The 55,627-nt window shown below is 71.7% G+C and carries 52 protein-coding genes and 2 pseudogenes (2 of these 54 running past the window's edge); 24 read left to right on the plus strand and 30 right to left on the minus strand.

What is annotated here, in order from left to right; translation table 11 throughout:
• The 4 genes from LIV37_RS33550 to LIV37_RS33565 form a co-directional block, all read left to right on the plus strand.
• Positions 1–1,315 carry the 3' portion of an FG-GAP and VCBS repeat-containing protein gene (locus LIV37_RS33550; RefSeq protein WP_020871528.1) on the plus strand. It extends 248 nt beyond the left edge of the window, so the window shows 1,315 of its 1,563 coding nt (coding positions 249–1,563); its start codon lies beyond the left edge, outside the window; it ends in the stop codon at positions 1,313–1,315.
• Positions 1,316–1,421: 106 nt separating this feature from the next.
• Entirely contained in the window at positions 1,422–1,862 is a 441-nt protein-coding gene (gene trxA / locus LIV37_RS33555; RefSeq protein WP_020871529.1) for a thioredoxin, read from the plus strand.
• On the plus strand, positions 1,855–2,502 hold the full coding sequence (locus tag LIV37_RS33560; protein WP_020871530.1) for a histidine phosphatase family protein: 648 nt from the start codon (positions 1,855–1,857) through the stop codon (positions 2,500–2,502). Before trxA ends, LIV37_RS33560 begins: the two co-directional genes overlap by 8 nt.
• A gap of 57 nt (positions 2,503–2,559) precedes the next feature.
• Positions 2,560–2,985 (plus strand): OsmC family peroxiredoxin, encoded by a 426-nt coding sequence (locus LIV37_RS33565; protein ID WP_020871531.1) that lies wholly within the window; start codon positions 2,560–2,562, stop codon positions 2,983–2,985.
• On the opposite strand, the gene LIV37_RS33570 is transcribed toward LIV37_RS33565, so the two are convergent.
• The gene (locus LIV37_RS33570) at positions 2,960–3,583 is read right to left on the minus strand and encodes a hypothetical protein (RefSeq protein WP_020871532.1); all 624 of its coding nucleotides are present in this window, start codon (positions 3,581–3,583) and stop codon (positions 2,960–2,962) included. The two genes, LIV37_RS33565 and LIV37_RS33570, sit on opposite strands and share 26 nt — an antisense overlap.
• A gap of 205 nt (positions 3,584–3,788) precedes the next feature.
• Between LIV37_RS33570 and LIV37_RS33575 the strand changes: the two genes are divergently transcribed.
• The 3 genes from LIV37_RS33575 (at position 3,789) to LIV37_RS33585 (ending at position 6,346) form a co-directional block, all read left to right on the plus strand.
• Entirely contained in the window at positions 3,789–4,565 is a 777-nt protein-coding gene (locus LIV37_RS33575; protein ID WP_020871533.1) for an IclR family transcriptional regulator, read from the plus strand.
• A complete protein-coding gene (locus tag LIV37_RS33580) occupies positions 4,562–5,428 on the plus strand; it encodes an SMP-30/gluconolactonase/LRE family protein (protein WP_020871534.1) in 867 nt (288 codons plus the stop codon). Before LIV37_RS33575 ends, LIV37_RS33580 begins: the two co-directional genes overlap by 4 nt.
• Before the next feature lie 162 nt (positions 5,429–5,590).
• Complete coding sequence (locus tag LIV37_RS33585; RefSeq protein WP_148717782.1) at positions 5,591–6,346, plus strand: SCO2400 family protein; 756 nt, start codon at positions 5,591–5,593, stop codon at positions 6,344–6,346.
• Positions 6,347–6,576: 230 nt separating this feature from the next.
• Here LIV37_RS33585 and LIV37_RS33590 read toward each other — a convergent pair whose 3' ends face one another.
• Complete coding sequence (locus LIV37_RS33590) at positions 6,577–7,005, minus strand: MarR family winged helix-turn-helix transcriptional regulator (RefSeq protein ID WP_121825115.1); 429 nt, start codon at positions 7,003–7,005, stop codon at positions 6,577–6,579.
• 88 nt (positions 7,006–7,093) lie between these two features.
• Between LIV37_RS33590 and LIV37_RS33595 the strand changes: the two genes are divergently transcribed.
• A complete protein-coding gene (locus LIV37_RS33595) occupies positions 7,094–8,113 on the plus strand; it encodes an NADP-dependent oxidoreductase (RefSeq protein WP_020871537.1) in 1,020 nt (339 codons plus the stop codon).
• Between the two features lie 59 nt (positions 8,114–8,172).
• Here LIV37_RS33595 and LIV37_RS33600 read toward each other — a convergent pair whose 3' ends face one another.
• Positions 8,173–9,588, minus strand: a complete 1,416-nt coding sequence (locus LIV37_RS33600; RefSeq protein WP_020871538.1) for a glycoside hydrolase family 30 protein — start codon at positions 9,586–9,588, stop codon at positions 8,173–8,175.
• Positions 9,589–9,757: 169 nt separating this feature from the next.
• Between LIV37_RS33600 and LIV37_RS33605 the strand changes: the two genes are divergently transcribed.
• Together LIV37_RS33605 and LIV37_RS33610 are read left to right on the plus strand one after the other, a co-directional pair.
• Positions 9,758–10,156, plus strand: coding sequence for a hypothetical protein (locus tag LIV37_RS33605; protein ID WP_020871539.1), 399 nt, complete (start codon positions 9,758–9,760; stop codon positions 10,154–10,156).
• A gap of 99 nt (positions 10,157–10,255) precedes the next feature.
• A complete protein-coding gene (locus LIV37_RS33610) occupies positions 10,256–11,368 on the plus strand; it encodes an ABC transporter substrate-binding protein (RefSeq protein ID WP_020871540.1) in 1,113 nt (370 codons plus the stop codon).
• 61 nt (positions 11,369–11,429) lie between these two features.
• Here the strand turns inward: LIV37_RS33610 and LIV37_RS33615 are convergent, their stop codons facing one another.
• Positions 11,430–12,635 (minus strand): serine hydrolase domain-containing protein, encoded by a 1,206-nt coding sequence (locus tag LIV37_RS33615; RefSeq protein ID WP_121824204.1) that lies wholly within the window; start codon positions 12,633–12,635, stop codon positions 11,430–11,432.
• A gap of 236 nt (positions 12,636–12,871) precedes the next feature.
• Here LIV37_RS33615 and arfA point away from each other — a divergent pair, with 236 nt between their 5' ends.
• Positions 12,872–14,380: an arabinosylfuranosidase ArfA gene (gene arfA / locus LIV37_RS33620; RefSeq protein WP_020871542.1), complete on the plus strand. Its 1,509-nt coding sequence runs from the start codon at positions 12,872–12,874 to the stop codon at positions 14,378–14,380.
• A gap of 85 nt (positions 14,381–14,465) precedes the next feature.
• Here arfA and LIV37_RS33625 read toward each other — a convergent pair whose 3' ends face one another.
• Positions 14,466–15,281: an intradiol ring-cleavage dioxygenase gene (locus tag LIV37_RS33625; RefSeq protein ID WP_121824203.1), complete on the minus strand. Its 816-nt coding sequence runs from the start codon at positions 15,279–15,281 to the stop codon at positions 14,466–14,468.
• 320 nt (positions 15,282–15,601) lie between these two features.
• On the opposite strand from LIV37_RS33625, the gene LIV37_RS33630 reads away from it, so the two are divergent.
• From LIV37_RS33630 to LIV37_RS33640, 3 genes and pseudogenes are all read left to right on the plus strand, one after another.
• Complete coding sequence (locus LIV37_RS33630) at positions 15,602–16,720, plus strand: pectate lyase family protein (RefSeq protein WP_020871544.1); 1,119 nt, start codon at positions 15,602–15,604, stop codon at positions 16,718–16,720.
• Positions 16,721–16,746: 26 nt separating this feature from the next.
• A pseudogene (locus LIV37_RS33635) lies at positions 16,747–17,649 on the plus strand (exonuclease/endonuclease/phosphatase family protein); the annotation flags it as partial.
• A gap of 19 nt (positions 17,650–17,668) precedes the next feature.
• Positions 17,669–18,472: an EI24 domain-containing protein gene (locus tag LIV37_RS33640; RefSeq protein WP_121824202.1), complete on the plus strand. Its 804-nt coding sequence runs from the start codon at positions 17,669–17,671 to the stop codon at positions 18,470–18,472.
• A gap of 33 nt (positions 18,473–18,505) precedes the next feature.
• Here the strand turns inward: LIV37_RS33640 and LIV37_RS33645 are convergent.
• Both LIV37_RS33645 and LIV37_RS33650 read right to left on the minus strand, forming a co-directional pair.
• Positions 18,506–18,790: pseudogene (locus tag LIV37_RS33645) on the minus strand (NUDIX domain-containing protein); the annotation flags it as partial.
• Positions 18,783–19,499 carry an XRE family transcriptional regulator gene (locus LIV37_RS33650; RefSeq protein ID WP_252505489.1) on the minus strand — a complete coding sequence of 239 codons (717 nt, stop codon included), beginning with the start codon at positions 19,497–19,499 and terminating at the stop codon, positions 18,783–18,785. The gene LIV37_RS33650 and the pseudogene LIV37_RS33645, both read right to left, overlap by 8 nt.
• A gap of 201 nt (positions 19,500–19,700) precedes the next feature.
• On the opposite strand from LIV37_RS33650, the gene LIV37_RS33655 reads away from it, so the two are divergent.
• Positions 19,701–20,072: a hypothetical protein gene (locus LIV37_RS33655; RefSeq protein ID WP_020871548.1), complete on the plus strand. Its 372-nt coding sequence runs from the start codon at positions 19,701–19,703 to the stop codon at positions 20,070–20,072.
• A complete protein-coding gene (locus LIV37_RS33660) occupies positions 20,072–20,284 on the plus strand; it encodes a hypothetical protein (RefSeq protein ID WP_020871549.1) in 213 nt (70 codons plus the stop codon). Before LIV37_RS33655 ends, LIV37_RS33660 begins: the two co-directional genes overlap by 1 nt.
• On the opposite strand, the gene LIV37_RS33665 is transcribed toward LIV37_RS33660, so the two are convergent.
• The 10 genes from LIV37_RS33665 to LIV37_RS33710 form a co-directional block, all read right to left on the minus strand.
• The gene (locus LIV37_RS33665; RefSeq protein ID WP_020871550.1) at positions 20,256–21,539 is read right to left on the minus strand and encodes a pyroglutamyl-peptidase I; all 1,284 of its coding nucleotides are present in this window, start codon (positions 21,537–21,539) and stop codon (positions 20,256–20,258) included. The genes LIV37_RS33660 and LIV37_RS33665 overlap by 29 nt on opposite strands.
• 161 nt (positions 21,540–21,700) lie before the next feature.
• Complete coding sequence (locus LIV37_RS33670) at positions 21,701–22,870, minus strand: aldose epimerase family protein (protein ID WP_020871551.1); 1,170 nt, start codon at positions 22,868–22,870, stop codon at positions 21,701–21,703.
• A 43-nt stretch (positions 22,871–22,913) separates the two neighbouring features.
• The gene (gene mmsB, locus LIV37_RS33675; RefSeq protein WP_020871552.1) at positions 22,914–24,146 is read right to left on the minus strand and encodes a multiple monosaccharide ABC transporter permease; all 1,233 of its coding nucleotides are present in this window, start codon (positions 24,144–24,146) and stop codon (positions 22,914–22,916) included.
• Positions 24,143–25,705, minus strand: coding sequence for a multiple monosaccharide ABC transporter ATP-binding protein (mmsA, locus tag LIV37_RS33680; RefSeq protein ID WP_020871553.1), 1,563 nt, complete (start codon positions 25,703–25,705; stop codon positions 24,143–24,145). Before mmsA ends, mmsB begins: the two co-directional genes overlap by 4 nt.
• 14 nt (positions 25,706–25,719) lie before the next feature.
• Complete coding sequence (gene chvE / locus LIV37_RS33685) at positions 25,720–26,829, minus strand: multiple monosaccharide ABC transporter substrate-binding protein (RefSeq protein ID WP_020871554.1); 1,110 nt, start codon at positions 26,827–26,829, stop codon at positions 25,720–25,722.
• A gap of 33 nt (positions 26,830–26,862) precedes the next feature.
• Entirely contained in the window at positions 26,863–27,852 is a 990-nt protein-coding gene (locus LIV37_RS33690) for a hypothetical protein (protein ID WP_020871555.1), read from the minus strand.
• Positions 27,853–28,246: 394 nt separating this feature from the next.
• Entirely contained in the window at positions 28,247–29,278 is a 1,032-nt protein-coding gene (locus tag LIV37_RS33695) for a zinc-dependent alcohol dehydrogenase (protein WP_020871556.1), read from the minus strand.
• On the minus strand, positions 29,275–30,435 hold the full coding sequence (locus LIV37_RS33700; RefSeq protein ID WP_020871557.1) for a mandelate racemase/muconate lactonizing enzyme family protein: 1,161 nt from the start codon (positions 30,433–30,435) through the stop codon (positions 29,275–29,277). Before LIV37_RS33700 ends, LIV37_RS33695 begins: the two co-directional genes overlap by 4 nt.
• A gap of 215 nt (positions 30,436–30,650) precedes the next feature.
• On the minus strand, positions 30,651–31,613 hold the full coding sequence (locus LIV37_RS33705; protein ID WP_020871558.1) for an erythromycin esterase family protein: 963 nt from the start codon (positions 31,611–31,613) through the stop codon (positions 30,651–30,653).
• A 158-nt stretch (positions 31,614–31,771) separates the two neighbouring features.
• Complete coding sequence (locus LIV37_RS33710; protein WP_020871559.1) at positions 31,772–32,749, minus strand: ArsR family transcriptional regulator; 978 nt, start codon at positions 32,747–32,749, stop codon at positions 31,772–31,774.
• 82 nt (positions 32,750–32,831) lie between these two features.
• Here LIV37_RS33710 and LIV37_RS33715 point away from each other — a divergent pair, with 82 nt between their 5' ends.
• Positions 32,832–34,067: an MFS transporter gene (locus LIV37_RS33715; protein WP_121824200.1), complete on the plus strand. Its 1,236-nt coding sequence runs from the start codon at positions 32,832–32,834 to the stop codon at positions 34,065–34,067.
• Between the two features lie 295 nt (positions 34,068–34,362).
• Entirely contained in the window at positions 34,363–34,788 is a 426-nt protein-coding gene (locus LIV37_RS33720; RefSeq protein WP_148717781.1) for a DUF6299 family protein, read from the plus strand.
• A 34-nt stretch (positions 34,789–34,822) separates the two neighbouring features.
• Here LIV37_RS33720 and LIV37_RS33725 read toward each other — a convergent pair whose 3' ends face one another.
• Positions 34,823–35,428, minus strand: a complete 606-nt coding sequence (locus LIV37_RS33725) for a TetR/AcrR family transcriptional regulator (protein ID WP_121825112.1) — start codon at positions 35,426–35,428, stop codon at positions 34,823–34,825.
• Between the two features lie 122 nt (positions 35,429–35,550).
• Here LIV37_RS33725 and LIV37_RS33730 point away from each other — a divergent pair, with 122 nt between their 5' ends.
• Positions 35,551–38,094 carry a glycoside hydrolase family 3 protein gene (locus LIV37_RS33730; protein WP_020871563.1) on the plus strand — a complete coding sequence of 848 codons (2,544 nt, stop codon included), beginning with the start codon at positions 35,551–35,553 and terminating at the stop codon, positions 38,092–38,094.
• A 542-nt stretch (positions 38,095–38,636) separates the two neighbouring features.
• Here the strand turns inward: LIV37_RS33730 and LIV37_RS33735 are convergent.
• Positions 38,637–39,599, minus strand: a complete 963-nt coding sequence (locus LIV37_RS33735) for an SGNH/GDSL hydrolase family protein (protein WP_121824199.1) — start codon at positions 39,597–39,599, stop codon at positions 38,637–38,639.
• A 325-nt stretch (positions 39,600–39,924) separates the two neighbouring features.
• On the opposite strand from LIV37_RS33735, the gene LIV37_RS33740 reads away from it, so the two are divergent.
• Both LIV37_RS33740 and LIV37_RS33745 read left to right on the plus strand, forming a co-directional pair.
• On the plus strand, positions 39,925–40,419 hold the full coding sequence (locus LIV37_RS33740) for a DUF3145 domain-containing protein (protein ID WP_020871565.1): 495 nt from the start codon (positions 39,925–39,927) through the stop codon (positions 40,417–40,419).
• A 209-nt stretch (positions 40,420–40,628) separates the two neighbouring features.
• On the plus strand, positions 40,629–41,522 hold the full coding sequence (locus LIV37_RS33745) for an NAD(P)-dependent oxidoreductase (protein WP_020871566.1): 894 nt from the start codon (positions 40,629–40,631) through the stop codon (positions 41,520–41,522).
• 81 nt (positions 41,523–41,603) lie between these two features.
• Here LIV37_RS33745 and LIV37_RS33750 read toward each other — a convergent pair whose 3' ends face one another.
• From LIV37_RS33750 to LIV37_RS33770, 5 genes are all read right to left on the minus strand, one after another.
• Positions 41,604–42,869 carry a beta-ketoacyl-[acyl-carrier-protein] synthase family protein gene (locus tag LIV37_RS33750; RefSeq protein ID WP_020871567.1) on the minus strand — a complete coding sequence of 422 codons (1,266 nt, stop codon included), beginning with the start codon at positions 42,867–42,869 and terminating at the stop codon, positions 41,604–41,606.
• A 76-nt stretch (positions 42,870–42,945) separates the two neighbouring features.
• Positions 42,946–43,194: an acyl carrier protein gene (locus LIV37_RS33755; RefSeq protein ID WP_020871568.1), complete on the minus strand. Its 249-nt coding sequence runs from the start codon at positions 43,192–43,194 to the stop codon at positions 42,946–42,948.
• Between the two features lie 82 nt (positions 43,195–43,276).
• On the minus strand, positions 43,277–44,287 hold the full coding sequence (locus tag LIV37_RS33760; protein ID WP_020871569.1) for a ketoacyl-ACP synthase III: 1,011 nt from the start codon (positions 44,285–44,287) through the stop codon (positions 43,277–43,279).
• Positions 44,284–45,276, minus strand: a complete 993-nt coding sequence (locus tag LIV37_RS33765) for an ACP S-malonyltransferase (RefSeq protein WP_020871570.1) — start codon at positions 45,274–45,276, stop codon at positions 44,284–44,286. The genes LIV37_RS33760 and LIV37_RS33765 overlap by 4 nt, the downstream gene beginning before the upstream one ends.
• An 89-nt stretch (positions 45,277–45,365) precedes the next feature.
• Positions 45,366–46,550 carry a PucR family transcriptional regulator gene (locus LIV37_RS33770; RefSeq protein ID WP_020871571.1) on the minus strand — a complete coding sequence of 395 codons (1,185 nt, stop codon included), beginning with the start codon at positions 46,548–46,550 and terminating at the stop codon, positions 45,366–45,368.
• A gap of 121 nt (positions 46,551–46,671) precedes the next feature.
• Between LIV37_RS33770 and LIV37_RS33775 the strand changes: the two genes are divergently transcribed.
• Positions 46,672–47,340, plus strand: coding sequence for a pirin family protein (locus LIV37_RS33775; RefSeq protein WP_020871572.1), 669 nt, complete (start codon positions 46,672–46,674; stop codon positions 47,338–47,340).
• A 132-nt stretch (positions 47,341–47,472) separates the two neighbouring features.
• Here the strand turns inward: LIV37_RS33775 and LIV37_RS33780 are convergent, their stop codons facing one another.
• On the minus strand, positions 47,473–48,285 hold the full coding sequence (locus LIV37_RS33780) for a serine hydrolase domain-containing protein (RefSeq protein ID WP_121825110.1): 813 nt from the start codon (positions 48,283–48,285) through the stop codon (positions 47,473–47,475).
• Between the two features lie 573 nt (positions 48,286–48,858).
• Between LIV37_RS33780 and LIV37_RS33785 the strand changes: the two genes are divergently transcribed.
• Positions 48,859–49,323 (plus strand): MerR family transcriptional regulator, encoded by a 465-nt coding sequence (locus LIV37_RS33785; RefSeq protein ID WP_020871574.1) that lies wholly within the window; start codon positions 48,859–48,861, stop codon positions 49,321–49,323.
• The gene (locus tag LIV37_RS33790) at positions 49,320–50,351 is read left to right on the plus strand and encodes an aldo/keto reductase (protein WP_020871575.1); all 1,032 of its coding nucleotides are present in this window, start codon (positions 49,320–49,322) and stop codon (positions 50,349–50,351) included. The genes LIV37_RS33785 and LIV37_RS33790 overlap by 4 nt, the downstream gene beginning before the upstream one ends.
• Before the next feature lie 209 nt (positions 50,352–50,560).
• Here the strand turns inward: LIV37_RS33790 and LIV37_RS33795 are convergent, their stop codons facing one another.
• The 5 genes from LIV37_RS33795 to LIV37_RS33815 all read right to left on the minus strand — a co-directional run.
• Complete coding sequence (locus LIV37_RS33795; protein WP_121824198.1) at positions 50,561–51,772, minus strand: alpha/beta hydrolase; 1,212 nt, start codon at positions 51,770–51,772, stop codon at positions 50,561–50,563.
• A 211-nt stretch (positions 51,773–51,983) separates the two neighbouring features.
• Entirely contained in the window at positions 51,984–52,661 is a 678-nt protein-coding gene (locus tag LIV37_RS33800; protein WP_020871576.1) for a response regulator, read from the minus strand.
• Positions 52,658–54,055: a sensor histidine kinase gene (locus tag LIV37_RS33805; protein WP_020871577.1), complete on the minus strand. Its 1,398-nt coding sequence runs from the start codon at positions 54,053–54,055 to the stop codon at positions 52,658–52,660. The genes LIV37_RS33800 and LIV37_RS33805 overlap by 4 nt, the downstream gene beginning before the upstream one ends.
• Positions 54,056–55,054 carry a DUF4429 domain-containing protein gene (locus LIV37_RS33810; protein WP_020871578.1) on the minus strand — a complete coding sequence of 333 codons (999 nt, stop codon included), beginning with the start codon at positions 55,052–55,054 and terminating at the stop codon, positions 54,056–54,058.
• An 85-nt stretch (positions 55,055–55,139) separates the two neighbouring features.
• Positions 55,140–55,627, minus strand: the end of a protein-coding gene (locus LIV37_RS33815; protein WP_020871579.1) for an alpha/beta hydrolase. The gene runs 718 nt beyond the window's last position; 488 of the gene's 1,206 nt are visible here — the last part of the coding sequence; its start codon lies beyond the right edge, outside the window; it ends in the stop codon at positions 55,140–55,142.

The raw sequence follows: 55,627 nt of genomic DNA on the forward strand, positions 1-55,627 counted from the left end.
CGACCCGCGGCACCGCCTCGTCGTGAACGGCGCCGAGGACGACTACGTGGGCCCCCTGCTGCGTACCGATCTCGACCGGGACGGATTCACCGATCTGGTGACGGCGCGGTTCCGGCACGGGAGTTCGCCGCGGGCCGAGCGGAAGGGGGAGACGGTGGTGCTGCGCGGCGGCCCCCGAGGGCTGACCGCGCCACGCCCGCTCGGCGGCGGCGGGGCCGGATTCCTGGCGCTGGCCGTGGGGGACTTCGACGGGGACGGCGCGGCCGACCTGCTGACCTCGGCGGCGGACGGCCCGAGTGACAGCCGGGGCGAAGGCCGGAGTGCCGTACGCGTGCTGTACGGGCCGTTCGGCGCCAAGGCTCACCCCGCCCGTACCGCCCCGCTCCCCACCGGCCCCACCGACCGGCCCCGTCGCGGCGCACCCGCCACCGCCACGGCCGGGGACTTCAACGGCGACCACCGCACCGATGTGGTGCTGACCTACCGCTACGGCCTCGGCCAGGCGGATCAGCCGGACCCCGGCGACACCGCCCCCCTCGACACCCCCGTCGCCCACTACCGCGGCGGCCCCAAGGGCCTGGTGCGGGACAAGCGGCCCGAGGCGCGCCTGGCCCACGCCCTCGGCACGGAGGACGGTCCGCGCGAGCCCGCGGCCGGGGACGCCGACCACGACGGGGTCGACGATCTGCTCGCACCCGGCCAGGGGACGCTCGGCCCCGGCCGCCACCGCGGCTCCGGGCGGCTGACCGTCGTCCACGGCGCCAAGTCCGGTCTGGGCCGGGGACGTGCGGATCTCACCGTGGATCAGTCCGGCCCTGGCATGCCCGGTGACGCACGGCGCGGCGACGGGTTCGGCGGTTCCCCGGCCGTCGGCGACATCACCGGCGACGGCCGCCCCGACCTCGTCGTGGCCACCCCGGAGAAGAACTACGGCAACGGCCGGCTCACCCTGCTGCCCGGTTCACGGCACGGGCGCGGCGGCGAGTACGCCCCCGACCAGGGCGACAAGGGCTCGCACCGGGAGCACGGCCAGGGGCACGGCCGGGAGCGCGGCGAGGTCCAGTCCCTGGACCTGGACACCCCGGGGGTGCCAGGTCGGCACACCCAGTACGGCTTCGACGCCTTCGCCCCGCAGCCCCCGCTGCTCGACGTCGACGGGGACGGACACGAGGACGTGGTCGCCGCCGCGCCCGGCTACGGCCGCGGCAGGACGGGCGGCTTCTGGATCCTCCGGGGGACCGACCGTGGGCTCTCCACCAGGAACGTACGCCACTTCACCCCCGCCGACCTGGGCATACGCTTCCGGACGGGCTAGCCCTGGAAACGGCGCCGGCCCGCCACCGGCCCGGAATAACGGCGGGCGGTGGCGGGGTTACCGTGCATGTGGCATCTGCCGACGTACGGAAGCGGGTAACGCAGGCATGAGCACTAGCACCGTCGAGCTCACCAAGGACAACTTCGACGAGATCGTGTCCGGGAGCGAATTCGTACTGATTGATTTCTGGGCCTCCTGGTGCGGGCCGTGCCGGATGTTCGCGCCCATCTACGAGAAGGCAGCCGAGCGCCACCAGGATCTGCTGTTCGCCAAGGTCGACACCGAGGCCCAGCCCGAGCTGGCCGCCGCCTTCGACATCCAGTCCATCCCCACGCTGATGATCGTGCGGGAGAACATCGCGGTCTTCGCCCAGCCCGGCGCGCTCCCCGAGCCGGCCCTGGAGGACCTCATCGGCCAGGCCCGCGACCTGGACATGGACACGGTGCGCGCCTCCATCGCCGCCGCGGCGAACGAGAAGCACGCCATCGACGAGGAGAAGGAGCAGGGCGTCGCGGGCGAGGAGAAGGCATCCGGCGACCGTGGCTGAGCTGCTGCTGGTCCGGCACGGTGAAACCGAGTGGAGCCGGTCGCACAGGCACACCAGCCGGACCGATCTGCCCCTGACCCCGCGCGGTGAGGAGCAGGCACGGGCCCTGCGCCGACCGCTCGCCGCGCGGAAGATCGGGCTGATCCTGGTCAGCCCGATGGACCGGGCCCTGCGGACCGCGCGGCTCGCCGGGCTCGAGGATCTGACCGTCGAGCCCGACCTGCGCGAATGGGACTACGGCGGCTACGAGGGCATCACCACCGACGAGATCCACCGCACCCGCCCCGACTGGAACCTGTGGACCGACGGCGTGCCGCCGGCCGGTCCCGGCCAACCCGGTGAGTCACCCGAGCGGATCGGGGCCCGGGTGGACCGGGTGCTCGCCCGGATCGCCCCCGAGCTGGAGTCGGCCGACGGCGCCGATGTGGTGCTCGTGGCGCACGGCCACGTCCTGCGGGTGCTCACCGCCCGGCGGCTGGGCCTGCCGCCGTCCGCCGGTGCGCTCTTCCGGCTCGACACCGCGACCGTGAGTCGACTGGGAAGTGAGCATGGTCGCCCGGCCATGGTCGCCTGGAACGTAGGCTCGGAGTCGATCTCCGGACAGGGTGCGACCGCGAGCGGTGGCACCCCCGCCGGTTGATCGTCTCCGACCGTATACGCATACCGCACGTCCGACAGGAAGCAGGGAACAGCGAGCATGGCTACGACGCGTACCGCGCACACCGTCTGGCAGGGCAATCTGGCCGAGGGCAAGGGGACCGTCACCTTCGACTCCTCCGGCATCGGCGAGCAGCCGGTCTCCTGGCCGTCCCGCGCCGAGCAGGCCAACGGCAAGACCAGCCCCGAGGAGCTGATCGCGGCGGCCCACTCCAGCTGCTTCTCGATGGCGCTCTCGCACGGCCTCACCCAGGCGGGCAACCCGCCCACCCAGCTGACCACCCAGGCCGAGGTCACCTTCCAGCCCGGCACCGGGATCACCGGTATCCACCTCACCGTCGAGGGCACGGTGGAGGGCCTGGACGAGGCCGCGTTCACCGCGGCGGCCGAGGACGCCAAGAAGAACTGCCCGGTGAGCCAGGCGCTCGCCGGTACGGAGATCACGCTGTCGGCGAAGCTGGCCTGACGTCCTCCATACGCTGCAGCAGTCCCCAGGTGAACTCCGCCACATAGTGGCGGAGTTCACCGTTCTCCGCCTCCGGCGCGTCGAAGGCGAGCCGCCAGCGGGTGGGCGCCGAGCCCTCCATGGGCCGTGCGGGCGCGAAGGCGCGCGCCACCTCGTCCACCGTGCAGGACCAGGGCATGAGGTCGGCGGCGTTGCGCAGCCGGGGCCCGGGCGCGCCCGGAGCGCGCACCAGCCACTCGTTCCACACCGCCCCGTTCGGCGCGGTGAGCACCTCGAACCGCAGATCCGGCCACAGCGGTACGGACCAGCTCAGCGCCTCGCAGGTCAGATCGCCGATCCGGCGGGTGGCGGTGGACTCGGGCGGGCCCAGCACGGAGCGGTAGCGGGCCACCGCCGCCCGCCGCCGCGGCGAGCGCTGCATGGCCTGCCAGCGGCGGTTGGCCTCGCGCATCACCGCACGCCCGAAGCCCAGCTCGCGCAGCGCGTCCTCGACCAGCCCCGGCTGATGGTCGGCCATCCGGCGCAGCAGCACGAGGACGAAGGGGAAGGGGGCGGGGAACGAATCGGGCTGAGCGAATGAGCCGGGCGCGGAATCCATGGCTCCTATCGTGGCGTACGGGCTCGCCGTGCCGTGGCGTACGGGTACGTTCTCATCCGGTGGCGCAAGCGCTTTCCGGCGCATCGTGCCTTTGCCGGACCATTGCCGGGGGAAGTCCCCTCCGCATAATCTGTGTTCGCGATACCGGCCACCGGCCGGAATCTCGAACGCCTGCCATCTGGACCAGAAGGGGAGGGCGAGCACTATGGGACGCCTGGTGCCCGCGGTGACACGGGCTCTGGACATACTCGAGCTCTTCCTGGACGGGGACGGCACGCTCTCCGCACCCGAGATCACCCGTCGGCTCGGACTGCCCCGTACGACGGTCCATGAGCTGGTGACCACTCTGGCCGCCCGCTCCTATCTGGTCCAGGTTCCCGACCAGCCCGGCCGCTATCGGCTCGGAGTGCGGCCGTACCAGCTGGGCAGCCGCTACGCCGAGCAGCTCGACCTGGCCGCCGAGGGCCAGCAGGTGGCCCGGAGCGTCGCGGAGACCTGCGACGAGACCGTGCACGTCGCGATCCTCGAGGGCATGGACGTCATCTACATCGCCAAGGTCGACTCCACCCACGCCGTCCGCATGGTCTCCGCCGCGGGCCGCCGGCTGCCCGCCCACTGCACCTCGGTCGGCAAGATGCTGCTCGCCTCCCTCCCGGAGGACGCCCTGGCCGCGCGGCTGTCCGGCGATCAGCCGCTGGCCGCGATGACGGACAACAGCATCACCGCCCCCGACGAACTGCGCCGCCACCTCGCCACCGTGCGCGAGCGCGGCGTCGCGGTCGAGCAGCGGGAGTCCAACCCGGATGTGAACTGCGTGGCGGCTCCCGTACGGGACTCCGCGGGGAAGGTGGTCGCGGCGCTGTCGATCTCGGTGCCGACGATCCGCTGGAGTGATGAGCGCCAGGCCGAGCTGGAGGAGCTCGCGGCCAAGGGCGCGGGTGAACTGTCGGTGCGGCTGGGACATCGGAGGCGGGACATATGAGCACACGGCCATCGCTCGAGGTCGCGGTGCGCGCGAGCGCCGTGCTCGGTGAGGGACCCACCTGGGACGCCGCCGCCCAGCGGCTGATCTGGGTGGACATCCTCTCTTCCCGCGTCCACACCTACGACCCCGCCACCGGCCGCCGTACCACCCTGGGCACCGAGCAGCACGTCGGCGCGGCCAAGCCCCGCGCGGGTGGCGGCCTGGTGGTCAACCTCCGCGACGGCATCGGGGTGTACGGGGCGGACGGCGGCTTCGGCTGGCTGCTGCGCGAGGCGGTCCCCGGCCGCCGGGGCAATGACGCCGCCGTCGCACCCGACGGCTCGCTGTGGGCGGGCACCATGCGCTACGACGAGGGGGCCGGCGGCGGCACGCTCTCCCGGATCGGGTCCGACGGCTCCCATGCGGAGTTCCTGCCGGAGGTGACGGTCAGCAACGGCATCGGCTGGAGCCCGGACGGCCGCCTCATGTACTACATCGACACCCCCACCCGCCGTATCGACGTCTTCGACGTCGCGGACCCCGATGGCCCGGTGGTCTCGGGCCGGAGGCCGTTCGCCGAGATCGAGGAGGGCGCGGGCTTCCCGGACGGGCTGTGCGTGGACGCCGACGGAGCGGTGTGGGTCGCCCTGTGGGACGGCGCCGCGATCCGCCGCTACGCCCCTGACGGGACACTCGATCGGGTGGTGGAGCTGCCGTTCCCGCGCCCGACCGCGTGTGCCTTCGGCGGTGCGGACCTCACCGATCTGTATCTGACCTCGGCACGCGTCGGCCTCGGCGCCTCCGCGCCGCCGCTCGCCGGGTCGCTGCTGGTCATCCGGGGTGTGGGGCAGGGTCTGGCGCAGCCCGCCTTCGGCGGCTGAGCGCGGCCGCGCGGGCCCCGGCCGTCGCCGACCGTTCCCGGCCGTCCCCGGTTCGCCGGAAGACAGGGGCCTGACGAGGGCTTTCGTACGGTTCTTTGCACAGGATCCTCACACCCCGCGTCCTGCTGACCTACCCGTTGGTCACATAACCTGCCCGGCGAAATGGATTACTGCTCTCCCTGTCGCCGCCATCTCAACGGTGCCGTCTCCTGCCCTGGATGCGGGAGGCCCGTCGAGGAACTCGGGCTGCCCTCTGCCGCGTCGGACGCGGCGGACGAGGGCGGCGGGGCCGAGGCGCCCGCCACACGGGCGGAACGGCGGGCGGACCGCCGTGCGGCCCAGGCCTCCCGCGCCTCCGGCACCACTCGTGCTTCGTCGCGCCGGAAACCCAAGTCCCGGGGCCTCTTCGGCCGCCGCGCCCGCCGGGCCCGCCGGGGCCGGGGACGCCGGGTGGCGATCCTGGCGTCGGTGCTCGGCCCGGTGCTGGTCGCGGTCTTCGTGGCCGAGCTGGCCACCGAGGGGCACTGGCGGGAGTCCTCCCCGGCACCCAGGCGGCAGGAGCCGGTGGCCGACCGCGACGGCGGCGTGACCGAATCCGCCGAGACGATCGTCCAGGACACGAGGGGCCCGAGCGCGGGCCCCTCGGCGGCGGACGGCGAGGACGGAAAGTCGCCCAAGGGCAAGGACAAGGACGGAAAGTCGCCCAAGGACGGGGACGACGACACCTCGCCCGATCCGGACCACGCGTCGTCCTCCGACCCGTCGGACGACTCCCCGTCGGCCCCGGGCGGCTCCGGCGCGACCCACCGGCCCACCACCCCGCCGAACCCGAGGCCCACCGCCCCGGCGACCACCGCCCCGACGCCGACCCCGACGCCCACGGAGACCTGCCAGCGCTTCCTGTGGTGGTGCACCTAGGGGTGTCCGGCCGATCGTGCCGCCTGCGGCGAGCTGTTCCCCTCCCCGCCCCTTCCCGAAACTGGGGCTCCGCCCCAGACCCCGGCCCGGGGGCTCCGCCCCAGACCCCGACCGGGGGCTCGGCCCCTTCCCTCGGCATCGGGGAGCGGCTCCTCCGCGTGGCCCGCCGGGCACCCGTACCCGGGCGTCCCGGTGATGGGCCTGCGCGGCGCGGGCCTTGCGGCGTGGCTCTACGGCGCGCTGCCCAGCATTCGTTTGAGCAGGTCGCGCAGTACCGTCCGCTCCTCGTCCGAGAGCTCCGCCAGGGGTTCGCGTGCGAAGTCGAGTGAGCCCCGGAGCCGTGCGGAGGTTTCGCGGCCCGCCTCGGTGGCGGCGGCCAGTTTGACCCGGCGGTCGGCCGGGTCCAGGCGGCGCTCTGCGAGGCCGCGCGACTCCAGGCGGTCCACGATCCCGGTGACGTTCGACGGCTCGCACTTCAGCTGCTGGGCGAGTCGTCGCATGGGTGTCGGGCCGCCGGTCAGCAGGCCCAGCACCCGGGCTTGTGCCCCGGTCAGGGAGTGCTTGGCCGCCGCCTCCTCGTATTCCTCGTGATAACGGGCCACGATGGTGCCGATGAGCTCGACGACCTCGAGGGTCAGCGGGTCGATGCGGGACGTCATGCCCACCAGGGTACCCATTTACTTGACAACATGAAATATCCAGCACCATGATTGTTTCATCTGCTGAAACGTAGGAGAGGCTCCTTCCATGTCCGTCATCCCCACCACCGGCCGTGAATGGCACCTGGTCGCCCGCCCCCAGGGGTGGCCGAAGCCGGAGGACTTCGCGCTGCGCGAGGTCCCGGTCGCCACGCCTGGCCCCGGGCAGGCGCTGGTCCGCAATCTCTACATGTCGGTGGACCCGTACATGCGCGGCCGCATGAACGACGTGAAGTCGTACGCGCCGCCGTACCAGCTGGACCAGCCGATGGGGGGCGGCGCGGTCGGCAAGGTCGTCGCCTCCAACGCGGAGGGCATCTCCGTCGGCGACCACGTCCTGCACTTCGGCGGCTGGCGCGAGTACGCGACGGTGGACGCCAAGAGCGCCGTCAAGGTGGACCCCGAGATCGCCCCGCTCCCCGCCTACCTCGGGGTGCTCGGCATGCCCGGTCTCACCGCCTACGCGGGGCTGCTGGAGGTCGCCTCCTTCAAGGAGGGCGACTCGGTCTTCGTCTCGGGCGCGGCGGGCGCGGTCGGCAGTGAGGTCGGTCAGATCGCCAAGCTCAAGGGCGCCTCGCGGGTGATCGGCAGCGCCGGTTCGGACGAGAAGGTCCGGGTGCTGCTCGACGAGTACGGCTTCGACGCGGCGTTCAACTACAAGAGCGGCCCGGTCGCCGACCAGTTGAAGGAGGCCGCGCCGGACGGGATCGACGTCTACTTCGACAACGTCGGCGGTGAGCACCTCGAAGCCGCCATCAGCCGCCTCAAGGTGCACGGCCGGGTCACCGTCTGCGGCATGATCTCGCAGTACAACACCACCGAGCCGACCCCCGCCCCGCGCAACCTCGCGATGGTCATCGGCAAGCGGCTGCGGATCCAGGGCATGCTGGTCGGGGACCACCAGAACCTTCAGGAGCAGTTCTTCCAGGAAGTCGGCGGCTGGATCCGCGAGGGCAAGCTGCACTACCGCGAGACCGTCATCAAGGGCGTGGACAACGCGGTGGACGCCTTCCTCGGGATGCTCCGTGGGGAGAACACCGGCAAGATGATCGTCGCCTTCGAGGACTGACGGCTCAAGGGCCGACAGCACGGCCGCCCCTGCCACCCGTGTGGCAGGGGCGGCCCCGGCTATCGCAGTACCACCGTCGTCAGCGAACGCCCCGGCAGTCCGACCGCCAGCCGTCCGTCGCGCACCCGCGCGGTTCCGACGCGGCTGAGCGCATGCGTCCCATCCGTCCGGTAGACCATGCCCGCGCCCCGCGCGTCTCGGCCCCCGTCTCCTCCGCCACGTAGCGCGTAGTCCCCGCGCACCGGCTCCTCACCGGTGTTGAGGATTTCCAGGACCCGTCGGCCGTCCCGGTTCCGGAAGGCCGTCGTCTTCACGCCGTCCGTCCCGGAGTCCGTCCCGGAGTCCGCCGCGACCCGTACCGCCCCGGGCCGGATGAAACGGCTGTACGCGGCCAGGGCCCACAGCCGCTTGGAGACGTGGTAGTCCGGGCCGCCCAGCTGGATCAGCCCCCGGGTGGCGCCCACCGACGCGCCGAACCAGTACACATAGCCACTCGCCTCCGCGTCCGCGAGCGTCGTGTGGATCGCCTCCGCCACCGCCAAGCCGTCATAACCGCTGTGGTCGTCCCACGCCTCGTTCCACGTCGTCCCGTTGGGGCTCCACTCCGACATCCAGGTGCGGCGGCTCGTCGGCAACGGCTGGTCGGAGGGGGTGACATAAGGGTGGCCCGTATGCACCGCGACCTGGTCCGCGGCGGTGCTGTCGGCCTCGATCGCGGTGGAGAACGACGCCTGCTCGTCCCATCCGGCCGCGTCGCAGCACAGCAGATTGATCCCGGCCCGCCGCACCGTGGGGCCGATCGCCTTGATCACCTCGACCGCCTGTTCCGGGGTGAACCGCATCGAGGCGTAGGACGTGGCGAGGTCCGGCTCATTGGTGAAGCCGAGGTCGGTGATGCGTACGCCCTCCTGGCGGTAGAACTTCGCGTACTGCACCAGGTAGTCGGCGTACGCCCGTCGCCATTCCGCCTTCAGCGTGCCGCCGCCTGCGTCCGTCCCGTTCGTCTTCATATAGCCCGGCGCGCTCCAGGCGTCGGCGTAGAAGCGCTTGACGCCGTACCGCCGCGCCTCCTTGGCCAGCCACACCTGGCCGCCGTCGTCGCCGTCCCACTCATAGCGCGGGGGCGCGTCCGGGCCGCCCGGGTCGGTGGGCTGGATGGACTTCATGTGGTCGTAGACCTCGTCGGAGGACGAGCCGATGCCGAGCCGCAGAATGCTCAACCCGGCGCCGGTGGCGCGGTTCAGCAGCAGATCGAGCACTTCGCGCTGGTGTTCCGGGGTCAGCCCCTGTGCGCCGTGCATCAGATCGGCGCGCTGGAACGCCTGGGAGAAGCCGAAACCGTCGATCGGCTGGAGATGCCTTCCGAAATCCACGGTGCCGCCGCGGAGTGGTTCCGCGGCGGCGGACGGTGTGATGAGCGGGAGCAGTGCGGCGGTGAGCGTGCCGACGAGGGTTGTGCGGACCGAAGTGATCACGAAAACTTCCCTTCCCGGCTCCGGAAAGTTCCGGAACGTTTCCGTAACGTCGGCCGCACGCTAGAGGCGGCGGTGAGGTGGGTCAAGGGATCGCTCACGAGGTGATGGGCCGGGGGCGGGCGGGTACCCGGGGAGCCGAAAGAGCTCGGAACGACGGGAAGGTGGCCCCATGTCCACGACGGCCGGTCCGGAACAGCCTCGATCCGCCTCGCAGGTGCTGGTGGCGGTGAGCGGAATCTCGCGGGACGACGCCGAGGCCGTCTTCGGTGTGCTGCGTACGGCTTACGCCTCCGACCAGGCGACGACGAACCTTCCGCAGGACGCGGGGGAGGGGCGGCCCACGGTGTGGACGTCCGTGTTCGAGGTGGCCGACCCACGCGCGGAGCCACACCCGGTCTCCCTGACGGCCCCCGTCACCGCCGACCTCCAGGGCGGCCCCCTCCCGGTGCGGCGGATGGCGGACGTCCTGGCCCGCGCCTTCGAGGTGCGCGAGCAGGGCGCGGTGGCGGGCGACCAGGAGCGGGAGCTCCGGCTGAGGCTGTCCAACACCGGCATCCGCCCGTCGTAGGGGGCGTGGCCGAGCGGGGCGGGGTGCCCGGCGGGGCGGGGTGCCCGGCGGGGCGGCGAACGCATAATCGGTTGCCTGGCGGTGCCGGCGGCGGATGCAATGTCCGGCATGGTCACCCAGGCACGCCCGCCACGGCGGGACGGATCATCCGTCCGGATCGGTGCTCTTGTCCCGCTGACCCGGCCCGGCTGGGTCGAGGCGGGTCAACACGTGCTCGCGGGCCTTGAGTTGGCCGTACGCGACGTCAACGACGGCGGCGGGATCGCCGGAAGCCCGATCGAGCTGGTGGTCCGGGACACCGCGGCCGATCCGCGGAGGGCGGCGGCGGCCGTGGACGAACTGGCCCACCTGGGCGTGGCCGCCGTGGCGGGGGAGTACCACAGCGTCGTCGCTCGTGCCGCCGCCGCCCGGGCCGATGCCCTCGGCCTGCCGTTCCTCTGCTCGTCGGCGGTTCTCGACGCGCTCACCGACCAGCCGACGGACTGGGTCGCGCGCCTCGCCCCCGCGCAGTCCCACGGCTGGCGGATCTACGCGGACTACCTCCTCGGCGCGGGCCACCGCCGCATCGCCGTGGCGGCCGAGCCGAGTGTCTACTGGGCGTCCGGGGCCCGTGTCCTGCGGGACCATCTCGCGCCACGCGGCGGCACCGTCATCGAACTCGACATGCGCGCGCTCGCCCCCGCGGCCGTGTGCGACGAACTCGTCGCCCATCGCGCGACGGCCCTCCTGCTCCTGGTCGGCCACCCGGAGCCGGCCGTGTCGATCGTTACGTCCGTACGCCGCGACCAGCGCCTCGCCGAGATCGTGATGGGCGCTCCCGCCGGACAGCCGGAGTTCGCCGAATGGGCGGGCTCGCTGGGCGCCGACGGCGCCGCGATCCCGTTTCTGCGCTATCTGCCCGAGCGCCTCACCCCATTCGGCGCACGCGTCGAGACCGCCCTCCGCGAGCGGCTGGCCGCGGCGCCCTCCTTTGTCGCCTTCGAGGGCTATGACACGGTCGCCGTCCTCGCCGAGGTGCTGCGTGCCCAGGGCACGGACCGGGCGGGCGTCGCCGCGTCCTGGCCGAGCGTCGCGGTCGAAGGCACCCGCGGGCGGATCCGGTTCTCCCGCACCTCGGGCAGCGGCGTGTGGCAATGGACCTGGCCGCCGGTCCAGGTCGTCGATCGGGATCCGGCGGAACCCGGTCGCTTTCGGATCCTTCACACCGGCTGAGCGGGTACGGAGGCCCGGGCCCCCGGCGCCTCCGCCCGGCGCCTCCGCCCGGCGTCTCCGCTCACCGGGTGCGGGGGCCTCCCAGGCACAGCGCGTGGTCGATCAGAGCACTGGCCGCGTTCTCCTGGTCCAGGATGTGCTCCGGGGTGTCGCCGCGCGCCTCGGACATGGAGACCACGGCGCTTCGCCCGCCGTCGTCGGTGACGCCGTTGAGGGTGATGTAGCCGCCGTCCCCGCCCTCGTGGCTCCAGTAGGTTCCGCCGCAGCTCAGCGGGCGTTCGACCAGACCGAGCCCGTATCGGCCGCCGGGCCACAGCCGTTGGACCTCCGCGCTCACGGGGACGGTCCGCTTCATCTCGGCCAGCTGCCGCGGCGGCAGCAGGCGGCCCGCGAGCAGCGCGCGGAGGAAGCGGTTCTCGTCCCGCGTGGTCGTGACCCACGAAAGGTTCTCGTGGTCCACCGGTATCTGGTCGGTGACGTCCACCTCGGAACCGGGGCCGAAGAGCTGGTAGGCCCTGGCGTGCGGCCGGGGCAGGGTGGGCGAGGTGCCCATCCAGCGGGTCCGGTCGAGGCCGAGCGGGCGCAGCACGCGGTGCTCGATCTCCTGGTGGGCGGGTCGGCCGGTGGCCTTCTGGATGATCATGTCGAGCAGGACATAGCCGGTGTTGGAGTACGCCCAGCCCTCGCCGGACGGGAAGTCCGGCGCGTGGGCCATGGCGCGGGCCACCAGCCGCCCGGGGCCGTGGACGTCGTGGCGCTGCTGGTAGTACTCCTCCGGCGTGGTGTATCCGGGCAGGTCGTCGTGGATGCCGCTGGTGTGCTGGAGCAGTTGGCGGAGGGTGATCCGGCTGCCGTCGTTGCCGTTGCCGCGCACCACTCCCGGCAGCCAGTGGTCGACGGTGTCGTCCAGGGAGAGTTCGCCCTCGGCCTCCAGTTGGAGGACCACGGTGGCGACCAGCGTCTTGGACGTACTGGCCATGCGGAAGTAGCCGTCGGAAGGGACCGGGCGGCCGGTGTTCAGGTCGGCGGTGCCGCTGGTGGCGACCGACTGCCGGCCGTCGGGCGCGATCGCGCGGGCCTGCACACCGCTGACCCCGAGGGCGTGGATCGCCTCGGTGTCCTGGCGCAGCCGCTCGCCGGGGGAGCGGGCGGCGGGCTGGGCGGCGGGCTGGTCGGTGGGCTGGGCGGCGGCGGTGGCCACCTCGGCGGCGAGCAGCGCAGCGACACCGAGTGCCACGGCGAGGCGCCTTCGCGGAGTCGAAGTCATGGCCGAACGCTAATTTCGCCCCCGGTGGGGGGCGATCCGGCGCACCCCAGGATCGGAAGGGGGGTATCCCCCAGCGCGGGCCGCTCAGCCCGGACACCCCGGCGCCGTCCTGCCATTGACGCACGCCGTGGCGAGATCTTACGGTCGCGTTCGAAGAAACGAGCGCTGGTCGATATGTCGAATAGTCGCGCGGGCGCGCACATGCGCAGTCGCGACACCCGAAGAGATGGGCCGTCATGCCGCAGACCGATTCCGCCCGGTTCACCCTCGACCCCGCCTTCGCCGTCGGCGACGTCAACCCCCGCCTCTTCGGCTCCTTCGTCGAGCACCTCGGACGCTGCGTCTACACCGGCATCCATGAGCCGGGCCATCCGGCCGCCGACGAGGCCGGGCTGCGTACCGATGTCCTCGCGCTGATCCGGGAGCTGGGCGTCAGCGTCATCCGGTATCCGGGGGGCAACTTCGTCTCCGGCTACAAGTGGGAGGACGGTGTCGGGCCGGTCGAGGAGCGGCCGCGGCGGCTCGATCTGGCCTGGCGTTCCACCGAGACCAACCGGTTCGGGCTCTCCGAGTACATCGACTTCGTCCGTAAGGCCGGCGTCGAGCCCATGATGGCGCTCAACCTCGGCACCCGCGGTGTCGCCGAGGCCCTCGAACTGCAGGAGTACGCCAACCACCCGTCCGGCACCGCCCTCGCCGACCTCCGGATCGGCCACGGCGACAAGGATCCGTACGGCATCGGGCTGTGGTGCCTGGGCAATGAGATGGACGGCCTCTGGCAGACCGGCCACAAGACGGCCGAGGAGTACGGACGGCTCGCCGCCGAGACCGCCCGCGCGATGCGGCAGATCGACCCGGGTGTGGAGCTCGTGGCGTGCGGCAGCTCCAACCAGTCGATGCCGACGTTCGCCACCTGGGAGGCGACGGTCCTCGCACAGACCTACGACCTGGTGGACCACATCTCCCTGCACGCCTACTACGAGGAGCGCGACGGCGACCGCGACTCCTTCCTCGCCTCGGCCGTGGACATGGAGTCCTTCATCGAGAACGTCGTCGCCACCTGCGATCACATCGGCGCCCGGCTGAAGTCGAAGAAGAGGATCAACCTCTCCTTCGACGAGTGGAACGTCTGGTACCAGACCCACTACCACGACGCCGAGCCGCTCAACTGGGAGGAGGCCCCGCGCCTCCTGGAGGACAACTACTCCGTCACCGACGCCGTCGTGGTCGGCTCGCTGCTGATCGCCCTGCTCCGCCACGCCGACCGCGTCACCGTCGCCTGCCTCGCCCAGCTGGTCAACGTCATCGCCCCGATCATGACCGAACCGGGCGGCCCCGCCTGGCGGCAGACCACCTTCTACCCCTTCGCGCAGGCGTCGGCGCACGGGCGCGGGCGGGTGCTGCGGGTCGACGTCGACAGCCCGACGTACCAGACCCCCGTCTACGGCGAGGTGCCGCTGCTGCACGCCACCGCCGTGCTCGACGAGGCCACCGGCGCGGTGACGGTCTTCGCGGTCAACCGCGACCAGCACCGGCCGCTCCCGCTGGAGGTCGCCCTGCACGGCCTCCCGGTGACCCGCGTGGTCGAGCACGCCGTCCTCGCAGACGCCGACCCCGAGGCCCGTAACACCCTCACCGACCCCGAGCGCGTCACCCCGCGTCCCGGCGAGGGCACGGAGCTCGCGGACGGCGCCCTGCGCACCACGCTGGAGCCGATGTCGTGGAACGTCATACGCCTGGCCTGAGCGCCCCGGGTTGAAGGCCCCGCCCGGGGTGCCGGGCGGGGCGTGGACGGGGGACGGGGTGCGGGTGACGCGGTGCGGCGCCCGGTCAGGCGTCCGGGTCGACGCCGACCGTGAGCGTGCCGCGATAACCGGCGGCCGGCGTGCTGCCCAGCGCCGTCACGGCGAGCAGCCCGGCGGCGGTGCCGCCGTTGCCGTAGATGCCGTCGGCGGACAGGGGAGTGCGGGGGACGGTGTTGGTGGAGTACGGGGAGAGCTTCGCCACCGCCTCGGTGATCTTCTCGTCGAAGAAGAGCTGACCGGTGTGGATCTCGTTGCCGCCGGTGAACGAGCCGTCCGGGGTGAGGGTGACACCCGTGTGCACCTTGAGGTGGACATGGACGCAGCGGCCCCGGTACCAGCCGGGGTAGATCCCGGTGAGCCTGGCCACCCCGTCGGTGCCGGTGAGCACGCCGCCGCGCAGGAACTTGCCGTTGTCCGGCTCCTGGTGGCCGTTGTTGCCGACGAAGCCGGAGTACTCGCCGAGCGCGTCGCAGTACCAGATCTCCACCAGCGCCTTGTCGAGGGGCGCGCAGGTGGCGGTGTCCACGACGGTGAGGACGAGCTCGAGCGGGACTCCCTTCTTGTCCTCGGCGACGTCCGTTCGTACGAGGGCGTGGTCGAGGTAGTACGGACCCTCGGTGAGCTCCTTGGTGAGCGTGCAGATGGCGGCGGTGTCGCGGGCCCCGGCGGCCGTGGTGGTCCCGGTGGCCGCGGACCCGGCGGCCGTATCACTCGCCGTCGCCGACTCCGGGCGGGCGGCGGCCGTGCCCGCGCCGATTCCGATGGCCGCCGCGGCGGCGCTTCCGGCGAGCAGTACTCTTCGGCGCCCCATGGGGGCGGGGGATAAGTCTGTCATGAGCATGGAAATGTAGGGGAGATCCCTGTGGGGCGCCTGTGGATTCGGCAAAGTCCCTGCCCGTCAACTCTCGATACGGCCAACTCCCTTACCTCGTACGGGTGTTGACAGTGCGACAAGCGCTTACTAGCTTCTTCCGGGATGGCCGCTGTCCGCCGGGGCGATCCTGACCACATCGCCCGGCGCCAGGGCCCTGCACCGTCAGAGCCGCAACCTTTGGCGATCTCCACCGGCCTTTGTGATCAGCGTGCTTGCCGCTCACCCTCGCTCATCCCGCAAGCGATTACCCTCCCGTGTGGAGATCCTCCGAATGAGAGGACTCCCCCATGCGCTCGACGCACGACCACGGCACCACGCACGACCACGGCACCACGGACGGCGACGATGTCATTGACGTCAACCGCGTCACCGCCCGCGACCGACGCCGGCTGACCGCGGTCGCCGCGGGCGTCACCGCGGCGCTCGCCCTCGGCGGCCTCTCCACGGTCTCCGCCCATGGCGCGGACTCGGCCGACTCCGCACGCTCCGGCACCACGCACACCACCGCCGCACGCTCCGGAAACGCACTCCCCGCCGCCGAGACCACCCCCATCGGCTTCGGCGCCGGCACCACGGGCGGCGGGAACGCCACCGCCACCACCGTGACCTCCCTGGACGCCTTCAAGTCCGCCGTCACCGGCGACCAGGCCAAGGTGGTCAAGGTCTCCGGGCTGATCTCCCTCACCGGCCAGGTGGACCTCGGCTCCAACACCACCGTGCTGGGCGTGGGTTCGGGCTCCGGTTTCACCGGCGGCGGACTGCGGCTGAAGGAGTCGACGAACGTCATCGTCCGCAACCTCGACATCAGCAAGCCCCGGAAGCCGTCCGACGGCATCACCGTGCAGAAGTCCACCAAGGTGTGGATCGACCACAACACCTTCTCGGCCGACCGCGACCACGACAAGGACTACTACGACGGCCTGCTGGACATCAACCACGGCTCGGACAACATCACCGTCTCCTGGAACAAGTTCGCCGACCACTTCAAGGGCAGCCTGGTCGGCCACAGCGACAACAACGCGGCCGAGGACACCGGCCACCTCAAGGTGACGTACCACCACAACTGGTTCTCAGACGTCTACTCCCGCATCCCCAGCCTGCGCTTCGGCACCGGCCACTTCTACGACAACTACGTGCAGGGCGCGGAGACCGGTGTGCACTCCCGGATGGGCGCGCAGACGCTGGTCGAGAACAACGTCTTCCGCGACACCGAAGTGGCCGTCACCACCAGCCGGGACAGCGATGTCGACGGCTATGCGGTGCTGCGCGGCAACGACCTGGGCGGGGCGGCCACCGAGGTCTCCCGGACGGGCAGCTTCACCACCCCGCCGTACGCGTACACGGCGGAACCGGCGTCCTCGGTCGTGGCCACCGTCACCGCCCAGGCGGGCGCGGGAAAGCTCTGAGGTTCATCAGCCGAGAGGACATCTCCGTGAGACTCATCGGACGCTTGGCCGTCGCCACCGCGGCGGCGCTCACCCTCTGCGCGACCGGCACGACATCCGGCACCACGCCCGCGGTGGCGGACGCCGGGACCCGGCAGGCCACCTCGGGCACGTTCAACGTGCTGACCTACAACGTGGCGGGGCTCCCCGAGGGCCTGTCCTCCAGCCACCCCGCCAAGAACACCCCGCTGATATCGCCCCGGCTCGGGGCGTACGACATCGTCAACGTCCAGGAGGACTTCAACTACCACGCCGCGCTCTACGCCGGTGACGACCACCCGTACCGCACCCCCACCAGCGGTCCCGCCGTTTTCGGCGACGGTCTGAACACCCTCTCCGACCTGCCGTACGACGGTTTCGAGCGGGTGAAGTGGAAGAGGTGCAACGGCACCGACTGCCTCACCCCGAAGGGCTTCACCTTCGCCCGGGTGCGGCTGGCCGAGGGCGCCTACCTCGATCTGTACAACCTGCACCCCAACGCGGGGACGACGGACGCCGACCTCGCCGCCCGCCGGGCCAACATCACCCAGCTCTCCGACTACATGGCCGCCCACTCCACCGGTAACGCGGTGCTGGTCATGGGCGACACCAACACCCGCTACACCCGCACCGCCGACAACATCCGCGACCTCGCCACCCGCAACGGCCTCACCGACGCCTGGGTGGACCTCGTACGCGGCGGCTCGGCCCCGCCCGCCGGTTCCGACGCCCTCGTCTGCGACCCGGACAACGTCACCGACACCTGCGAGGTGGTGGACAAGGTTCTCTACCGCTCCGGCCCGCGACTCTCCCTCACCGCCACCCGCTACCACAACGCGCACACGGCCTTCCTCGACGGCGACGGCAAGCCGCTGTCCGACCACTATCCGCACACCGTCGACTTCAGCTGGCGGCAGTAGGCTTCGGCCCATGCGTGATCTTGTGAGTGGCTTCGGTTATCTGATGAAGGGGCAGCGCTGGGCGGCCCGGCACGGGAGATGGTGGGGGTTCGGGATGATTCCCGCCCTGATCACCCTCGTCGGATACGCGGCGGCCCTCGTCGCCCTCTTCTTCTGGACCGATGACGTCATCGCATGGGCCACACCCTTCGCCGACGACTGGTCCACGCCCTGGCTCGGCGTCTTCCGCGGCGCGCTCTCGATCCTCTTCGCCGCCACCTGCCTCTTCCTCGCCATCATCACGTTCACGGCGGTCACGCTGCTGGTCGGCCAGCCCTTCTACGAGTCGCTCTCCGAAGCGGTCGACCGCACCGAGGGCGGCGCGGTGCCCGAGTCCGGGATGTCGACCTGGGCGGAGCTGTGGATAGGGCTGCGCGAGGCCATCGCGCTGCTCATCCGCGTCACCCTCTGGAGCGTGCTCTTCTTCGCGCTCGGCTTCATCCCGGGGATCGGCCAGACCGTGATCCCCGTCCTGGCCTTCTGCGTGACCGCCTTCTTCCTCACCGAGGAGCTGACGTCGATCGCCCTGCTGCGCCGCGGTGTCCTGCTGAAGGAGCGCCGCCGCATGCTGCGCTCCCGCCGCCTCCTCTCCCTCGGCTTCGGCGTCCCGCTGTCCGTCCTCTTCCTGATCCCGCTGGTCGCGGTCTTCCTGATGCCGGGCGCGGTCGCGGGCGCGACATTGCTCGTACGCGACCTCACGGGCGAGGACGACGAGCCCGCGACTCCGCGGGGCGAGACGGCGGCGGACCCGGCGGGCGCCTTCAACGGCTCGTAGCGGCGGACCCACGAGTGCCGACCCGGTTGGTCCCTCGCCATCGTCGTAGGCAAAGACGTGACGGGGGTTGGTGTAGGTGCCGACGATGCCGACGATCTCGACATCAACCCCGGTCTCTTCGCGCGTCTCCCGAATCGCGCAGTCCGGCAGCGACTCTCCGATGTGCATGACACCACCAGGAAGCGCCCACATGCCGTTGTCCCGCCGACGCTGAAGCAGGATGCGCCCGGCATCGTCAACGACGACGGCGGAAGCGGCGGGAACCAGGCTGTTCGCGGCTGGGGCATTCGGGTCGTCCTCGTAGTCCCGCCTACCCATCGTCTTCCCCTTCCCATACCGGACTGCCTCGTCCCCACAGTTCCTCGACGTGGGAAGCGAAGCGATCAAACATGCCGTCGTCCTGATAACGGCGCAGGTGCAGCGTGGGGGCATCGTGTCCCACGCGGTGAGTCAGCAGAGGCGTAACGATCATGTCGTCATCGAAGCGGAACACGGATAAGTACGCGTGCCCTTCGCTGTACCTCGCATCGATGCCCGGCTGGCTTCTGATCTTCTCCAGTTCGGCCAGCGTCACGCGGATGCGCGTGGACAGCGTGAGCGCGACGTCTTCATCCTGCTCGCGCGACCGGGTGAGATCACTGTCAGGGGCACCGAGCAGGAAGCGCACTCGGCATCCTTGGACGGCTTTGCGCCGCATCGCGGTACCGAACCGGGCTTGTTCGAGCCATAGGAAGTAGTTGGTGTAACCCGCAAAGGTCAGCTCTCGCTCGGCCTTGGTGATCAGCGATCGCCAGAGGGGGGCCGGACAGCCGGACCGGTACGGATAGACGGAAACGACCTCACGGTCCGGACCAACCTTGATCGCTTTCTTTGCGGATGCTGGCCATAACACCGCCTCATCCTCTCCGAGTGCTTCGCAGACGGCCCATCGGTGACGGGCGCGGGGAACCCGTCCCGTCTCGATGATCCATCGGCCGACAGTCTTGATATCGACGCCACAGCTCTCCGCCAACTGCCGGTCTGTCATGTGAGCTTGAAGCATGGCACGGCGTAGTGCTTCGTTCACCGGCACCCCCTGGGACGTTAGGCACGCTTCGCGCGGTAACCCTGCTATCGCGTGGATCTTCGAAGCGCTGCTACGGCTGTGGTTGCCGTTGTCCGGCCGTCATCGGCCGGCCGAGTCGGACGACGACGGTCCCGCAGCGCACCAGTACGTGCCGATGATGCTGTGTCCGGCACGCGTGCCGGACGTGCCCGTACCGCCCGGGGCGGCGGATTGCGTGAACGGCTCGACCATGCCGTTCCGCCCGATCTCCGGTCTGTCGGACAGCCATGGAGTCGGCTTGGCCCGGCTCTACGCCGCAAGCCCGCCGAGCCGCGTCCGGGCCTGTGCCCCGCGTGCATCGCGGCCGGAAAGCCCACCCGTGACGGCCTGGAGCAGGCCGTCGTCATCGTCGCGGGGCAGAGTCTTGCCGCCGCCGAGGCACTGAGCCTGGCCGACGCGGCGCCGGAAGAATTGGCCTACCACCTCGGCGCGGTGAAGCGGAGCCTACGCACCGTGCTCCAGCTCCTCGCACCGGTCGAGAAGGAGGGCCGCTGATGGCCGACCGCCAGCCGGACCGGGACAAGCGGCCGAAGATGACGATGCGCGTCTACACCATGGCGCACGACGGGATCCGCATCACCCGGAGCGCGATCGTGGCCGTCCTCGCCGGGGAGAAGAACGACGCCTCCCGGGGTGGACGGCCCCGGTTGGCTCTGCTGCTCGCCGAGTGCGAGCCCCTCAACGGGTCGTGGCCGCGACCACGGTGAGGATCGAGCGCACCTGGGCGGTGATGGCCTCGCGGTCGTGGACGAAGTCCGGGTCGGTGACCTGGCCCGTGGCGGGGTCGGTGTTGCCCGGGCCGAACTGTAGGACCGGGGTGTGGAGATGGCCGCCCGGGGCCTTCAGCCCGACCGCGTCGCGCAGCAGGGTGGCGCGGTAGGCGATCTCGTTGGAGAGGTAGTCGCCGCCACCGCCCGCGCGGGCGGTCGAGCCGGGGGTCGGGCCGTCCGGACGGACCACGGGCGTGGTGCCGCCCGCCGGGATCTCGGTGACCTCGGTGTGGTCGTAGACGGGGACCGGGCCGGTGTCCGCCGCGACGATCTTCTCGTAGGGGAGGGTGGTCGTCGTCCACTGCGGCTGGGGCCGCTGGGTCGGCACACCGGCCGGGATGGGCACGGTCTCGGTGCGGGAGACGTTCGCGTTGTCCGGATAGCCGCCCCGCCAGGCGCCGTTGGTGCGCTCGACGTCGAACCGGCCCACCCGGCCCTGGCTCACCGTCACAAAGGCGTCCACCCGGCGCGGCCCCGGCCGGAACGCGGGCAGCAGCGCCCGCTCGACCGTGCCGTCCGCGAAGTCCGCCCAGCGGACCGGGAAGACGGCCGTCTCGACGCGCGCCGGACCGCTGTCCGTACGGACCGTCGTCCCGTCCAGCGCGAGCGCGGCGGCGCCGGAGGGGTTGGAGCGGCGGACGTCGGCGTCCAGCTGGAACGGGTCGAAGCCGGTGACCACGACGCGCTTGACGCGCTGACCCGCCTTGTCTGCCGGGAGGTCGATCGAGTCCTCCCCGCGTGAGGTGCGCTCCAGCGTGTCGAGGAGCGCGGCGCGGCGGGCGTCGGTGAGCGGGAAGCCCGGCTGCCACTGGCCGAGCGCCCGGGTCATCCCGAGCCGCGCCCAGTACAGCGGCCGGTCGTCGTCCCGGCTGAGGTCCCCGCCCGCGGGCCCCCGGCCCTGCACGCGGTCCACGGCCCGCTTCCAGAGCGCCCGGCCCTCGCGGGTGATCACGCGCTCGGCCTCGGCAGGGGACCGTACGCCCGCCAGTGCGCGGGCGAAGTCAGGCGCCGCGTCGTCGAACCCGCTGCGCCGCAGGATCTCCTGGGGCGCGGCCTTGTCGAGCCGTTGCTCCTCCACGGTGGGGGCGGCGGTGGTGTCGGCTGCGGCCGTCGCCGGCACGGCGAGGGCCAGGGGAGCGGCGGTGAGCAGGGCGGCGCCGAGCAGGGCTAGCCGGGGGCGTATCGGTCTCATGCGGGGTCCTCTCGGGTGAGGAGTGTCGGATGACGGGGGCCGGGTCGAGGCCGGGGTCGAGGTAGGGGTCGGGGGAAACGACAACCCCTCCCGTCCCGAGTTCTTGAGCTCGGGACGGGAGGGGAACCGATGAACTACGGGGCCGCGTGCGGCCGAGCCGCTCAGCGGGTCGAGAACGAGTGCACCGTCGTCGACCGGTAGGTCTGCCCCGGCCGTAGCACCGTCGAGGGGAACGACGGCTGGTTCGGCGAGTCCGGGAAGTGCTGGGTCTCCAGGGCGAAGGCGTCGCCCTGCCGGTAGACCCGCCCCGATGTGCCCGCGAACGTGCCGGTCAGGAAGTTGCCGGTGTAGAACTGCACACCGGGCTCGGTCGTGGCGATCCGCATCACCCGGCCGGACTCCGGCTCGGTCACCGTCAGGAAGTGCTCCGGACGGCTGGTGATGCCCTTGTCCAGCACGAAGTTGTGGTCGATGCCCTGCCCGTAGAGCACCTGCTGGTGCGCTTCCCGGATGTCCCGGCCGATCTCCTTGGCGCGGCGGAAGTCGAACGGGGTCCCGGCCACCTTGGCGAGCTCGCCGGTGGGGATGAGGGTCTTGTCGACCGGGGTGTAGCGGCTGGCGGCGATCTCCAGCCGGTGGTCGTAGACGGAGCCGCTGCCCTCCCCGGCCAGGTTGTAGTAGGTGTGGTTGGTGAGGTTCACGACCGTCGCCTTGTCGGTCGTGGCCTCGTAGTCGATGCGGAAGTCGCCCGCCGCCGTGAGCGTGTAGTCCACCCGCACGGTGAGCGTGCCGGGGTAGCCCATCTCGCCGTCGGGGCTCATCCGGCGGAGGGTGAGCCCCACGTCCGCGCCCTTGCGGAACGGCTCCACGGACCAGACGCGCTTGTCGAAGCCCTTGTCGCCGCCGTGCAGGCTGTTCGGCCCGTCGTTGATCGGCAGCTGGTACTTCTTGCCGTCCAGCGTGAAGGTGCCGCGTGCGATGCGGTTGCCGTAGCGGCCGATGAGGGCGCCGAAGTACGGGCTGTCCGCCACATAGGAGTCCAGGTCGTCGAAGCCGAGCGACACATTGGCGCGGCGGCCGTGGCGGTCGGGGATCTCCAGGGCCTGCACGATGCCGCCGTAGCTGAGCACGCGCAGCCGGGTGCGGCCGCATCCGATCGTCCAGCGGTCGACCTCGGTGCCGTCCGAGAGCGTGCCGAAGTGCTCCTTCACCGCGTCTCCCTTGCCCGCGGAGTCCCCTCCGCTGTTCGCGTGGGCGGTGCCGGTCGTGGCGGCCGAGGCCGCCAGTCCGGCCGCCGCCGCCGTGATCACCGTGCGTCTGCTCGTGGTCATATGCGGCTCCATTAGGCTAGATCCATGTGGGACAGCTGATGGGTTACGACCCGACCTTGCGCTTGTTCCAGACATCGAAGCCGACCGCGGCCAGCAGCACCAGACCCTTGATCACCTGCTGGTAGTCGGTACCGATGCCGACCAGCGACATACCGTTGTTGAGCACGCCGAGCACCAGACCACCGATGATCGCGCCGAGCACCGTGCCCACACCGCCGCTGGCCGAGGCGCCGCCGATGAACGCGGCGGCGATGGCCTCGAGCTCGAAGTTGAGGCCCGCACTGGGGGTGGCGGAGCCCAGCCGGGCGGCGAAGACCAGACCGGCGAGGGCGGCCAGCACACCCATGTTGACGAAGACCAGGAAGGTGACGCGCTTGTCCCGGACACCCGACAGCTTGGCCGCAGGCTGGTTGCCGCCGAGGGCGTACACATGGCGCCCGATGACGGTGTTGCGCATCACGAAGCTGAAGATCACGAAGAGACCGGCGAGGATCAGCAGCCCGTACGGCGCGCCGTGCCAGCTGGACAGCGTCATGGTGAAGGCCATCACGGCGGCGACGATCGCGGCGCACTTGACGAAGAACAGCCCGATCGGCGCCACGTCCAGCTCATAGGCCGCCCGCTGCTGCCTGCCCCGCCACTCCTGCCAGACGGCGGCGGCGCAGACGATGAGGCCGATCACCATGGTGGGGTTGTGGTACTGCGTGTACGGGCCCATCTCCGGGATGAAGCCGGTGCTCAGCTTCTCGAAGCTGTCGGGGAACGGCGACAGGGACTGACCGTCCAGCAGGATCTGGGTGCCGCCGCGGAAGGCCAGCATTCCGGCCAGGGTGACGATGAAGGACGGAATGCCTATGTACGCGATCCAGAACCCCTGCCAGGCCCCGGCCACCGCGCCGAGCAGCAGACAGAGGACGACCGCGAGGCCCCACGGCATATCGTGTTTGATCATCATCGCGCCGGCGGCCGCGCCGACGAAGGCGACGAGCGATCCGACCGACAGGTCGATGTGCCCCGCGATGATCACGATCATCATGCCGATCGCGAGGATGAGGATGTAGCCGTTCTGCTGCACCAGGCTGGTGACGTTGCCGGGCCGCAGCAGGATGTCGTCGGACCAGATCTGGAAGATGACGATGATCAGGGCGAGCGCGACCAGCATTCCGTACTGCCGCATGTTGGACCGCAGGCCCTGGAGCAGCAACGTCCCGATGCTGGGCGAGCCCTCGGCCGGCGGTGGGGCCGGGCTCTCGGTCTTCTGGGTGGCCGTGCTCATCCTTCGTCTCCTCTGTCCCTCGTCATATGGCGCATCAGGACTTCCTGGTTCGCCTCGGCCCGGGGAACCTCCCCGGTCAGCCGCCCGGCCGCCATCGTGTAGATCCGGTCGCACATCCCCAGCAGCTCGCCCAGCTCGGAGGAGATGAAGATGACGGCCTTGCCCTGGGCCGCCAGATCGTTGATGACCGTGTAGATCTCGTACTTGGCCCCGACGTCGATGCCGCGGGTCGGCTCGTCGAGGATCAGCACCTCCGGACCTGCGAAGATCCACTTACTGAGCACGACCTTCTGCTGGTTGCCGCCGCTGAGCCGGCCGACCCGCTCGAAGACCGTGGGTGCCTTGATGTTCATCGTCTTGCGGAACCGCTCGGCGACCCGGGACTCCTCGTGCTCGTTGACCAGACCGCGGCGCGCCACCTTGCCGAGCGAGGAGAGCGAGACGTTGCGGCTGATGGTGTCATCGAGGTTGAGCCCGTAGTGCTTGCGGTCCTCGGTGACGTACGCGATGCCGTGGTCGATGGCCTCCGGCACGCTACGGGTGCGGACCTCCTGGCCGTCCCGGAAGACCCGGCCGCCCGCGTACCGCCCGTACGCCCGCCCGAAGACGCTCATGGCGAGCTCGGTGCGGCCGGCGCCCATCAGTCCGGCGATGCCGACGATCTCACCCCGCCGTACGTTCAGTGACACCCCGTCCACGACCTTGCGCTGCTGGTCGATGGGGTGGTGGACGGTCCAGTCCTCGACGGCCAGGGCCACCTCGGAGGCGTCCTCGCCCTCGTAGGGGGTGCGGTCGGGGAAGCGGTGGTCGAGGTCGCGGCCGACCATGCCGCGGATGATGCGGTCCTCGGAGATCTCGGGGCTGGCCTCGGGGGTCTCCCGGACGGTCAGGGTTTCGATGCTCTGGCCGTCGCGCAGGATGGTGACGGAGTCGGCGACCCGGCGGATCTCATTGAGCTTATGGGAGATCAGGATGCAGGAGATGCCCTGCGCCTTGAATTCCAGCAGCAGATCGAGGAGCTTTCCGCTGTCCTCGTCGTTGAGCGCCGCGGTCGGCTCGTCCAGGATGAGCAGCTTCACCTCCTTGGAGAGCGCCTTGGCGATTTCCACCAGCTGCTGTTTGCCCACGCCGATATCGGTGACGCGGGTCTGCGGCGAATCCGTCAGACCGACCCGCTTGAGCAGTGCGGTGGCGTGTCTGAGGGTTTCGTTCCAGCTGATCAGGCCGCGCCGGGAGTGTTCATTGCCGAGGAAGATGTTCTCGGCGATGGACAGATAGGGGATCAGCGCCAGTTCCTGATGGATGATGACGATGCCGCGCTGCTCGCTCCCGCGGATGTCCTTGAAGGCGCATGCCTCGCCGTCGAAGAGGATCTCGCCGTCGTAGCTGCCGTGCGGATGGACCCCGCTGACCACCTTCATCAGGGTGGACTTTCCCGCGCCGTTCTCCCCGCAGAGCGCGTGGATCTCGCCCTGGCGGATCTGGAGATTGACGTCGGAGAGCGCCTTGACACCGGGGAACGTCTTGGTGATGGAACGCAATTCGAGAATGGTGCTCATGGCCCGGTACCGCCCTACTTGAGCTGCGACGCGGTGTAGTAACCCTGGTCCACCAGCACCTGGGTGTTGGATTTGTCGATGCTGACCGGATTGAGCAGATAGGTCGGCACGATCTTCTTGCCGTTGTCGTACGACTTGGTGTCGTTGATCGGGGCCTTGCCGCCGGTCAGCTCCGCCTTGGCTATCTGCACGGTCGCCTTCGCCAGCTTGCGCAGGTCCTTGTAGATGGTCTGCGTCTGCTGGCCCCGGGTGATGGACTTCACGGAGGCCAGCTCCGCGTCCTGGCCGGTGACCACCGGGAACGGCTTGGCCTTCGTGCCGTAGCCGGCGCTCTTGAGCGCCGAGAGGATGCCGATGGACATGCCGTCGTACGGCGAGAGGACGGCGTCGACGTCCTCGGTGCTGTACGACTTGTTGAGCAGGTCCTCCATGCGGTCCTGCGCCGCGCTGCCGCTCCACTTCTCGGTGTAGAGCTGGTTGAGGCTCGTCTGCTTGGAGCGGACGATCAGCTCACCCTTGTCCATGTACGGCTTGAGCACGCTCATCGCGCCGTTGTAGAAGTACCGGGTGTTGTTGTCGTCCGACGAGCCGGCGAACAGCTCGATGGAGAACGGGCCCTTGCGGCCCTTGGCCAGCCCCAGCTTGTTGACGATGTACTGGCCCTGGAGCCTGCCGACCTTCTCGTTGTCGAAGGTCGCGTAGTAGTCGACGTTCGGCGTGCCCAGCAGCAGCCGGTCGTAGGAGATCACCGGAATGTTGGCGTCATGGGCCTGCTTCAGGACGTCGTTGAGCGCCCCGCCGTTGATCGGCGCGATCACCAGCAGCCGGTGGCCCTTGGTGATCATGTTTTCGAGCTGGGCCACCTGGGTGCGGACGTCGTCCTCGCCGAACTGCAAGTCCGTCTTGTAGCCCGCCGCCTGGAACTGCTTGGCCACATTGCGGCCGTCGGTGATCCACCGCTCGGAGGACTTCGTCGGCATCGCGATGCCGATCGTGCCTCCCTTTTCCTTGGGCTTGTACCGGCTGCCGCCGACCGCCTCCTGGCCACAGGCCGTGGCGGTCAGCGAGAGCGCGAGGAGGCCGGCGCCTATCGCCGCGGCTCGTGCTCCTCTTACCGTGCGCATGGTGTTGGGGTCCTTCCCTGGGGCGTCATTGCGTCAGGAACTGGGGAGGTCCGCGTCGGCGGTGAAACGCCGCAGCGGACCCGGCAGCCGGGAGCCGAGCGGGGACATCCCGCCGTCCGCGCCCAGCCGGTTGAGCAGGTCGAGCACGAGCCGCCCGCGGCGCACCCGCTCACGGGCGCTGCCCAGCGCCACGTCGCGCAGCTGGGCGCCGTACGGGTAGATCCCCGGGGATTTGCTGAGCCCGAACTTCAGATAGATGGGGGCACCGCGCCGGATCAGCTCCGCCGCGTCGTACATCCGCACATAGCCGCCGAGGTCGTCCGGGGCCTCGACGTAGAAGTCCATCGGGGCGCGGGAGACCCGGCGGATCTCGGTGAGGTGCTCCAGCGTCAGGTCCGAGGGGATGTTGATGGAGTCGGCCCCGAGCTGTTCGTACACCGCGAACGAGGCCGGGTTGACCGGGCCGACGAGCGCGGACAGTTTGAAGGTGGTGTCCGCGGGCAGCTCGCCGCGCGCCCGCAACCGGTTCAGCAGCCACAGCACCCCCTCGTCGGCCACCAGCAGGCACTTCACGCCCAGCGAGACCGCGCGCAGCGCGTCCTCCACACAACCGGCCACCGCGTCATGGCCACGGGCGCGCAGCCCCCCGCCGCCGGAGCCGGAGCGGGTGGCGGCGCCGATGTCCCAGGTGCCGCGCGGGCCGGTGAACAGGCACAGCTCGGCGTTCCGCTCGGCGCAGCACTCCACCATCTCGGTGATCTCGGCATCGGTGAGCATCCAGACGCCGCTGCCCTGGCTGATCCGGTGGATCGGCACATCCAGCCGCCCGGCCTCCTTGAACACGGTGGCCAGCGCCTCCGGGCCCTCGACGGAGGGGACCTCGGTGCGCCAGGTGCCGCCGTCGGGGAAGGTGTGCGCGGAGGCGTCGGCGGGGTCGGGGGCGGGCGCGGCGTGGCCGAGCGACGCGAGGGCCGCGTCGGCGGGGCGGCGGGGGCCGGAAGAGGCGGGTGAGGCGGCGGTCACGGTGCTCCCTGTGGAGTGATGGCCGGTGGTTCGGCGTCCGGCTGGTGCTGCCCAGGACATCGTTGTCCTAGTGGGGCTGGGGTGATGACTAGAGACGGTCCGGAGGACTGGTGGGATGACTGGAGTCGGGGCCGAAAGGCTGGTGGGACGACCGGAGTCGGGGGCGGGAGGCTTGACGCGGCGAGGTTTGGCACGGCGAGTTCTGGCATGGCGAGGTCTCACACATGGGCTAGGGGGCTTCTGATGGATCTCCGCGGCGTCGCGACGCCCGGCACGCACTCTCGCCGCACCGGACAAAACCCCTAGTAGCTCCGCTACGAGGGCTTCCGCCCGGCACGCCGAGAGCACGCACCGAACGCCGCTCCTTCCTCCACGGAGATCCATCAGAAGCCCCCTAGTCGAGGCCCCGCGGGCGCAGCAGCACCTTGCCGACGGCCGGATCGCCGCTGCCGACCAGCTCGATCGCCGAGGCGAACTCGGTCAGCGGCAGCTCATGGGTGATCAGCGGCCGCAGGCTCAGCAGCCCCGCGTCGAAGACCCGTACGGCGTGCGACCAGGCGGCGGGCGGGGCCCCGAAGACGGTCTGCACCTCGATCTGGCGGACCACCAGATCGGTGGGGTCCAGACCCTGCGCGCCCGCCGCCGGGATGCCGGTGAGCACCAGCCGGCCGCCCCGGCGCAGCAGGGAGGCCGAGGTACGGGCGGCGGAGGCCGATCCGGCGGTCTCGATCACCACGTCATAGCCCGAGAGCTGGTCGGACAGCTGGTCCCGGATGCGGAACTCGGTGCCGCCGAAGGACAGCGACAGCTGCTCCCGGTCCGGGCGGGTGCCCACCACCAGCAGCCGCGCGGGGGAGACGGCGGCGAGGAACTGCACGGCGATCATGCCGAGCGTGCCGGTGCCGACCACCGCGACCCGCTCACCGGGCTGGGCCCGGGCCTTGAGCGCGGCGGCGGCGACGCACGCGGCGGGTTCCAGCAGCGCGGCCGCGCCCAGGTCGGCGTCGTCGGACAGCGGGTGCAGCAGCCGGGCCGGCAGGGCCAGGGTGTCGGCCATCGCCCCGGGCTGGGTGAACCCGGTCTCCTCGTACCCGGCCGTGCACAAGGTGGTGTCCCCGGCGTGACAGCGGTCGCACACCTGGCAGTTGCGGAACCCCTCGCCGACGACCTTACGGCCGACGAGCGCCTCCGGGACGCCCGCGCCGACCGCCTCGACCGTCCCGGACCACTCATGGCCGGGGGTGACGGGGTAGCGGACGTATCCCTCGGGCCGGTTGCCCTGGTACAGCTCGCGGTCGCTGCCGCAGATCCCGGAGGCGTGCACCCGCACCCGCGCGTCACCGGGGCCGGGCGCGGCCTCTTCGGCGGCGGTGCCGGTCCCGACGAGACGGAACGCGCCGGGGGCGTCGAGGACGAGCGCGGTCACTGCCGTCCGCCCTTCGGGTCCCGCTTCTCCCAGCCCTCGGCCCACAGGTCGAAGTGGGCCTGCTGCTGGGGGAATTCGGCCGCCGCGTCGGTGTCGAGATCCACGCCGAGACCGGGCTCGTGGGAGAGCTGGAAGTAGCCGTCCACGACCTGCGGGGCGCCCTTGACCACCTTCTTGATCTCCGCGTCGGCGAAGTCGTTGAAGTGCTCAAGGATCTTGAAGTTCGGGGTGCAGCCGGCGACCTGGAGTGACGCGGCGGTCAGCACCGAGCCGCCCACGTTGTGCGGGGCGATCAGCACATAGTGGGTCTCGGCCGTGGCGGCCAGCTTGCGGGTCTCGCCGATGCCGCCGATATGGCCGACGTCGGGCTGGATGATGTCGGCGGCCTGCGACTCGAACAGCTCGCGGAACTCGATCCGGTCGTGGATGCGCTCGCCCGTGGCGATCGGCAGCCGCGTCTTCTCCGCGACCTTCGCGAGCGCCTTGAGGTTCTCCGGCGGCACCGGCTCCTCCAGCCACGACGGATGGAACCGCTCCAGCTCGCCCGCGATCCTCACGGCGGTCGCCGGGCTGAACCGCCCGTGCATCTCCACCAGCAGCTCGGTCTCCGGGCCGATCGCGTCCCGTACGGCCTCCACGAGGGAGAGCGAGTGCAGGGTCTCGGCGTGGTCCAGCTCGAAGTGGCCGGTGCCGAAGGGGTCCAGCTTCAGCGCCCGGTAGCCGCGCTCGACCACCGTGGAGGCCGCCTTGTGGAACGCCTCGGGGGTGCGCTCGACGGTGTACCAGCCGTTGGCGTACGCCTTGACCCGGTCCGTCACCTTTCCGCCGAACAGCTGCCAGACGGGCACCCCGAGCGCCTTGCCCTTGATGTCCCAGCAGGCCATCTCCACACAGGCGATGCCGGACATCACGATCTCGCCCGCCCGGCCGTAGTCGCCGTACTTCATCCGCCGGACCAGGTCCTCCACCGCGAACGGGTCCGACCCGGCGAGGTGATTGGCCTCGGCCTCACGCAGATAGCCCAGCAGCGCATCGGTCCGCCCGAGCATGCGGGTCTCGCCGACGCCGGTGATCCCCTCGTCCGTATGGACCTGCACATACGTGAGATTGCGCCAGGGGGTGCCGACGACATGCGTACTGATACCGGTGATGCGCACAGCAATCGACCCTTCGCGATGTTCGATATTTCGTCACACGTTCGAAATCTTGACGTGACGGTAGTAAGCGCCCGTCAGGGGTGTCAATGGTTGTGCGGCGAATGACGTTCGAACGTGACAACCCATCATGACCGATCAAGAACCATCATGACCGATCATCTCGCAGGACGACATGGCTGCCGGAATGTTCGTTGAAGACGCCTGTGCGGCGCGGCTCAGCCCCTGGTGTGCGAGAGCAAACGGACCGGGGTGACCTCTTGTACATGAAGGACGGCATCGCACCAGTCCGCGAGCGATCCGCCGGAGAGGTGGTGGTCGGCGTCGTCGGCGGGGTCGTAGCGCGGACCGAGCAGGCGGGTCCTGGTCGGCGTATCGAGCCAGGTCCGCACGGGCGCCGGGCTGTCGGCGCGCGGGTCCAGGAGATAGGCGTCCAGCGCGGTGCCTCCCAGGATCGCGTCAGCGAACTCCGCCGGTGGCTCCGGTACCGGACCGGGGGCCATGCCGTGATGGAAGGTGAGGCCGATGGACACGTAACCGGCTCCGAAGCGCTCGCGGAGGTAACTGCCCGCGTTACGGTGCGTCATCGGCGGCGAGGCGGGCGAGACGGTCCGCGGGGTTCCGTTGACGGTGTGCGCGAGACCGCCCCAGTAGACGATCTTGTCCGTGGTGTTCTCGTGCCACCGGATCGTGTCCTCGGCCAGACCCAGCTCAATGCGGGCGAGGCCGTCGGGCAGGGAGAGCTGGGCCAGGTGCTCCCGGGCGGTCGGGGCCGTGTCGACGAATCGGACCGGGTCATCGGGGTGGCGACGGTTGAAGGAGCGCATCCAGCGGACGACGTCGAGGATCTCCTCGGTCTGCCAGAACGACCGGGCCCCGGCCAGCAGCGCCCGAGGGTCACCCGCCCCGGTGCGGATGTACTCATCGAGGCCGACCCCCGACGGGTTGTCCCCTTCCAGCGCGAGCGAACGGAAACCCCGTTCCTCGACCAGCAGCCGGACGATCCGGTGCGAAAGGACGCTGAGTTCATGGGTCTGACGGGTCGAGGCGCCGATGGCCACGACCCTGGCGTCGCGCACGATGTCGACCAGCGGCAGGAGATCGGTCAACGGAGCCTCGGGATCGAGCGTGGTGAGGCGATGAGCGTGATCCTCGATCCATCGAGTCACCATCTCGGTCATGGCGGGACCTCCTTGATCGGAGTCGGTTTGGTTCCGGGCCGCGGGGACACGCCCCGGTCGTGACCGACGCGGCGCGAGCAGCCTCGGACATGAACCAAGGTTCGCGAGCAGCCTCGGACATGAACCAAGGTTGAGGTCAAGCCAAGGGGCGACGGCGGCTACGAACCGCTCCGCTGCGCCTGCACCAGGACCTCGCCCGCCGTCGTCCGGTCGTACAGCACCGATCGCCCCGCCCGGCGCCTGCGGACCAGCCGGGCCTCGCGCAGGACGCGCAGATGACGGCCGATCGAACCCAGCGTCTGGCCGGTCAGGGCCACCAGGTGGGTGGTGCTCTTCGGAGTGTCGAGGAGGAGCAGGACGCTCGCGCGGGCCGGGCCGAGAAGACGGGCGAGGGGATCGGCGGCCGGCTGCGGGTCGGACCCGGCGAGGGCACCGGCACACGGGTAGACCACGGCGTAGCGGTGCGGCGCGTCCCAGGAGACCCATCCGGCCATGGGCGTCACGGGGACGAAGAGCAGCTGGGCGCCGTGGATCGCGCGCGGCGGATTGTCGTGGGCGTTGATCTGGAGCCGGCTGCCGCCCAGCCACCGCATCCCCGGCCGCATACCGTCCAGGACGGCCGCCCAGCCGCCCTGGCTCACCTGGCCGGTGCGCGCCACCACATCGGCCTCGATGATCCGGCGGCGGCGCGGCCAGGTGGGCCGCACCGTCTCCGTCCACACCCACTCCAGCAGATCCGCCAGCCGCTCCGGCAGATCGTCGCGGTGCAGCGCGGCGGGGAGCGGGGCGCGGCCCAGGGAGACCGTGAGATCGGAGCGCGCGGCGGCGGGGGAAGTGGCGCGCATCCGGGCCAGTTCCTCCTCGACGGACGGCTCGCCCTCGCCGGGCGGGGTCAGGGTGAGGAAGTTCGCGAGCCAGGTCCGGCCCAGCGCGGCCCGTACGAGCAGCGCGGTCACCGGATCGTGGGCCAACCGCGCCCGGTAGGCGGGCAGATGGGCGTCGAGCCATGCCTGTTCGCCGGGGTGTGCGGCGCTCCCCCGCGCCAGTGCGATCAGGGCCGCGGTGGTCTCGGCGCCGGCGGAGAGGACGAACCGGCTGCCCGCGAGAGTGTCCGCGTCCATCAGCCACAGCCCCACCCGGCCACTCCCGTCACCCCGTGGTTTCGCGTCCGCGCGAAACATTAGCGTCACCGCGCGACCACTCCCGAGCCTGGAGGCCATGCGCACCTATCGAGAAGTGTTCCGGGTCCCGGAGTTCACCCCGCTGTTCCTGCTCTCCGCCACCCAAGTGGCCGCCTCCACGGCGAGCGGACTCGCCCTCGGTACCCTCGTCTACGCCGCGACCGGCTCACCGCTGCTCTCCGCGCTCAGCATGTTCGGCCCCTCGCTCGCCCAGGTGGCGGGCGCGCTGGCGCTGCTGTCGGCGGCCGACCGGCTGCCGCCGCGCGCCGCACTGTCCGGGCTGTCGGCGCTCTTCGCCCTGGGGACCGCCGCGTTGGCACTCCCCGGGCTGCCCGTGGCGGCCGTCCTCGCCATCGTGTTCGGGCTGGGCGCGGCGGCCTCCCTCGGCGGGGCCGTCCGCTACGGGCTGCTCACCGAGATCCTGCCCAAGGACGGCTATCTGCTGGGCCGTTCGGTGCTCAACATGTCGGGCGGCACCATGCAGATCGGCGGATACGCGGCCGGTGGCCTCCTCGTGACCGCCCTCTCGGCACGCGGCACCCTGCTCACCGCCGCCGCGCTGTACGTGCTGGCCGGGGCCACCGCCCGGTTCGGCCTGAGCGGGCGCCCCGCCCGGTCCGGCGGACGGCCCTCGGTCGCCGAGACCTGGCGCGTCAACGCCCGGCTGTGGTCCTCCGCGCCCCGCCGCCATGTCTACTACGCGCTCTGGGTGCCCAACGGGCTGATCGTCGGCTGTGAGTCCCTCTTCGTGCCCTACGCGCCCCGGCACGCCGGGCTGCTCTTCGCCGTGGGCTCCCTCGGCATGCTGATGGGGGACCTCCTCACCGGACGGCTGCTGCCGCCGCACCGGCGGGAGCGGCTCGCGGCGCCCCTGCGGCTGCTGCTCGCCGCGCCGTATCTGGTCTTCGCGCTGCACCCGCCGCTGCCGCTCGCGCTGGCCGCCGTAGCCCTCGCCTCGATCGGCTTCTCGGCCACGCTGGCGCTCCAGCAGCGGCTGATGGCCCTGACACCGAACGAGATGAGCGGCCAGGCCCTGGGGCTGCACTCCTCCGGCATGCTCACGATGCAGGGTGTGTCCGCCGCCCTCGCGGGCGCGCTGGCCCAGCCCACCTCGCCGACCGTGGCGATGGCCACGCTGGCGGCGGTCTCCGTGGCCGTCACCCTGACCCTGGCCCCGGGACTGCGGGGCGATCCCGGGGCACGTCGGCCTCAGGCGGTCCGGTCGGAGGGGACGGCCGAGGGGGCGGCCGAGGGGGCGGCCCGGGAGGGGTGAGCACCGTAAGGACGCGGGTGAGCACCGTAAGGGCGTCACCGGGGTCAACCGGGCGGGGGCCGCGAGGTCAACCGGTCGCGGGGCTGTGGGGTCAACCGGTCGCGGGGCTGTGGGGTCAACCGGGTGCCCGGCGGCCACCCGTTGGGCGGTGCCGGACACGCCGCATGGGGGTGAGGTTCCGCCGGACGGGTTCTCGCGCCCGGTAGCTGTACGGGCAACTGAACTCCCGCCCCAGGAGGTACGTACGCCCATGCGCAACCGCCGCCGCGCCCTCGGCGCCCTTACCGTTCTTCTCATGGCGGCGCCGGCCGCCCACGCCGCGCCCGCCGCCCACGCCCGGCCCGACGGGCCGCGTCTGCCCCTGCCCTGGACCGACAATCTGACCATCGACCGCACCGGGGACGTCACCCCGGACGGATCCGTCACGCTGTACGGCAGCTACCGATGCGTCCGGGAAGGGATGGAGTACCCGCGGGCGAGCGTGCTCGTCACCCTCACCCAGGGCCGGGAGCGCCACGGCCTCGGCGGCTATGACGCGGTCTGCGACGGACAGCGGCACCGCTGGCTGATCGACGCGGTGGACGTGGGGCGGTACGAACCGGGACCGGCGGACGCCGAGGTCACGCTGTTGAGGTTCGACGCCGGTGGCTCCTTCGTGCCGATGCCGAGGAACGCGGCCGGGGTCGAGCGGGGGGTCAGGCTGGTGGGCGGCGACGGCTGAGCCACCGTCACCAGACGGCCCGCCCGCCCGGCCGTCACCCCTCGGCCGCTTCGTCTCCCTGCCCCAGCAGGGAGACGAAGGCCCGGAAGAGTGCGGGCATGTCCACCGCGTCCCGGTCGTGCAGCCACTGGAACTGGAGCCCGTCCATCACCGCCACCAGCAGTGGCGCGGCGGCCTCGGGGGTGAGCCCGCCGGGGAGCCGGTCGCCGAACTCGCCGCGCAGGATGGCCGCCATGTCGGCGCGCACCTTGTCATAGCGCTGGGTGAAGAAGCCGCGCGCGGGGTGGTCGTCGGTGACGCTCTCGCCGAGGAGCGCGGAGAAGGTCTGGACGATGCCGGGGCGCATCGCGTTGTAGTCCACCAGCGAGGCGAGCAGGTCCAGCGGCCATACGTGCCCCCCGTCGCGCCGCGCGGAGCCGGTGTCCCACTGGTCGCGCTCCTCGAGCACGGCGATGAGGAGCGAGTCCTTGGTGGGGAAGTAGTGGAGCAGCCCCTGCTGGGTGAGGCCCACCCGCTCGGCGACCGCGCCGAGGGTCGCGCCCCGGTAGCCGCGCTCGGCGATCACTTCGAGCGCGCAGCGGACGATCTCCGCCCGTCGTTCCTCACCACGTCTGGTACCGCGCTCGGTCGCCCTCTCCATGCTCGTACCGTAGAGCATGTTTGATAACGAGTCGATAACGGTACCTACCTGGCGACAGGCTCTCGGGTCCACCATGGCCCCGGACGAGGACCGGACGGGACCCGCACCGGGAGGGGTGAGCGATGGCGGACGCGATCGGCGAGGGCGGCGAGGGCGGCGGGCGCAACGAGGGGGGCGCGGCCGAGTCCGTGGAGAAGGCCCTCGGCCTGCTGGATCTGGACACCAAGGCGCGGCTGCTGTCCGGGCAGGACATGTGGAGCCTGCCCGCCGTTCCGGCGATCGGGCTGCGCTCCCTGGTGATGTCGGACGGCCCGATCGGCGTCCGCGGCGTCCACTGGACCGCCGACGACCCCTCCATCGCCCTGCCCAGCCCCACCGCGCTCGCCGCGACCTGGGACCCGGAGCTGGCCCGGCGCGCGGGGCGGCTGCTCGCGCAGGAGGCGCGGCGCAAGGGCGTCCATGTGCTGCTCGCGCCCACGGTCAATCTGCACCGCTCCCCGCTGGGCGGCCGCCACTTCGAGGCGTACAGCGAGGACCCGTATCTCACCGGCGAGATCGGCACCGGATATGTGACGGGTGTACAGGACGGCGGAGTGGGCACCACCGTCAAGCACTTCGTGGCCAACGACGCCGAGACCGAGCGCTTCACCGTGGACAATCAGGTCGGTGCGCGGGCGCTGCGCGAGCTGTATCTCGCGCCCTTCGAAGCCATCGTCAAGAACGCGCGCCCCTGGGGCGTCATGGCCGCCTACAACGGGGTCAACGGTTCGAGCATGACCGAGCACCGCGAGCTTCAGCAGGGGGTGCTGCGCGGGGAGTGGGGCTTCGACGGCTTCATCGTCTCCGACTGGCTGGCGGCCCGCGACACCGTGCGGGGGCTCAGGGGCGGGCTCGATGTCGCGATGCCCGGCCCACGTACTGTCTACGGCGAGGCGCTGGCCGCCGCGGTGCGCGACGGCCGGGTGGGCGAGGCGGAGCTGGACGAGGCGGTGCGGCGGCTGCTCAGCCTGGCCGCCCGGGTCGGCGTCCTGGACGGCGCGGCCCCGGCCGTCGCCCCCGCCGACCGGCCCGGCCCGATCGACGGGGTCGCGCTGGCCCGCGAGATCGCCCGGCGGTCCTTCGTACTGCTGCGGAACGAGGGCGCGGGCGGCCGGGAAGCGGTGCTGCCCCTCGACCCCGGCGCCCCCGGCGGGGTGCGCTCGCTGGCCCTGATCGGCGCTGCGGCGCGCGATGCCCGGGTGCTGGGCGGCGGCTCGGCGGTGGTCTTCCCCGACCATGTGGTCTCACCGCTCGACGGGCTGCGGGCCGCCCTGCCGCCGGGCGTCGAGCTCAGCTACGCCGTGGGCGCCGACCCCACCGATGAACTCGCCCCCGCCGCCCAGGGGTTCGAGCTGCGCGCCGTGGTCCGGGCCGCCGACGGGCGGGTGCTGGGCGAGTGCCGGCTGGCCGGCGGGCAAGTGCAGTGGATCAGCGACTTCCCCGACGGGGTGAGCTTCGAGGAGCTGCACACCGTCGAGACCGTCGGCACCTTCACCCCGCGCGAGAGCGGTGCCCACTCCTTCGGCACCAGGGGGCTGGGCGGCCTCCGGCTGGCCGTGGGCGGCGAGGTGCTCTTCGAGGGGGAGCAGCATCCGGCGGACGTCGGCGACCCCTTCGAGGCGTTCATGGGCTCGCCCGTGCCCCGGGGCAAGGTGGAGCTCACGGCGGGCGAACCGGTGGAGGTCAGCCTCATCTGCGCGGTGGCCCGCCCCGAGGACGCCCTTCTCGACGCCGTCTGCTTCAGCCTGCTGCACCGGGCCCCGGAGCGGGATGCCGAGGAGCTGATCCAGGAGGCCGTCGCCGCGGCCTCGGCGGCCGAGGCGGCCGTGGTGGTGGTCGCCACCACCGAGCGGGTCGAGAGCGAGGGGTTCGACCGCGGCCATCTGGGACTGCCGGGCCGTCAGGACGAGCTGGTGCGCCGGGTCGCCGCCACCGGCACCCCCACCGTCGTGGTGGTCAACGCGGGCTCACCGGTCGAGATGGCCTGGCGGGACGAGGTCGCCGCGGTGCTGCTGAGCTGGTTCCCGGGCCAGGAGGCGGGGGCCGCGCTCGCCGACGTCCTGCTGGGCGCGGAGGAGCCCGGCGGCCGCCTGCCCACGACCTGGCCCCAGCGGCTCGAGGACGCCCCGGTCAGCGCGGTCACGCCCAGCGAGGGCCGGCTGGTCTACGACGAGGGCGTGTTCATCGGCTACCGCGCGTGGGAGCGGCGGGCGGGGACCGCTCCGGCGTACTGGTTCGGGCACGGCCTCGGCTACACGGACTGGGCGTACGAGGGCATGGACCTCACCCTCGCGGAGGGCGACGGCGAGGAGCTGGGCACGGTGACCGTACGGGTCCGCAACACGGGGCCCCGGGCGGGGCGTGAGGTCGTGCAGATCTACCTCACCGTGCCCGAGGACGACGGGGTGGAGCGGCCGGTGCGCCGCCTCGCGGGCTTCGCGTCGGTGGACGCGGCCCCGGGGGAGACGGCCGAGGCGACCATCCCCCTGCCCCGCCGGGCAGCGGAGATCTGGGACGAGGCGAAGGGCGCCTGGCGCCTGATCCCCGGCAGCTACGCGGCGGAGGCGGGCCGCAGCGTCGCCGACCGCCGCCTGTCGTCCCCGGTCCCGGTGCAGACGACAGCTTGAGCTACGCCGTCCGGCGCGCGGGCGAGGCTGCTCGCGTCCACCGGTCAGACGGTGGCCGACGAATCGCGACGCCTGCGGCGGGCTGTCCCCCTCCCCGCCCCTTCCCGAACCTGGGGCTGAGCCCCAGACCCCGGAGGGCCGGGGCTGTGCGCCAGATGCCGGGGATCGGGGCTGTGCCCCCGACCCCGGGGGGTCGGGGCTGTGCGCCAGATGCCGGGGGGTCGGGGCTGTGCCCCAGACCTCGGGGGTCGGGGTTGCGCCCCAGATGCCGGGGGTCGGGGCTCTGCCCCAGACTCCGAAGGGCCCGGGGTTGCGCTCCAGATCCCGGAGGGCCGGGGCTGGATCCCAGACTCCGGGGGCCGGGGCTGGACCCCAGACTCCGGGGGGTCGGGGCTGGATCCCAGACTCCGGGGGGCCGGGGCTGCGCCCCAGGCCCCGGGGGCTAGGGGCGCAGCCCCTGCCGTGTGGCGGAGCCGCATAAAGGGAGGGGTGCCCCGCGCCCGGCTCCCGGCCCTTGGCCGGGAGCCGGGCGCGGCCGGGGGTCAGGGCGCGGCAGCGGTGATGCGGCGGTAGGCCATGTCGGCCAGTTGCGCCTGGCCCGCCTTGCTGGGGTGGAACCAGTCCCACTTGCTCAGCTCATGCGTGGTGAAGCGGTACTTGTGCACCGCCGGGTCGTACCGGCACAGCACATCCCGCCCGCACACGTCCTTCAGCACCTTGTTGTACTCGGTCACCCGGTCCGACACCCGCTGCCGGCGGTCGTTCGAGGCCGCGTCCAGGTCCTCGGAGTCCTTCAGCATCGACGGGCAGATGCCCAGCTTCCAGATCTGCCGCCCGAAGACGTTCTTCCGACCCTCCGACCACAGCCGCTTCAGATCCGGCACGCTGGCCACATACACCTGCGTCTTCGGCAGATCACGGCGCAGCCGGGTGAGCGCCGAGGTGAAGGTGGTGCGGAACTGCTCGGGGGAGGTCATGTCGTCCACCGAGTCCCGGCAGGCGTCATTGGCGCCGATCATCACGGTGATCAGCTTCGGCTTGCGGGCCGCGGCCGCCTCGATCTGGCCGGGGAGGTCGGCCACGACCGCGCCGGTCTTGGCGAAGTTCCAGGCGTGGGTCCCCGCGTCGGCGGTGGCGGAGGGCAGCAGCCGCTGGGCGAGGCTCTGCACATCGGTGCCGGTGGACCACGACACCTCGGGGCAGTCGGAGAGCACCGAACAGGCGTCGAAGCCGCGGGTGATGGAGTCGCCCACGGAGGCGATCGAGGTCGGCCGGGTGTTCCAGACGATGGACCGCTTGGCGCCGGGTGTCTTCCCCGCGCGGGTCGGCCCGTGCCGGGAAGGGTCGTCCGAGCTGCCGAAACAGCCCGCCGAGCTCAGCACGGCTGCGGTGGTGAACAGCACCATGCCCGTGCGTCCAGCGGTGCGCAGGGACGGGCGCACGATCGTAGGCGTGGTCGAGGAAGCGGCCGCCGATCGCTTCCGGCGTGTCGCGCTGACCCGCATGGCTGTTCCCCCTCCGGCTGTTGGGTGATATCTATCCGGACCGACGGTACGTCACTCCTCCGGTCGGCTCGCACGGTACGTTTTTCTTGCGCCAGATGAGCGTCGTCCCGGCGACAAAGCGCGCTATGCGGTACCAGCACATTACGCCCCGTCACATCCTGTCCACTTTCTAGAGAATTCTGCACGATAAATTTCACTGAAGGTGACGTCGAGACTGGTGTGGGAGTGATCACTAGGGCAGAATGTGAACCGATGTCCCGGGCGGGACCGGTACGGGCGCGAGGCCGCTGGGGAAGGCGCACCTCGAACCGCACAGGAGGCACCGGTGACGACCCGTGGAGTTCTGTATGTGCACTCCGCTCCGCGCGCGCTGTGCCCGCACGTCGAATGGGCCATCGCGGGCGTCCTCGGCGTGCGTGTCACTCTCGACTGGATCAAGCAGCCCGCGGCGAACGGCGCCTGGCGTGCCGAGTTCTCCTGGCAGGGCGAGGTCGGCACGGCCTCCAAACTGGCCTCCGCGCTCCGCGGCTGGCATCTGCTCCGCTTCGAGGTGACCGCCGAGCCCTGCGCCACCGCCGAGGGCGAGCGCTACAGCTCCACCCCCGAGCTCGGCATCTTCCACGCCGTCACCGGAATGCACGGCGACATCCTGATCCCCGAGGACCGGCTGCGCGCCGCCCTCGCCCGCTCCGCCCGCGGCGAGAGCGACCTCGAGGCGGAGATCGCCAAGCTGCTCGGCAAGCCCTGGGACGACGAGCTGGAGCCGTTCCGCTACGCGGGTGAGGGCGCCCCGGTCCGTTGGCTGCACCAGGTCGTCTGAGCGCCTGACGCGCCGCCATCCCTTTGGCTTGGAACGCGCGCTTCGGGCTCTGAGCGGTCTCGCTGAAGTCCGGTGCGGTTCGGTTGCGCCCCGAGGGGGCGCGGGGCTGTGTCGATATGCGGCTCCGCCGCGTGGGACCAGCCACGACGCAGCCGCGGATGAACGATCACATCTCGTGCCACTTCCCGCGGAGCGCTTAGCGTGGCGGAATGACCGAACAACACCCGGCAACGTCCGTCGCGGTCCTCGGCACCGGCATCATGGGCTCCGGAATGGCCCGTAACCTCGCCCGCTCCGGGCTCGAGGTCCGTGCCTGGAACCGCACCCGATCCAAGGCCGAGCCGCTTAGCCAGGACGGCGTACGCGTCACCGACACCCCGGCCGAGGCCGTGGACGGCGCCGATGTCGTCCTGACCATCCTCTACGACGGCGCCGTGGCGCTCGAGACGATGCGGCAGGCCGCCCCCGCGCTGCGCCCCGGAACCGCATGGGCCCAGGCCACCACGGCGGGTCTGGATGCGCTGGAATCGCTCGCCGCGTTCGCCCGTGAGAAGGATCTCGTCCTCATCGACTCGCCCGTGCTCGGCACCAAGCAGCCCGCGGAGAACGGACAGCTGCTGGTGCTGGCCGCCGGGCCCAACCCCGTCCGCCCGGTCGTCTGGCCGGTCTTCGACGCCATCGGCAGCCGTACGGTGTGGGTCGGCGACAGCGCGGAGGGCGCCGCCGCCACCCGGCTCAAGCTGGTGCTCAACAGCTGGGTCCTCAACGTCACCCACGCCACCGCCGAGGCGGCCGCCCTCGCCAAGGGGCTCGGCGTGGACTGGCAGGGCTTCCTGGACGCGGTCGAGGGCGGGCCGCTGGACAACGGCTATATGCGGGCCAAGTCGGCCCAGGTGCTCCGGGGCGACCTCGAGCCCAGCTTCGCCACCAAGACCGCCGAGAAGGACGCCCGGCTGATCGTGCAGGCCGGGGAGCGCGCCGGAGTGCGGCTGGACCTGGCGGCCGCGGGCGCGGAGCGGTTCCGCCGCGCGATCGAGGCGGGCCACGGCGACGAGGACATGGTGGCCTCGTACTTCGCCAGCTTCGACGGCGAAGCTCCCTGAGCTCACGCACCGATGGCCCGCCTCCGGCCGGAGCCGGAGGCGGGCCACCCCCACATATCGGCGCCTCACAGCGCCAAGCGGTCAGACCGTGCGGAAGGCCAGCACCACATTGTGGCCGCCGAAACCGAACGAGTCGTTCAGCGCCACGATCGGGCCCTCGGAGGGCAGTGCCCGCGGCTCGCCGGTCACGATGTCCGCGTCCGCCTCCGGGTCCAGCGAGCCGATGTTGATCGTCGGCGGGGCCAGCCGGTGGTACAGCGCGAGCACGCTGGCCACCGTCTCCACCCCGCCCGCGCCGCCCAGCAGATGGCCCGTCATGGACTTGGTGCCGGAGACCGCCATGTGGTCCACGTCGTCGCCGAACACCTTGCGCAGCGCCTTGATCTCCGCCAGGTCGCCCTGCGGGGTCGAGGTCGCGTGCGCGTTGACGTGCGCGACCTCGGCACCGCTGATGCCGGTGTTCTCCACCAGGTTCTGCAGCGCGTTCCCGATGCCATTGCCGGACGGCTCCGGCTGGGTGATGTGGTGGGCGTCGGCCGAGATGCCCTGGCCGATGGCCTGTGCGTACACCCGGGCGCCGCGCGCCGCGGCGTGCTCCGCCGACTCCAGGACGATGGCGCCCGAGCCCTCGCCCATCACGAAGCCGTTGCGGTCGACGTCGAACGGGCGCGAGGCGCCCTGCGGGTCGTCGTTGCTCTTGGACATCGCCATCATGTTGCCGAAGGCGACCATGGGCAGCGGGTGGATGGACGCCTCGGTGCCGCCCGCGACGACCACATCGGCGCGGCCGGTGCGGATCATCTCGATGGCGTAGCCGATGGCCTCGGCGCCGGAGGCGCACGCGCTCACCGGGGTGTGCGCGCCCGCGCGGGCGTTGAGGTCGATGCTGACGTTCGCCGCCGGGCTGTTGGGCATCAGCATCGGCACGGTGTGCGGGGACACCTTGCGGACGCCCTTCTCGCGCAGCACGTCGTACTGGTCGAGCAGGGTGGTGACCCCGCCGATACCGGACGCCACGACCGCGCCGAGCCGGTCGGGGTCGATCGAGGAGTCCTCGCCCGCCTTGGCGGTGAAGCCCGCGTCCGCCCAAGCCTCACGAGCCGCGAGCAGCGCGAACTGCGCGGAACGGTCGAGCTTGCGGGCCTGCGGACGCGGAATGATCGTGCCTGGCTCCACCGCGATCTTCGCGGCGATGCGGACCGGCAACTCGGCCGCCCATTCCTCCTCCAGGAGGCGGACACCGGACCGGCCGGCCAGCATGGCCTCCCAGGTCGACGGGGCGTCGCCACCCAGCGGCGTCGTGGCACCAACACCGGTGACGACCACGGTGCGATTGGTCGAGTTCACAGGAATTCCTACTCCACGTGTAGAAGGTGCTGGACCTGCCACCGCACGGGCGGCGACGACCGGTCTTGATACGGGCTCAGCCCTGGTGCTTGAGGATGTAGTCGACGGCGTCGCCGACGGTCTTGAGGTTCTTGACGTCGTCGTCCGGGATCTTCACGTCGAAGCGCTCCTCGGCGGCGACGACCACCTCGACCATGGACAGCGAGTCGACGTCCAGGTCGTCGGTGAAGGACTTGTCCAGCAGGACGTCCTCGGTCGGGATACCGGCGATCTCGTTGACGATCTCGGCGAGACCCTCGAGGATCTCTTCCTGAGTGGCGGCCATTGCGGCGCTCCTTCTTCGGTGTGTTGCGGTGGTGGCGCAGCGTCCGACTTCTGCGGAGCTGCGTGGATATGGACTATGGAGCCTAAGGGAGGGTAACGACCGTCGCTGCGTAGACGAGACCCGCTCCGAATCCGATGACGAGCGCGGTGTCGCCGCTCTTCGCCTGCCCCGTCGCCAACAGCCGCTCCATGGCGAGCGGGATGGAGGCGGCCGAGGTGTTGCCGGTGGTCTCCACGTCACGGGCGACCGTGACGTGCTCCGGCAGCTTGAGGGTTTTGATCATCGAGTCGATGATCCGCATATTGGCCTGGTGGGGGATGAACGCGTCGAGCTCGTCCGCGCTGACCCCGGCCTCGTCCAGGGCCTGCTGGGCGACCTTCGCCATCTCGTAGACGGCCCAGCGGAAGACGGCCTGGCCCTCCTGGCGCAGCGCCGGGTAGCGCACGTCGGCGGCGTTCTGCTCGCGGTAGACGTCCCAGGGCAGCGTCTGGGTGATGGTGTCGGACTTGTCGCCCTCCGAACCCCAGACGGTCGGGCCGATCGCGGGCTCCTTGGAGGGGCCGACCACCACGGCGCCGGCGCCGTCGCCGAACAGGAAGGCCGTCGCCCGGTCCTCCAGATCGGTCAGGTCCGAAAGCCGCTCGACCCCGATGACCAGCACATGCTCAGCGGTGCCGTCGGTGATCATGCCCTTGGCGAGGGTCAGTCCGTAGCCGAAGCCCGCACAGCCCGCCGAGATGTCGAACGCGGCCGGCTTGCCGGCGCCCAGCAGATGCGCGATCTCGGTGGCGACCGCCGGGGTCTGCTTCAGGTGCGAGACCGTGGAGACGATCACGGCGCCGATCTGCTCCGGCGTCAGACCGGCATCGGCGATGGCCTTGCCTCCGGCCTCCACGGACATGGTGGCGACCGTCTCGTCCGGACCGGCCCAGTGCCGGGTGGCGATGCCCGAACGCGAGCGGATCCACTCGTCGGAGGAGTCGATGTGCTTGAGGATCTCCTCGTTCGGCACCACCCGGGTCGGACGGTAGCCACCGACGCCGAGAATGCGCGCGTACGGGGCGCCCTTACTGGGCTTGATCTTCGCGGTCATGCTTCTCGGAGCTCCTCTTCGGCCGGTGTGTCGACGGGGACGGCGTGCTCCTCGATCAGCGCACGCGCCGTGGCGAGGTCGTCCGGAGTCTTCAGCGCCACATTGGTGACGCCCGGCAGCGCGCGCTTGGCGATGCCGGTGAGCGTGCCGCCCGGGGCCACCTCGATGAGCCCGGTGACGCCCAGCTCCTGGAAGGTCTCCATGCACAGATCCCAGCGCACCGGGTTGGACACCTGGGCGACCAGCCGCTCGATCACCCCGGCCCCGGTCGCCACGACCCCGCCGTCCCGGTTGGAGACGTAGCGGGTGCGCGGATCGGCCACCGGGACCCCCGCGACCAGGGCCTCGAGGGCGGCGACCGCCGGGGCCATGTGGTCGGTGTGGAACGCGCCGGCCACCTTGAGCGGTACGACGCGGCGCACCCCCTCGGGCTTGTCCTCGGCCAGCGCCGCCAACTGCTCGGCGGTGCCCGCGGCCACGATCTGCCCGGCGCCGTTGACGTTCGCCGGAGTCAGTCCGTGCTTGTCGAGGTGGGCGACGACATCGTCCCGCTCACCACCCAGTATGGCGGCCATTCCGGTCTCGCTGCGGCTCGCGGCCTCCGCCATGGCGAGTCCGCGGCGGCGGACCAGCACCATGGCCGCTTCGTCCGTGAGCACACCGGAGGCCACGGCCGCGGTGATCTCGCCGACGCTGTGGCCCGCGACCGCGCCAATACGGTTCGGCAGCTCCGCGAGACCGGTCGCGCCCTCGCCGCCCTCGCCGAACAGCGCGTGGGCGGCGACCAGACCGGCGGCCACCAGCAGCGGCTGGGCCACCGCCGTGTCGCGGATCTCCTCCTCGTCGGCCTTGGTGCCGTAGTGGATGAGGTCCAGACCGGAGACGGCCGACCACCAGGTCAGACGTTCGCTGACGCCGGGGAGGTCGAGCCAGGGGGTCAGGAAGCCGGGCTTTTGAGCACCCTGGCCGGGAGCGACGAGTACGAGCACTCTCACACTCTCTCTTGCGGACGGGTCGAATCGCCCGTGAGGACAAGGACGAAGAACCGTCAGGGGAATTGTGGGGGTCCAACAAACGGTCAGGGCAATATGTTCGCGTCCGCGAGACGGCCCAGGATCAGGGCTATGCGCAGAGTAAACGCCGACCTGACGTCGGAAGGTGACCATCCGGTGACGTCCGTCACACGTCGTAGCCGGTAGCGGACGGTGTTCGGGTGAACGAAGAGCATCCGGGCCGCACCCTCCAGACTGCTCGCCTGTTCGAGGTACACACTCAGTGTCTCGAGCAGCGCCGAACCGGCTTCCTCCAGCGGTCTGTAGATCTCCTCCACCAACTGCTCACGGGCAGCCGGATCCCCGGCCATCGCGCGCTCGGGCAGCAGATCGTCGGCGAGCACCGGACGGGGTGCGTCCGGCCAGGCGGTGCACGCCTTCAGCCCGGCCGCCGCGGCCCCCGCCGAGCGGGTCGCGGCCAGCAGGTCGGAGACCACGGGACCGGCCACCACCGGACCCGGGGCATACGGCCCGATCAGCGCCTTCGCCGCCTGGAGCGGATTGTCCGAGCCGCCCGCGACCACCACAAGACGGTCGCCCAGCACCCCGGTGAGCACCTGCAGCTTGGCGTGCCGGGCGGCCCGCCGGATCGCCTCGACGGTCAGCTCGCTGTCCCCGTCCGGGGCGGTGCCCAGCACCACGCACACATGTTCGGGCGAGTTCCAGCCCAGGGCGGCGGCGCGGGACAGCGCCCCCTCGTCCGCCTCGCCGGACAGCACCGCGTTGACCACCAGCGACTCCAGCCGGGCGTCCCACGCGCCGCGCGCCTCGGCGGCCTGCGCGTACACCTGGGCGGTGGCGAAGGCGATCTCCCGCGCGTACACCAGCAGCGCCTCGCGCAGCACCGACTCATCGCCCGGGGCCGCCACGTCGTCGATCGCCGACTCCATGACCTCGATGGTCGTGCGGACCATCTCCACGGTCTGCCGCAGGGTGATCGCCCGGGTCAGCTCGCGCGGGGCGGTGCCGAACACATCGGTGCTGATCGCCTGGGGTGCCTCGGGGTGGCGAAACCATTCGGTGAAGGCCGCGATGCCCGCCTGCGCCACCAGCCCGATCCAGGAGCGGTTCTCGGGCGGCATCGCCCGGTACCACGGCAGCTGCTCGTCCATGCGCGCGATGGCGTTGGCGGCGAGCTTCCCGGAGGACTTCTCCAGGCGGCGCAGGGTGGCACTGTGTGGATGCGGGGTGTTCGAGGCTGGTTCAGGCACGAGGACAAGACTGCCTTATCGGATGGTGAGCGCTGGGGGCGGGAGGCTACGCGGGGGTATGCGCGGGGGTAGGGACGGGGCGGGGGCGGACAGTCGGGGGCGCACTACCGTGGACCGGGTGATGTGGATACAGCGGTCCGGTGCACGGTATCCGGGCGGGCAGGGCGCGGGCATCGAGACGCGCCACGCCTTTTCCTTCTCTGGGTACTACGACCCCGGCAATGTGCGGTTCGGCTCGCTCGTGGCCTGCAACGAGGAGCGGCTCGCCCCCGGCGCGGGCTTCGCCGAACACCCCCACCGCGATATGGAGATCGTCACCTGGGTCGTCGAGGGCGAACTCACCCACGAGGACTCCACCGGCGCGCGTACCGTCGTGCGCCCCGGCGACGTCCAGCGGCTCAGCGCCGGAAGTGGAGTGCGTCACACCGAGCGCAACGCGGGCGCCGAACCCCTCACCTTCGTCCAGATGTGGCTGATGCCGGGCCCGGGCGCCGCCACGGACCCGGCGTACGAGGTGGTGCGCGGCATCGCCGACGGCACCCCGTACGCACTGGAGCGCACCGAGGCGGTGCTGCATGTGCGGCGGCTGGTGGACGGTGAACGCACCGCGCTGCCGGACGCGCCGTGGGTGTACGCGCACGCGGTGCGCGGCGCGGCGCGGATCGAGGAGGAGACCCTCACGCCCGGCGACGCGGCCCGGATCTCCGCCGCGGAGGGTCTGGAAGCACGCGCCGAGGGCCCCGCCGAACTGCTGATCTGGGAGATGCACACGGAGCCGGGCTACGGCTGAGGGGCTACGGGGTGTCCGCCGCGTGACACGGGCTTCGCCCCTGGACCCCGGGGTCTGGGGCGAAGTCCCAGTTTCGGGAAGGGGCGGGGAGGGGCCAGCCCGCCACAGGCGTCACCATCCGCCGGACACCCGCTATCCCAGCTCGGCCAGGACCGCGTCGGTGAACGTGGGCCAGGCCTCGATCGCCCACGGGCCGAAGGCCCGGTCGGTCAGGGCCACACAGGCGGCGCCCGCGTCCGGATCCACCCAGAGGAACGTCCCGGACTGGCCGAAATGCCCGAAGGTGCGGGGCGAGGAGGAGGCGCCGGTCCAATGCGGCGACTTGCCGTCGCGTATCTCGAACCCGAGCCCCCAGTCATTGGGCCGCTGATGTCCGTAGCCGGGCAGCACACCCGTGAGACCCGGGTGCACCACGGAGGTGGCCCCGGCCAGCGTCCCGGCCGCCAGCAGCCGCGGGGCCTGCAGCTCCGCCGCGAAACGCACCAGGTCGTCCACGGTCGAGACGCCGTCCTTGGCGGGCGAGCCCGGCAGGTCGGTGGCGACCATGCCGAGCGGCTGCAGCACCGCCTGGCGCAGATACTCCGGGAACGGGATGTCCGTGGCCTTGGCGATGTGGTCGCCCAGCACCTCGAACCCGGCGTTGGAGTAGAGCCGGCGGTTTCCCGGCGCGGCGACCGAGCGGTGCTCGTCGAAGGCGAGCCCGGAGGTGTGCGCCAGCAGATGGCGCACCGTGGAGCCCTCGGGCCCGGCCGGCTCGTCCAGCTCCACCGCACCCTCCTCGACGGCGACCAGCGCGGCGTAGGCGGCGAGCGGCTTGGTGACCGAGGCGAGGGGGAACCGATGGCCGGTCGGGCCGTACGATCCCGCCAGGGCGCCGTCCGCGCGCACGACGGCGGCCGCCGCCGCCGGAACCGGCCAGTTCTCGATCATCCGCAGGCTCTCCATGCCCAAGAGCCTACGGGGTGCCCGGCGGGCGCCCTTTCCCCTCCCCGCCCCTTCCCACAACCAGGGGCTCCGCCCCTGGACCCCCCGGGTCGGTGAGCCGAGCGTGGCTGCGGTCGGCTGTCCGGCTGGGGCGCCGACGGCGCCGCCTGCGACGTGGTGGTCGGGTGGCTGGCTGGTGGGCAGGGGCTTGGGCGTCTGCGGGGTGGGCGGTGAGGGCGTGAGCGCCCGCACTGGCGGGTTGATTGCGGTCGGCGCGCCGGCGCGGTGGATGGCCGGGCGCGTCCGGGCCGTCCGGCGGGGTCTGGGGCGAAGCCCCAGTTTCGGGAAGGGGCGGGGTTGGGGAACGGCGCGCAGCCGACGGCCGGGCGGGCGCCCGCGTGGATCCGGGGCGTCCGACTCGGGGTCTGGGGCGAAGCCCCAGTTGAGGGGAGGGGCGGGGAGGGGAGGGGAAGGACCCGCCGTGGGCGCCAAGGTTGCCCCAAATCTCCGCTTGCTTGGAGTGCACTCGAAGTCAATAGCGTTGAAGACGTCGACGAGGTGTGCGGATCCGCGACCTGCGAGAGGTGAATCGGCATGACCGTGATGGAGAGCGCCCCGGTGAAGGCGCGGAAGAACTGCGCGGGGAGGGTAGGCCACCCCCGGCCCACCGGGCAGGACCGGTACTCGATCAGTGAGGTCGTCGCCCACACCGGGCTGACGGCGCACACCCTGCGCTGGTACGAGCGGATCGGGCTGATGCCGCATGTGGACCGTACGCACACCGGCCAGCGCCGCTTCACCAACCGCGACCTGGACTGGCTCGACCTCGTCGGCAAGCTGCGGCTGACCGGGATGCCGGTCGCGGACATGGTCCGCTACGCCGAGCTGGTGCGGGAGGGCGAGCACACCTTCGCCGAGCGCGAGGAGCTGCTGACCACGCACCGCGAGAACGTGCGGGAGCGGATCGTCGAGCTCCAGAGCACGCTCGAAGTCCTCGACTTCAAGATCGATGTCTACGCTGACGCCCGGAGGGCGTCGGAGAGGTTTGACCCAGTATGAGCGACAGCACCAACGAGACCATCGCGACCGTCGGCCTGGGGACCGGCGGACCCGAGGTCGGCGTCCAGGGCCTGGGCTGCATGGGCATGAGCTGGGCCTACGGACCGACCCACGACGAGGCGGAGGCGCGGGCCACGCTGGAGCGGGCCCTGGAGCTGGGCGTCACGCTCTTCGACACCGCCGATGTCTACGGCTTCGGGCGGAACGAGGAGTTCATCTCCCCCTTCGTCCGGGCCAACCGGGACCGGATCACCCTGGCCACCAAGTTCGCCATCGAGCGCGACGAGAGCGACCCGTTCGGCCGCCAGCGGATACGCAACGACCGCCCGTACATCCGCCAGGCCGTCGAGGGCAGCCTGCGCCGCCTCGGGGTGGACCACATCGACCTGTACTACATGCACCGGCGCAACCCCGAGGTGCCGCTGGAGGAGAGCGTCGGCGCCATGGCCGAGCTGGTGGCCGAGGGGAAGGTCAAGCACCTCGGCCTGAGCGAGGTCACGGCGAACGAGCTGCGCGCGGCGCACGCGGTGCACCCCATCGCGGCGGTGCAGTCGGAGTGGTCGCTGTTCAGCCGCGACATCGAGGAGAGCGTGGTGGCGGCCGCCCGCGAGCTGGGCGTCGGCCTCGTGCCGTACTCGCCGCTCGGCCGCGGCTTCCTCACCGGCTCCTTCGTCCAGGCCGAGCAGGAGCTGGGCGAGGACGACTTCCGCCGCCGTCAGCCCCGCTTCACCGGCGACAACGCGGCCGCCAACGCCGCGCTGCTGGAGCCGCTCCGGAAGATCGCCGAGGCGCGCGGGGCCACCCTCGCCCAGATCGCGCTGGCCTGGGTGCAGCAGCAGGCCCAGGTGTACGGGCTCGCCGTGGTGCCGATCCCCGGCACCCGCACCCGCGCCCGGATCGAGCAGAACACCGGCGCGACCCGGATCGAGCTGAGCGCGGACGAACTGGCCGCGCTGGAGCCGATCGCGGGCCAGGTGGCGGGCGCCCGCTACGCCGATATGAGCGCGACGAGCGCGGGCCGGGAATAGCCTGCGGCGCCGGGCCGTGGTGGCGGAGGCCGCCGGTGCGCGGTGCCGTCGGGTGCCGGGCGCGCCCGGTCTGACGCGCCGGGCGGGCGGCCGGTGCGCGGTGGGCGGGCGCCGTGTTGATGGCGGGCGTCGGGCCGTAGCGCGGGGCGTCACGGCTCGGCGGGTGGCCGACGGCACCCGGGTCCACCAGATGCCGGGCCGGACGGCGGTCAGCCGAGGCCCTGGCGGCAGTCCGGCCCCGTGCCCGGACCGCCGCCGTCCTCCTCCGCGCACCGCACCCCGTCGAAGTCCCCCAGCGCGATCCGCGAGAAGTTGCGCAGCGAGTCCGTCCCCGGCGCGAAGTAGCCGGTGTGCCCGTGGGCGCTCTCGGAGGAGACCACCCGGGCGCCGAAGGACGGATCGGTCGGGTCGTCGCCGTGGCCCAGGCCCAGGAAGTCATAGCCGGTCACCCGGCGGATCCAGTCGGTGCGGTCGCGCGCCGCCCAGACCCGGGCCCCGGTGCGCAGCGCCTCGGCGCTGTCCGCGCGCATCCCCGGGCTGCCCAGCACCACCAGGTCGGAGACGCGGGCGCGGTCCATCGCGGAGGCGGCGAGACCGCACACCACCGAGCCGTAGCTGTGGCAGAAGACGGCGGGCGGGGCGTCGGCGGTGGCCGCGGTGGTCACGGCGAGCCCGGCCAGGAACCGGTCCAGACGGGGCGCGCCCGCCTCGGCCAGCCGACTGGTGGCGGCGTCCGGGCCCAGCCCGACCGGGGTGGTGTAGCCGACCCAGGCGATGACGGCGGTCGGGGTCGCGGGCGCGTCCTCGGCCATCTGGGCCCGCAGCGACCGGGCCATTCCGGCCGGGGCGCCGTACGGGTCGCCCGTGCGGTCGAAGTCGTCCAGGTCGATGTCCGAGCCGGGCACGATCACGGCCGTGCGGCGGGCCGCCGCCAAGTCCCCGTACACCTCCGCCACTTGGCCGCGCCCGCGCGGATCGAAGGCGAGGATCTGGCGGCCGGGCTCCAGCAGCGCCGCGTACCGCTCGGCGAGCGGGCTCTTCGGGTCGGCCTTGCGCTCCTTGTGCCAGGCGGCCCGGATCGCCCGGGCGTTGGCCGCGTACCGCAGGCTCAGCGGCGCCCCGTCCAGATTGCCCACCACCTCGGGGTGCCGGATGACCAGCGCCTTCCGCTGGACCTCGGTGAGCCGGTCGAAGAACCGCGCGATCCCGGCGGGCGAGACGGTGGCCGGATCGGGCAGCTCGCGCCCGGCCCCGCCCAGCGAATGGTCCGCCAGCCAGGCGGCGGTCCCCGGCGGCGGCCCGGTGATGGCCTGCTCCTCGTGGGCCACCGTCCAGCCGGCCGTCCCCGCCATGACGGTGATGGTGAGCGCCGCGGTGATCAGGCGTCGTGCGTAGTGCCTGGTGCGTAGCGTCTGGGACATGGCGGCGGCTTTCCCTCTTCCGGCAGTGGTTCCGTCGGCGGTTCCGTGAGCGGTTCCGTCAGTGGAACCGTCACTGATTCCGTCGGTGGAACCGTCAGTGGTTCCAATCGGTGGCGGAGGGAAAGGTAGAGAGGTGTCGGGTGGCGGTACGTCACCCCCCGGTGCCAAGTGGGGTGTAGTACCCCAGTAGGGGGTGGCCGCCCGGCCGGGGTCATTGGCCGGGCGTCACCAGGCCCGATTCATAGGCGAAGATCACCGCCTGGGCCCGGTCGCGCAGCCCCAGCTTGGCCAGCACCCGGCCGATGTGCGTCTTCACCGTCTGCTCCGCGAGCACCAGCGACTCGGCGATCTCCTGGTTGGACAGGCCGCGGGCGATCAGCTCGAGCACCTCGGTCTCACGCGGCGTCAGCCCGCTGCGCCGCAGGGCCGGGCCGTCGCGGCGCGGGGCAGGGCGCTGGCGGGCGAAGTCGGCGATCAGCCGGCGGGTGACGGACGGGGCGAGCAGCGCCTCGCCCGCCGCCACCACCCGGACCGCGGAGATCAGATCGGCCGGCGGGGCGTCCTTCAGCAGAAAGCCGCTGGCCCCGGCGCGCAGCGCCTCGTAGACGTAGTCGTCCACGTCGAAGGTGGTGAGCATCAGCACCTTGGGCCGGTGGGTGACCCCGCGCGGCGGGTCCAGCAGTTGCCGGGCCGCCTCGAGCCCGTCCATCTCGGGCATCCGCACGTCCATCAGCACCACATCGGGGTGGCTGCGGCGGCTGACCTCCACGCCCTCCCGGCCGTCCCGCGCCTCGCCGACGACGTCGATATCGCTCTGCGCGGCGAGCAGGGCGGCGAACCCCGCCCGCACCATCGCCTGGTCGTCGACGATGATCACCTTGATGGTCATGACGGGTCCGTCTCTTCGAGGTCTACCAGGGGGAGGCGGGCCGCGACGCGGAAGCCGCCGTCGGCCAGCGGGCCGGTGTCGAGCATGCCGCCGACGAGCCGTACCCGCTCGACCATGCCGACGAGGCCATGGCCGGTGCCGCTGGTCTCCAGGGGCTTGGTGGGCGCGCTGTGGGCCGGGCCGTTGACCACCAGCAGGGTCAGCGCCGAGCCGTCCTCGGCGGAGATGGCCACGCGGGTGGCGGCGCCCGGCGCGTGGCGCACCACATTGGCCAGCGCCTCCTGCACGATGCGGTACGCGGACAGCCCCACGGCCTGCGGCAGCGGTTCGAGCTCGGCCACGTCGTCCGCGATGGTCAGCGTGGTGGGTATCCCGGCCCGTACCGTCGCCTCGACCAGCTGCGGCACCTGTCGCAGCCCCGGCTGCGGCGCCCGCTCCCCGCGGGTCTCCTCGCTGCGCAACACGCCCAGCAGCCGCCGCATTTCGGCGAGCGACTCCCGGGCGGTGGCGGCGATGGTGGAGAACTCCCGCTCCGCCTCGGACGGCAGACCGCCGATCCGGTACGGGGCGCTGTCCGCCTGCACGGTGATCACCGACATGTGGTGGGCGACCACGTCGTGCAGCTCACGGGCGATCCGGGTGCGCTCCTCCAGCAGGGTGCGATGGGCCCGTTCGGCCTCGCTGATCGTCTCCTGCTCGGCCAGCCGCCGCTGGGCGTCCCCGCGCTCGCGCAGCGCCCCGGCGACGAGCAGCACCACGCCGCTGAGCACGAACAGCACCACATTGCTGCCGTTGCTCTTGTCCGGGAAGGCCATGCCGAGCGCCAGTCCCGCGGTGCCGGTGACCAGCCACACCGCCACCAGGGTGCGGCGGGGTTCGCGCAGCGCGAGGGCGAGCAGCAGGAAGAGATAGCCGATGATGGCGCCCGGCAGCCAGGGCCACACCCGGTTCTCCAGGTGGTCCGCGGTGCCGAGCACCACCAGGGCGCAGACCAGGTCGGCGAGGAAGACGATCCACCACGCCTGGAGGGGGCGGGTGACGGACAGCAGCAGCGGGCTGCCCTGGACGATGCCGAGCAGCGTGGCGACGCCGCCGCCCACCCCGTAGTCATGGGAGAGCATCTGGGCGGTGGTGGGGACCAGGATCGTGGTGAGGATCATCGCCACGCCGTAGGGCACCCTGCGCAGCCAGTTCCTGGGCGACTGGGCGAACAGCGGTGTCGCCGGATAGCTGGGGGTCACCAGGGCCCGGGCGAGGCCGCCCGCCTGCCGCCGGGCGGCCTTGGGCAGGCTTTCGTGCGCGGTGGAGGACGCGGTGGAGGACGCGGTGGAGGAGGCGGTGGTCGAGGAGGCGCCGGCGGCCTCGCCGGCCGGTGCGGAGGAGGGACCGGACACTTACAGCTCCGCCAGCAGCTCGGCCTTCTTCGCGCTGAACTCGTCGTCGGTCAGCAGCCCGGCCGTGTGCAGCTCGCCCAGATGACGGATGCGCTCGGCGATGTCGGCGGGGTCGCGGCGCGGGGCGGCGGCCCGGTTCGGCGCCGGGGCGCCCTCGGCGCACGGTACGGGGGAGGAGGCCCGTATGGCCTCCAGGACGGCCGCGGCGAACGGCAGCGACTGGTGGACGAGGCCGTAGCCCATCCCGAACACGACGGCCGCCGGGTCCCGGTCGGGGCGGTCGGCGGGCTGGTCCTCGGCGGAGCGCCGCAGCAGCCGCAGATAGCCGTGGCCACCGCCCTTGGGGCTGACCCTGCCGGTGCCGTTCCTGGCCGTGCCGTCCTTGGCGGAACCCCCTTTGGCTCCACCGGCCTTGGCGGCGCCCTCCCTGGGGGCGGTGGCCGCCGAGCCGCGGCTCTCCGGCGAACGCCACTCCACACCGGTGAGTTCGTCGATCCGGAAGCGCTGGTCCCCGACCTTCCACTTCTCCGAGGAGGCGCCGGTCCAGAACCAGCGGAAGGAGATGGCCTTGCCGTCGAAGGACGCCTTGCCGTCGTACGCCTTGAAGGACAGCGGCGGCGGGGGCACGGTCACCAGATGCGCCTCGGCCGCGGTGTCCGCCTCGGGGCCCAGGGACTCGCGTATCCGCTCGGCGTAGTAGTCGGCGAGGGTCTCCCGCTCGGCGGGCAGCACCAGGCGGTACGGGTCGTACGCCTCCTTGAGCTGGCCGTCGGCGGCGTCCATCAGCGGGTCGGCGCCCGGTCTGGGCACGGCGCGCAGCACCACCGTTCCGCGTTTGCCCACGGCGAGCTCCACCCCGGACAGCGCCTCGAAGGGGATGCGGCGTTCGCCGAGCGCCTGAAGCAGCTTCGGCGTGCGGATCCCCCGTTCGAAGCGGATGAGCATGGAGTCGGTGTCGAACTCCCAGACGGTCTGAAAACCGGCCAGCACATCACCCATGCGGCTCATCGTATGCGGCGGTGGCCCGCCCGTCCCCCTTTGAGGCTACGCGCGTCACTAGAGTTTCCGGTGTTTATGCCGGGCGTCAGCGTAGCCCCGCGGTGCAGTCGTCGCCGTCGCCGCAGCTCACGGACTGGACAGCACCGATTCCCACCCGCGCGAAGTTGTCCAGGCTGGTCGTGCCCGGTTCGAAGTATCCGGCGTGTCCATCCGCCCCGTCCGCGGCCAGCACCCGGGCGCCGAAGCCGGAGGAGACCGGGTCCGCGCCGTGGCCGAGCCCGCCGAACTCCAGATGCGGAATGTCCTCGATCCAGTCGCCGGAGTCGCGCATCGCCCACACGCGGGCGCTGGTGCCCAGGTCGGAGACATGGCCGGCGCGCATCCCGGGGCTGCCGGCCACCGCGATATCGGTGACCTTGGGCGGCAGATCGCGCGCGGCGACTCCGCACACCACCGAGCCGTAGCTGTGGCACATCAGCGACACCCGGGAGAGCGCGGGCAGCGCGTTCACCAGCGCGCGCAGCCGCACCGCGCCCTGGGCGGCCAGCTTCCCGGTGGCCGCGTCCATGCCGA

The sequence above is a fragment of the Streptomyces rapamycinicus NRRL 5491 genome (assembly GCF_024298965.1).
GTDB lineage: Bacteria > Actinomycetota > Actinomycetes > Streptomycetales > Streptomycetaceae > Streptomyces > Streptomyces rapamycinicus.

What these genes read in the sequence shown, in the direction of transcription:
- LIV37_RS33760 (WP_020871569.1), bottom strand. Translation starts at nt 44,287, where the DNA reads ATGACCGCGAAGATCAAGCCCAGTAAGGGCGCCCCGTACGCGCGCATT.
- LIV37_RS33725 (WP_121825112.1), bottom strand. Translation starts at nt 35,428, where the DNA reads ATGGAGAGGGCGACCGAGCGCGGTACCAGACGTGGTGAGGAACGACGG.
- LIV37_RS33715 (WP_121824200.1), top strand. Translation starts at nt 32,832, where the DNA reads ATGCGCACCTATCGAGAAGTGTTCCGGGTCCCGGAGTTCACCCCGCTG.
- LIV37_RS33775 (WP_020871572.1), top strand. Translation starts at nt 46,672, where the DNA reads ATGTGGATACAGCGGTCCGGTGCACGGTATCCGGGCGGGCAGGGCGCG.
- LIV37_RS33810 (WP_020871578.1), bottom strand. Translation starts at nt 55,054, where the DNA reads ATGGGTGATGTGCTGGCCGGTTTTCAGACCGTCTGGGAGTTCGACACC.
- LIV37_RS33610 (WP_020871540.1), top strand. Translation starts at nt 10,256, where the DNA reads ATGTCCGGCATGGTCACCCAGGCACGCCCGCCACGGCGGGACGGATCA.
- LIV37_RS33615 (WP_121824204.1), bottom strand. Translation starts at nt 12,635, where the DNA reads ATGACTTCGACTCCGCGAAGGCGCCTCGCCGTGGCACTCGGTGTCGCT.
- mmsA (WP_020871553.1), bottom strand. Translation starts at nt 25,705, where the DNA reads ATGAGCACCATTCTCGAATTGCGTTCCATCACCAAGACGTTCCCCGGT.
- LIV37_RS33800 (WP_020871576.1), bottom strand. Translation starts at nt 52,661, where the DNA reads ATGACCATCAAGGTGATCATCGTCGACGACCAGGCGATGGTGCGGGCG.
- LIV37_RS33590 (WP_121825115.1), bottom strand. Translation starts at nt 7,005, where the DNA reads ATGACGTCCCGCATCGACCCGCTGACCCTCGAGGTCGTCGAGCTCATC.
- LIV37_RS33640 (WP_121824202.1), top strand. Translation starts at nt 17,669, where the DNA reads ATGCGTGATCTTGTGAGTGGCTTCGGTTATCTGATGAAGGGGCAGCGC.
- LIV37_RS33575 (WP_020871533.1), top strand. Translation starts at nt 3,789, where the DNA reads ATGGGACGCCTGGTGCCCGCGGTGACACGGGCTCTGGACATACTCGAG.
- trxA (WP_020871529.1), top strand. Translation starts at nt 1,422, where the DNA reads ATGAGCACTAGCACCGTCGAGCTCACCAAGGACAACTTCGACGAGATC.
- LIV37_RS33570 (WP_020871532.1), bottom strand. Translation starts at nt 3,583, where the DNA reads ATGGATTCCGCGCCCGGCTCATTCGCTCAGCCCGATTCGTTCCCCGCC.
- LIV37_RS33720 (WP_148717781.1), top strand. Translation starts at nt 34,363, where the DNA reads ATGGCGGCGCCGGCCGCCCACGCCGCGCCCGCCGCCCACGCCCGGCCC.
- LIV37_RS33660 (WP_020871549.1), top strand. Translation starts at nt 20,072, where the DNA reads ATGGCCGACCGCCAGCCGGACCGGGACAAGCGGCCGAAGATGACGATG.
- LIV37_RS33790 (WP_020871575.1), top strand. Translation starts at nt 49,320, where the DNA reads ATGAGCGACAGCACCAACGAGACCATCGCGACCGTCGGCCTGGGGACC.
- LIV37_RS33565 (WP_020871531.1), top strand. Translation starts at nt 2,560, where the DNA reads ATGGCTACGACGCGTACCGCGCACACCGTCTGGCAGGGCAATCTGGCC.
- LIV37_RS33705 (WP_020871558.1), bottom strand. Translation starts at nt 31,613, where the DNA reads ATGACCGAGATGGTGACTCGATGGATCGAGGATCACGCTCATCGCCTC.
- chvE (WP_020871554.1), bottom strand. Translation starts at nt 26,829, where the DNA reads ATGCGCACGGTAAGAGGAGCACGAGCCGCGGCGATAGGCGCCGGCCTC.
- LIV37_RS33650 (WP_252505489.1), bottom strand. Translation starts at nt 19,499, where the DNA reads ATGACAGACCGGCAGTTGGCGGAGAGCTGTGGCGTCGATATCAAGACT.
- LIV37_RS33795 (WP_121824198.1), bottom strand. Translation starts at nt 51,772, where the DNA reads ATGTCCCAGACGCTACGCACCAGGCACTACGCACGACGCCTGATCACC.
- LIV37_RS33735 (WP_121824199.1), bottom strand. Translation starts at nt 39,599, where the DNA reads ATGCGGGTCAGCGCGACACGCCGGAAGCGATCGGCGGCCGCTTCCTCG.
- LIV37_RS33780 (WP_121825110.1), bottom strand. Translation starts at nt 48,285, where the DNA reads ATGGAGAGCCTGCGGATGATCGAGAACTGGCCGGTTCCGGCGGCGGCG.
- LIV37_RS33630 (WP_020871544.1), top strand. Translation starts at nt 15,602, where the DNA reads ATGCGCTCGACGCACGACCACGGCACCACGCACGACCACGGCACCACG.
- LIV37_RS33625 (WP_121824203.1), bottom strand. Translation starts at nt 15,281, where the DNA reads ATGCTCATGACAGACTTATCCCCCGCCCCCATGGGGCGCCGAAGAGTA.
- LIV37_RS33605 (WP_020871539.1), top strand. Translation starts at nt 9,758, where the DNA reads ATGTCCACGACGGCCGGTCCGGAACAGCCTCGATCCGCCTCGCAGGTG.
- LIV37_RS33755 (WP_020871568.1), bottom strand. Translation starts at nt 43,194, where the DNA reads ATGGCCGCCACTCAGGAAGAGATCCTCGAGGGTCTCGCCGAGATCGTC.
- LIV37_RS33670 (WP_020871551.1), bottom strand. Translation starts at nt 22,870, where the DNA reads ATGACCACGAGCAGACGCACGGTGATCACGGCGGCGGCGGCCGGACTG.
- LIV37_RS33745 (WP_020871566.1), top strand. Translation starts at nt 40,629, where the DNA reads ATGACCGAACAACACCCGGCAACGTCCGTCGCGGTCCTCGGCACCGGC.
- LIV37_RS33730 (WP_020871563.1), top strand. Translation starts at nt 35,551, where the DNA reads ATGGCGGACGCGATCGGCGAGGGCGGCGAGGGCGGCGGGCGCAACGAG.
- LIV37_RS33585 (WP_148717782.1), top strand. Translation starts at nt 5,591, where the DNA reads ATGGATTACTGCTCTCCCTGTCGCCGCCATCTCAACGGTGCCGTCTCC.
- LIV37_RS33580 (WP_020871534.1), top strand. Translation starts at nt 4,562, where the DNA reads ATGAGCACACGGCCATCGCTCGAGGTCGCGGTGCGCGCGAGCGCCGTG.
- LIV37_RS33595 (WP_020871537.1), top strand. Translation starts at nt 7,094, where the DNA reads ATGTCCGTCATCCCCACCACCGGCCGTGAATGGCACCTGGTCGCCCGC.
- LIV37_RS33665 (WP_020871550.1), bottom strand. Translation starts at nt 21,539, where the DNA reads ATGAGACCGATACGCCCCCGGCTAGCCCTGCTCGGCGCCGCCCTGCTC.
- LIV37_RS33785 (WP_020871574.1), top strand. Translation starts at nt 48,859, where the DNA reads ATGACCGTGATGGAGAGCGCCCCGGTGAAGGCGCGGAAGAACTGCGCG.
- arfA (WP_020871542.1), top strand. Translation starts at nt 12,872, where the DNA reads ATGCCGCAGACCGATTCCGCCCGGTTCACCCTCGACCCCGCCTTCGCC.
- mmsB (WP_020871552.1), bottom strand. Translation starts at nt 24,146, where the DNA reads ATGAGCACGGCCACCCAGAAGACCGAGAGCCCGGCCCCACCGCCGGCC.